The sequence below is a fragment of the Streptomyces sp. DT190 genome (genome assembly GCF_049846985.1).
Classification (GTDB): domain Bacteria; phylum Actinomycetota; class Actinomycetes; order Streptomycetales; family Streptomycetaceae; genus Streptomyces.
The window spans coordinates 169662-223247 of sequence record NZ_JBNCNM010000016.1 but is presented as its reverse complement, the minus strand read 5'-3'; the positions used below and the strand labels follow the sequence as shown (position 1 = coordinate 223247).

Genomic DNA, 53586 nt, shown 5'->3' with positions numbered 1-53586 from the left:
CAGACGGTGCGGTTGGAGCCGGCCGTCCGTCGGCTCGCCCAGTCCGGGCACGGTGCGTTCCTGGAGATGAGTCCGCACCCGGTGCTGACCGTGCCGGTGGCGGAGACCGTCGAGGCGGCCGGCGCCGATGCCGTGGTCGTGGGGTCGCTGCGCCGGGGCGAGGGCGGCCTGGATCGTCTGTACGTGTCCCTGGGCGAGGCGTGGGCGCGTGGTGTCGCGGTGGACTGGACGGCCGCCTTCGACGGGCTGTCCCCGCGCCGCGTCGACCTGCCCACCTACGCCTTCCAGCGCCGCCACTACTGGCTCGAACCGGTCGGCCGCCCGGCTACTGCCGACACGGGCTCCGACGCCGTGGACGTCCTCGACGACGACTTCTGGACCAGCGTCGAGAACCACGACCTCGACGCCCTCGCCGGAGACCTCGGCATCGACGACGTGCGCTCACTGGCCAAGGTCGTACCGGCGCTGTCGTCCTGGCGGCGCGACCGCATCAACCGCTCGACCCTCGACGGCTGGCGCTACCGGGTGACCTGGCGGCCCCGCGCCGAACAGCCCGCCCGCGCCGCCGAACTCCCGGGGGTCTGGCTGGTGGTCGTACCCGCCGGGCACGAGGCCGACCCCCTCGTACGCTCCGTCCTCGATGCCGTCGAAGGGCACGCGAGCGACGTACGCGTCATGGCCGCCGGAGCGCCCGAGGCCGAACGCGACCGCATGGCGGACCTCGTACGGCAGCACACCGCGGACACCACCGTGGGCGGAGTGCTCTCGCTGCTCGCGCTGGACGAGACGCCGTGGTCGCGGGAGGGCGTGCTGCCCACCGGCATGGTGCTGATGACCGCCCTTCTCCAGGCGCTCGGCGACGCACGGGTCGACGCACCCGTGTGGTGCGCCACGCGTGGGGCCGTCACCGTCCGCCGGGGCGACCCGCTCGTCAGCCCGCTGCAGGCGATGAGCTGGGGCCTCGGACGCATCGCCGCCCTGGAGTACCCGCAGCGCTGGGGCGGTCTCGTCGACCTGCCCGAGACGCTCGACACCCGGGCCGCGCGGCGCCTGGCCACCGCCCTGTCCGGGGCGCTGGAGGAGGACCACGTCGCAGTGCGCCCGTCCGGGATCTTCGCCCGCCGGCTGGTGCGCGCCGGCGACGGACCGCGCCCCGGAGGCACCTGGACGCCGTCCGGCACCGTGCTCGTCACCGGCGGCACCGGCGGTCTCGGCCGGCACGTCGCCCGCTGGCTCGCCCGCGGCGGCGCCGAGCACCTGGTGCTCGTCTCCCGGCGCGGCCCGGCCGCGCCCGGCGCCGACGGCCTCGTGGCCGAGCTCGCGGAACTCGGCACCCCGGCCACGGTCGTCGCCTGCGACGTGTCCGACGCGGCAGCCGTCCGGCGACTCGTCGACGACCTGCCCGGGGGCGGCACCCTGACCGCCGTCTTCCACACGGCGGGCATCATCGACGACGGCCTCATCGACGCCCTCACCCCGCAGCGGGCCCACGACGTACTGCGGCCCAAGGCCGACGCGGCGCTCGCCCTCGACGCCGCCACCCGGCACCTGGACCTCGACGCGTTCGTCCTGTTCTCCTCCATGGCGGGCACCCTCGGCGGACCCGGCCAGGGCAGCTACGCCGCCGCCAACGCCCACCTCGACGCCCTCGCCGCCCGCCGGCGCGCCGAGGGACTGCCCGCCACCTCGATCGGCTGGGGCACCTGGGCCGGCGGCGGCATGGTCGGCGAGGAGGTCGCCGAACGGCTGCGCCGTGACGGCGTGCCGCCGATGGACCCCGAACTCGCCGTCGCCTCCCTGCAGAAGGCGCTCGACCAGGACGAGGAGTTCCTCATCGTGGCCGACGTCGACTGGAAGCTCATCACGGCCCGGGCCTTCGCCGCACTGCGCGAACTCCCCGAGACCCGGGCCGCCGTCGCCGACCGTGCGGCTGAGCGGGAGACCGAACCGGTCGACGGGCCGCCGCTCGTGAAGCGGCTGGCCGCCCTGGCTCCCCCCGAGCGCCGTGCCGCCCTGCTCATGGAGATCCGCACGCAGGCCGCCGCCGTCCTCGGGCACGACGACGCCGCCGCCGTTCCCGAGGGCCGCGCCTTCCGCGACCTCGGCTTCGACTCGCTGACCGCGGTCGAACTGCGCAACCGGTTCGCCGAGGCCACCGGGCTGCGGCTGCCGGTCACGCTCGCCTTCGACCACCCCACCGCGTCCGCCCTCGCCGCCCACCTGGACGGCGAACTGTTCGGCGGGCAAGTCGCCGACGCCCTGCCCGCCCTGCCCACGGCGTCCGTGACCGACGACCCCGTGGTCGTCGTCGGCATGGGCTGCCGCTTCCCCGGCGGCGTCACCTCCCCGGAGGAGCTGTGGCAGCTCGTCGCCGACGGCACCGACGCCATCACCCCGTTCCCCGGCGACCGCGGCTGGGACGTCGAGAACCTGTACGACCCCGACCCCGACCGCGTCGGCCACTCCTACGCCCGGCACGGCGGATTCCTGCACGACGCCGACCGGTTCGACCCTGCGTTCTTCGGCATCTCCCCGCGTGAGGCGGTCGCCATCGACCCGCAGCATCGGCTGCTGCTCGAAACCTCCTGGGAGACGTTCGAACGCGCCGGCATCGACCCGGAGGGGATGCGCGGCGCCCGGGCCGGCGTGTTCGTGGGCTCCAACTACAACGACTACGCCCGCAGGGTGAGCAAGGCCCCCGAGGAACTGGAGGGCTACCTGGCCACCGGCAGCGCGAGCAGCGTCGCCTCCGGCCGGATCGCCTACACCTTCGGCCTCGAAGGCCCCGCCGTCACCGTCGACACGGCCTGCTCCTCGTCGCTGGTCGCCCTGCACCTGGCCGTGCAGGCCCTGCGGTCCGGGGAATGCGAACTGGCCCTGGCCGGCGGCGTCACCGTGATCTCCACTCCGGACACGTTCGTCGAGTTCAGCAGGCAGCGCGCGCTGTCGCCCGACGGACGCTGCAAGCCGTTCGCCGCCGAGGCCGACGGAGCGGGCTGGGCCGAGGGCGTCGGCCTGCTCCTGCTGGAACGCCTCTCCGACGCCCGCCGCAACGGGCACCCGGTCCTCGCCGTCGTCGCGGGCACCGCGGTCAACCAGGACGGTGCCTCCAACGGACTGACCGCGCCCAGCGGCCCCGCCCAGCAGCGCGTCATCCGCCAGGCCCTCGCCTCCGCCGGGCTGTCCCCGGCCGACGTCGACGCCGTCGAGGCGCACGGCACCGGCACGAGACTCGGCGACCCGATCGAGGCGCAGGCCCTGCTCGCCACCTACGGCCAGGACCGGCCCGCCGAACGCCCGCTGTGGCTGGGGGCGCTGAAGTCCAACATCGGGCACACCCAGGCCGCCTCCGGTGTCGCCGGCGTCATCAAGATGGTGATGGCGATGCGGCACGGCATCCTGCCGCGCACCCTGCACGCCGACCGTCCCTCCCCGCACATCGACTGGTCCAGCGGCGCCGTGCGCCTGCTGCACGAGCAGCGGGTCTGGGAACCGGGCGACGGACCCCGGCGCGCCGGCGTCTCCTCCTTCGGGGTCAGCGGCACCAACGCCCACGTCATCCTCCAGGAGCCGGACCTGCCCGCACCGGCGCAGCCGCAGCCCGGCGCCCGGCCCGCGCGGGCACTTCCCTGGCTGCTGTCCGCCCGCGGCACCGCCGCCCTGCGCGACCAGGCCCGCCGCCTCCTGGACCACCTCGCCGCCCACCCCCGGACCGCGCCGGCCGACCTCGCGCTGTCCCTGGCGACCACCCGCGCCCGGCTGGAGGACCGGGCGGCGGTCGTGGCCGACGGCACCGACGCCCTCACCCAGGCGCTCACCGCCCTCGCCGAGGGCCGGGAACACCCCCAGCTGCTCACGGGCCGCGCCCGCGGCGGCAGGACGGCGTTCCTCTTCTCCGGCCAGGGCACCCAGCGACCCGGGACCGGCCGCGCCCTGTACGAGACCCACGACGTGTTCGCCGACGCCCTCGACGCCGTCTGCGCCCACCTCGACGGCCACCTCGGCACACCGCTGCGCGACGTCCTGTTCGCCGAACCCGGCAGCGCGGAAGCGGCCCTGCTCGACCGCACCGACTACACCCAGGCCGCACTGTTCGCCGTGCAGGTCGCCCTGTACCGGCTGCTGGAGAGCCTGGGCGTACGGCCCGACGTGCTGCTCGGCCACTCCGTCGGCGAGATCGCCGCCGCCCACGCCGCCGGCGCCCTCACCCTGGAGGACGCCTGCCACCTGGTCGCCGTGCGCGGCCGGCTCATGGCCGGCCTCCCCGAGGGCGGCGCCATGATCTCCGTCCAGGCCCCCGCGGAGGAGGTGGCACCACTGCTCGCCGCGTACGAGGGCCGGGTGTCCGTCGCCGCCGACAACAGCCCCCTCGCCACCACGCTGTCCGGCGACGAGGGCGACGTCACCGCGCTCGCCGCCGAACTCGCCGCGCAGGGCCGCAGGACCCGCCGCCTCAACGTCGGCCACGCCTTCCACTCGCACCACATGGACGGCATGCTCGACGCCTTCGCCGAGCACACCGCGGGGCTGGCGCACGCGGCCCCCGAACTGCCGGTGGTGTCCACCGTCACCGGACGCCCCGTCACCGACGCCGAACCCCTCGACGGCGCCTACTGGGTGCGCCAGGTCCGCGACAGCGTCCGCTTCCGGGCCGGCATCCGCACTCTGGAGGAGCAGGGCGTCACCACCTACGTGGAGATCGGCCCGGGCGGCGTGCTCACCGCGCTCGCCGGGGAATGCGCCGGCGGCGACGCCCTCCTGGTGCCCACCCTCGCCCGGGACACCGAGGAGAGCCGGTCCCTGACCACCGCCCTCGCGCGGCTGCACACCCACGGCCACCACGTCGGCTGGGACACCTGGTTCGCCCCCACCGGCGCCCGGCGCACCGACCTGCCTACCTACCCCTTCCAGCGGCGCCGCTACTGGCTGGAGACGACCGGCAGCGCCGACGCGGGCCCGGACTCCGTACGGCACCCCCTGCTCACCGCGGCCGTGCCGCTGGCCGACGGCGACGGCCTGCTCCTCACCGGCACCGTCTCCTTGGACAGCCGGCCCTGGCTCGCCGACCACGCCCTCGACGGCCGGATCCTGTTCCCCGGCACCGCCTTCCTGGACATCGCCCTCGAGGCGTGCGCCCACGTGGGCGCCGGCCGCGTCGGCGACCTCACGCTGAACACGCCGCTCGTCCTGCCCGGACACGGCGGCGTGCAGCTCCAGGTCGGCGTCTCGGCGCCCGGCCCGGACGGCGACCGCACGCTGACCGTGCACTCCCGACCCGTCACCGGCGACGGCGCGGACGCCCCCTGGACCCGGCACGCCGAAGGCGTCCTGTGCGCCGCCCCGGCGGCCGCCGGCGAGTCCGTTCCGGCCGCCTGGCCGCCGCCCGGCGCCACCCCCGTGGACGTGACCGGCCTGTACGAGGGGATCGCCGAACGCGGCTTCGCCTACGGCCCCGCCTTCCGCGGGCTGCGCGCCGCCTGGCGCGACGGCGACACGGTGTACGCGGAGATCGCTCCCGAGGACGGCGAACACCTCCAGGGCACCGACCGGTTCCGCATCCACCCCGCTCTCCTCGACGCGGCCCTGCACACCGTGGCCCTCACCGTCACCGACGGCACGGGCACCGTGCTGCCGTTCGCCTTCCAGGACGTCACCCCGCACGCCGCCGGGCCCGACGCCCTGCGGGTGCGGCTCGTGCCGGCCGGGGAGCACACCCACCGGGTGACGCTTCTCGACGGCACCGGGGCGCCGGTCACGGAGATCGGCACGCTCGCCCTGCGGGCCGTGGACACCGCGGCCCTGCCGGCCACCGCGGGCGCCGGCGCGCTGCACACCGTCCGCTGGACCCCGGCGGCCCCCGCCGGACCGTCCGTCGCCGTCGCCCCGCCGCACCTCGTGGGCCCGGCGGCCGACCTCGCCGGGCACCCGGTCCTGGACCAAGCCGTGCGGTACGCCGATCCGGCCGCGCTGGCCGCGGCGACCACCGGGACCGCCGCACCGCGCACCGTGCTGGCCGTCGTGCCGACGCCCGACGACGACACCGACCCCGCCACCGCCGCCCGGCAGGCCACCCACCACGTGCTGCGGCTGGTGACCGAGTGGCTCGCGCAGGACGCCCTCGCCGCCTCCCGGCTGGTCCTGCTGACCCGCCACGCGGTCACCACCGGTCTCGGTGACGCCTCCCGCACCGATCCCGCGCACGCCGCCGTATGGGGCCTGGTCCGTGCGGCGCGGACGGAGAACCCCGGCCGGTTCGCGCTCGTCGACCACGACGGCACGGCCGCCTCCCTGGCCCTGCTGCCCACCGCCCTGGCCGGCGAGGACAGCGAGACCGCACTGCGGGACGGTGCCGCCCTGGTCCCCCGGCTGACCCGCGCCACGCCCGACACCGACGCGCCCGACGCCGTCGGCGACGGCACGGTGCTCGTCACCGGCGCCGGCGGCGTCCTGGCCCGGCGGATCGCCCGCCACCTGGTCACCGCGCACGGCACCCGCTCGCTGCTGCTGGCCGGACGGCGCGGCGCCGCCGCCGAGGGCATGACCGAACTGTGCGAGGAACTGCGCGCTCACGGCGCCCGCGTCACCGTCGCCGCCTGCGACGTGGCCGACCGGCAGGCCCTGACCGCCCTGCTCGCCCAGGTCCCCGACGACCGGCCGCTGACCGCGGTCGTGCACACCGCCGGCGTCCTCGACGACGGCATCGTGCAGTCGCTCACCCCGGAACGCCTGGACACCGTGCTGCGCGCCAAGGCCGACGCGTCCCTGCTGCTGGCGGAACTGACCCGCGACACAGGCGCCGCGCTCGTCCTGTTCTCCTCCCTCGCCGGCACCCTCGGCGGGGCCGGACAGGCCAACTACGCGGCCGCCAACGCCTTCCTCGACGCGTTCGCCGCCCGCAGTACCGCCGCCGGACGCCGCGTGCAGTCCCTCGCCTGGGGGCTGTGGGCGGAGCGCAGCGGAATGACCGGCACCCTGGCCGAGACCGACCTGCGCCGCATCGCCCGCAGCGGCCTGCGCCCCATGGAGACGGCCGACGCGCTCGCCCTGCTGGACACGGCGCTGCGCAGCACCCAGGCCTGGTTCGCCCCCGCGGACCTGGACACCGGCGCGCTGCGCGGGCCGGACGGTGCGGTGCCCGACCTGCTCCGCGACCTCGTTCCCGCCCGCGCCCGGCAGGCGGCCCGTACGGCCCCCGCCGCGCCGGCCCCCGTCTCCGCCGGGAACAGCCTGCGCGAACGCCTGGCCGGGCTGGACGCGGACGCCCGCCACAGTGCCGTACTGGAAGCCGTGCTCGCCCAGGCGGCCCTGGTCATCGGTCACGACACCCCCGACTCCCTCGATCCCGAGCGAGGCTTCCTGGACATCGGCTTCGACTCCCTGACCGCCGTCGAACTGCGCAACCGGCTCGGCACGCTCGCGGGCGTGCGGCTGCCGGCGACGCTCATGTTCGACCACCCCACCCCCGAGCGGCTCGCCGCCCACCTGCTGGAGCGGATGGCCCCCGCCGAACCGCCCGCCGCCTCCCCGGCCGCCGCGGACCGGCTGGAGCAACTGGAGGCGCGGTTCGCGGAAGCGCTGGCGGACCCGGACCTCCACGCGGGGCTGCGGGTGCGGCTGCGCGATTTCCTGGACCGGCTCGACGGCGCCCCGGCACCGGCACCGGCCCCGGCACCGGGACAGGGCCCGGACGCACTCACCGACGAGGTCTCCGACGAGGAACTCCGCGCCTTCCTGGAGGGCGACCTCGACGACGCCTGAGCACCGGCCTCCGGCCGCCGCGGCGCGGACCCGCTCCCGTCGCGGCGGCCCCCGGCCCGTACACCGACTTCGATCTCGATCCCGACCCCGACCGACCCGCCGACCGCCCGATCCGTCCCACGACCCGAACATGACCCGGCGCCCGCACGACCGCGGGCGTCCCCGCCCACCGATCCGCTCCACACGGCCGGGAACCCCCAGCCCGCCGGCCGTCCGCCCCTTGTCACCTGGATGGAACAGTGAAGGCTCTTGTGCTCGCGGGGGGATCCGGTACGCGACTGCGACCGATCACCCACACGTCCAGCAAGCAACTGGTCCCGGTCGCCAACAAGCCGATCCTCTTCTACGGACTGGAATCCATCGCCGCCGCCGGCATCACCGAGGTCGGCGTCATCGTCGGCAGCACCGCCGCCGAGATCCAGGCCGCGGTCGGCGACGGTTCCGCCTTCGGCCTCGACATCACCTACATCCCGCAGAGCGAACCCCTCGGTCTCGCCCACGCGGTCCTCATCGCCCGGTCCTTCCTCGGCGACGACGACTTCGTGATGTACCTCGGCGACAACTTCGTCCTGGACGGCATCAGCGACGTCGTCGACGAGTTCCGCAAGAATCCCTGCGACGCGCAGATCCTCCTCACCCGCGTCAGCGACCCCACCGCCTTCGGCGTGGCCGTGACCGACGACCAGGGCAACGTCGTCGAACTCGAGGAGAAGCCGCGGACCCCGCGCAGCGACCTCGCCGTCGCCGGCGTCTACCTGTTCAGCCCGGTCGTCCACGACGCCGTCCGCGCCATCCGGCCCTCCGCCCGCGGCGAACTGGAGATCACCGACGCCCTCCAGTGGATGATCGACCGGCGGATGACCGTGCGCTCCACCGTCATCACCGGCTACTGGAAGGACACCGGCAACGTCACCGACATGCTGGAAGTCAACCGCACGCTCCTGGAACGCCTCCAGCCCCGCGTCGACGGCTGCGTGGACGACGAGAGCGAGATCATCGGACGGGTCAGGATCGAGGCCGGGGCCCAGGTCCGGCGCTCCCGCATCGTCGGCCCCGCCATCATCGGCGCGGGCAGCGTCGTCAGCGACTCCTACATCGGACCGTCCACGTCGGTCGCCGAGGAGTGCCTGATCAGCCACAGCGAGATCGAGTACTCCATCGTCCTGCGGGAGTCCTCCTTCGACCGCATCCGCCGCGTGGAGGGGTCCCTAGTCGGACGCAACGTCAAGGTCACCCTCGCGCCCCGGCTGCCCGCCACCCACCGCCTCGTGATCGGCGACCACGGACAGGTCCAGTTCTCCTCATGAGCGGGGTCCGTGTCCTCGTCGTCACCGCGGTCGCCGCCGAACGCGACGCCGCGGCCCGCGGGTTCGGTCCCGCGGCCACGTCCCCGCCGCCCGCGCCCGCGCCGTCAGGACTGGACGCGGTCCGCGTGACGCCGGGCGGCGACGGTCCCGGTCACCGGCCGGTCCGCGCCGACCTCGTCGCCGGGGGCGTCGGACCGGCCGCGTCGGCGGCGAGCACCGCGACCGCGCTGACCGCGGCGGCCGCCCGCGGCGAACCCTACGATCTGGTCGTCTCCGCCGGCATCGCGGGCGGGTTCGCCCCCGTCGCGGCCCTCGGCTCCGTCGTCGTCGCCGACCGGGTCATCGCCGCCGACCTGGGAGCCGACTCGCCCGACGGGTTCCTGCCCGTCGACGCCCTCGGCTTCGGCACCACCGCACACACCTGCGCGCCCCACCTCGCTGCGGCGGTCGCCCGCGGGCTCGGAGCCGTCCACGCCCCCGTCCTGACCGTCTCCACCGCCACCGGCACCGCCGAACGCGCCGCCGTACTGCGGGAACGCCACGGCGCCGCCGCCGAGGCGATGGAGGGGTTCGGGGCCGCCGAGGCCGCCGCCGGGCACGGCACACCGTTCCTGGAGATCCGCACCATCTCCAACGCGGTCGGTCTGCGCGACCGCTCCGCCTGGCGCGTCCCGGAGGCACTGGCCGCCCTGCGGGACACCTTCGCGGTCCTGCGCACCGTGCTCACGCGGGGCGTCCCCCCGCCCTACGGCTGACCGCGGGGGCCGGCGGCAGCTCCGGGGCGTCACATCTCCCCGCGGCCGACCGCCGGGTCCCCGCCCCGGCCGGATCGCCCCGCCGGGCTGCCTCTTCCCGCGTCTTCCTGTGCCCGATCACCGGATGGGTGCGGTGGCTTCGCCCCGGCGGGGCGGTCCGCCCGCCGGCCTGCGTCCTTCTGTGCCCGATCGCCGGCGGGTGCGTGAGCCTCGCCCGGACGGATCGCCCACCGCGCTCCCGGGCCGGTCACCCCCCACGGCCGTCCTCCTCGGGGGGTGACCCCCGGCACCTCGCCGCAGCGGTCCCGGCCCCAACTCCGCTCGCACCCAAGGCCGTAGAGCGACACGGCCGTGCTCCGGGCCGATGCCCCGGCCTGCGCGAACAGCGAACCGCGGACGATTTCAAGGGTTTCCCCAAACAACCCCGCCGGGGACCGGAATCGGGTGACCGCGCGGGTCATGCTGTCCCCACCGCACGAGGAGATCACCACCGGCGGGGCCCCCATCGGGCGCCCCGGCCCGGCACCCGGGCCTCCACGCGGCACCACCGTCACCGAACCGAACAGCATGGGGGCAGTCCATGACGAATGAAGCGCAGCTTCGGGACTACCTCAAGCGGGTCACCGTCGATCTCCACACCACCCGCCGCAAGCTGCGGCAGCTGGAGGCCCGCGAACAGGAGCCCATCGCCATCATCGGCATGAGCTGCCGGCTGCCCGGAGACGTGCGCACCCCGGACGACTTCTGGAACCTGCTGGTCTCCGGAACCGACGCGGTGACGGACTGGCCCACCGACCGCGGCTGGCCCACCGTCCCCGGCACCGACTCCGGCCACCGCCGGGGCGGCTTCGTCCACGACGCCGACCGCTTCGACCCCGCCTTCTTCGGCATCTCCCCGCGCGAAGCCCTCGCCATGGACCCGCAACAGCGCCTGCTGCTCGAAGTGGTCTGGGAATCCCTCGAACGCGCGGGCATCGACCCGGCCGCCCTGCGCGGCAGCCGCTCCGGCGTCTTCGTCGGCTGCAGCGACCAGGGTTACACCTCCGGCCTGACCGAGGTGCCCGAGGACGTCCGCGGTCACCTCCTCACCGGCAACTCCATGTCCGTCCTCTCCGGCCGTGTCGCCTACACCCTCGGCCTGGAGGGCCCCGCCGTCACCGTCGACACCGCCTGCTCCTCCTCCCTGGTCGCCCTCCACCTGGCCGCCCAGTCGCTGCGGTCCGGCGAGTGCTCCCTGGCGGTCGTCGGCGGTGTCACCGTCATGTCCAGCCCCGGTGCCTTCACCGAGTTCGCCCGGCAGGGCGGCCTCGCAGGCGACGGCCGCTGCAAGGCGTTCTCCGACGACGCCGACGGCACCGGCTGGGCCGAAGGCGCCGGCATCCTCGTCGTGGAGCGCCTTTCCGACGCCCGCCGCAACAACCACCCCGTGCTGGCGGTCGTCCGCGGCAGCGCCGTCAACCAGGACGGCGCCTCCAACGGCCTGACCGCGCCCAACGGCCTGTCCCAGCAGCGCGTCATCCTCGCCGCCCTGGCCAACGCCGGACTCCCGGCCACGGACATCGACGCCGTGGAGGCCCACGGCACCGGCACCGCGCTCGGCGACCCGATCGAGGCGCAGGCGCTGCTGGCCACCTACGGCCAGGGCCGTCCCGCCGACCGTCCCCTGCTGCTCGGCTCGGCCAAGTCCAACCTCGGCCACACCCAGGCCGCCGCAGGCGTCGTCGGCGTCATCAAGTCCGTCCTCGCCCTGCGCCACGGCGTACTGCCCCCCACCCTGCACGCCGAGCGGCCCTCGACCCACGTCGACTGGACCGCCGGCCACGTGCGGCTCCTCACCGACGCCCACGACTGGCCGGAGACCGACCACCCGCGCCGCGTCGGCGTCTCCGCCTTCGGCGTCTCCGGCACCAACGCCCATGTCATCGTCGAACAGGCCCCGCAGCCGACGGCCGAAGAGGCGGACGGCGCCGACCGGACCGAGGGCCCCGACCGCACCGACCGCGCCGACCGCACCGACCGCGCCGACCGGACTCCGCGGGCGAGCCTTCCGGTACTGCCCTGGGTCCTGTCCGCCCGCGACGAGGAGTCCCTGCGCACCCAGGCCCGCCGCCTGGCCGACCACCTCGCCACCCGGCCGGACGCCGACCCCTACGACCTGGCCGCGTCCCTCGCCACCACGCGCACCGCACACCCGTACCGTGCCGCGGTCGTGGGCGCCGACCGCTCGGAACTCCTGTCCGCGGTCGAGGCGTTGGCCCGCGGCGAAGCCGCTGCGGACGTCTTCACCGACACCGCGCAGGAAGCGGGCAAGATCGCGTTCCTGTTCTCGGGTCAGGGTGCGCAGCGAGCGGGTATGGGGCGTGAACTGTACGAGGCGTTCCCGGTGTTCGCGGAGGCCTTCGACGCGGTGTGCGCGTACGTGGGCGGCGGGTTGAAGGACGTCGTCTTCGGTGACGATGCGGAGCGTCTGGGGCGTACGGAGTGGACGCAGCCGGCGTTGTTCGCGGTCGAGGTGGCGTTGTTCCGGCTGCTGGAGTCGTGGGGTGTGCGTCCGGACTTCGTGGGCGGGCACTCCATCGGTGAGATCGCTGCTGCGCATGTGGCCGGGGTGCTGTCCCTGGAGGACGCCTGCACGCTGGTGGCAGCCAGGGGCCGGTTGATGCAGGCGCTGCCGTCGGGTGGGGCGATGGTGGCGGTGGAGGCGGCCGAGGACGAGGTGCTGCCTCTGCTGGCCGGGCGTGTGGTGTCGGTGGCGGCGGTCAACGGCCCCCGCGCCGTGGTGATCGCGGGTGGCGAGGCGGCTGTGTCCGAGGTGGCCGCCGAGCTGGCCGGGCAGGGCCGTCGCACGACCCGCCTGCGTGTCTCCCACGCCTTCCACTCGCCGCTGATGGAGCCGATGCTGGCGGAGTTCCGCCGGGTCGCCGAAGGCATCACCTACGCCACCCCCGCCCTTCCGGTCGTCTCGAACGTCACCGGACAGCTCGCCACGGATGGTGAGTTGACCACCGCCGACTACTGGGTCCGCCACGTTCGCGAGGCGGTCAGGTTCGCCGACGGTGTCGCCGCCCTGGCGGCGGAAGGCGTCACGCGGTTCCTGGAGATCGGCCCTGACAGTACCCTGACGGCGCTGGCTCGTGCCTGCGTAACCGACGACCGGGGGCTGCTCTTCCTGCCCGCGCAGCGCAAGCAGGGCACCGAAGCCCGCAACCTGATCGGTGCCTTCGCCCGCCTGCACCTGCACGGGGCGACGGTGTCGTGGCCCGCCCTGCTTCCGGGCGCCCGCGTCGTCGAGCTGCCCACCTACGCCTTCCGCCGCGACCGCTACTGGCTGGAGCGCTCGTACGCCGAGGACGGTGCCGCCCTCGTTCCTTCCGGGCCACATCACCGCGTCGTCTGGACCCCGGTCCAGGCGCTGCCGGAAACGGCGCGGCTGTCCGGGCGCTGGCTGCTCGTCCGGCCCGAGTCCCTCTCCGGCGACGACGGATGGGACGGCGCGCTGACCACCGCGCTGCTCGACGCGGGCGCCGACGTGGTCACCGTGGACCACCACCCCCTCGACACGCGGGCCGAGCTGGCAGGCCGTATCGCCGCCGCCGTCGGGGACGGCCCGGTCGCCGCGATTCTCTCCGCGCCGGCGCGCAGCGGCTCGGTGGACGACGTGCCCGCGGGCGTGCCCGCCACCGCACTGCTTCTCCAGGCCCTCGGCGACGCCCGTGTCGACGCTCCGCTGTGGGCGCTCACGCGGGGCGCCGTGACCGCCGTTGCGAACGATCCGGCACCCGACCCCGCGCAGGCCGCCGTCTGGGGCCTCGGCCGTGTCGCCGCCCTGGAGCACCCCGACCGCTGGGGCGGGCTCGCCGACCTTCCGCCGACGCTGGACCCACGTTCCGCGGCGCGGCTCGTCGCCCTGCTCGCCGACGGCACGACGGGCGCGTACCCGCGCGAGGACCAGGTCGCCGTCCGCGCCGCCGGGGCCTTCGCCCGCAGGCTGGCCCCCGCCGCTCCCTCCGCGGATGCGGTCTGGCAGCCGACCGGAACCGTCCTGGTGACCGGCGGCACCGGTGCGCTGGGCGCCCGAGTGGCCCGCTGGGCCGCACGACAGGGAGCCGCGCACCTCCTCCTGGTCAGCCGACGGGGTGCGCAGGCGCCCGGCGCGGAGGCCCTCGCCGAGGAACTGCGCCATCTGGGCAGCGACGTCACGTTCGCCGCCGTCGACCTGGCGGACCGTGAGGCGGTCCGGGAACTGCTCGACGCGCACCCGGTGGACGCCGTGGTCCACACGGCCGGAGTCATCGACGACGGAGTGCTCGACGGCCTCGGCCCGCAGGCCTTCCGTTCCGTGTTCGCGGCCAAGACGACGGGGGCGCGGCATCTCGACGAACTGACCCGCGACCGCGACCTGTCCGCCTTCGTCCTGTTCTCCTCGTTCGCCGGCACCGTCGGCTCGGCCGGGCAGGGCAACTACGCCGCCGCCAACGCGTGGCTGGACGCCCTGGCCGAGCGGCGGCGGACCGAGGGCCTGCCCGCCACGTCCATCGCGTGGGGGCCCTGGGCCGGCGGCGGCATGGCGGCCGACGCCGACGCCGAGGACCGCCAGGTGTGCGGCGGTGTCGGCCTGCTCGACCCCGACCGGGCCCTGGAGGCCCTCGCCCTCCACGCCACCGGGGACCACGCCGCGCCGCTGGTCGCCGACGTCGACTGGGACCGCTTCGGCGCCGCCTTCACCACCGTCCGCCCCAGCCCGCTGCTCACCGAGGTCTACGGCCGTCCGGCCGAGGCCCGTACCACCCCGGCCGCGGCCGGCCTGCGTGACCGCCTCGCCGGTCTGACCCCCGAACGGCGTCGGCACGAGCTGCTGGCCGAGGTGCGCACCCGTGCCGCGGCGGCCCTCGGCTACGCCGGGGTCGAACAGGTGGGTGCGGAGCGGGCGTTCCGCGACCTGGGCGTCGACTCGCTGATCGCGGTCGAGCTGCGCAACACCCTCGCCGCCGCGTGCGGTCTCTCGCTCCCGACGACGGTGGTCTTCGACCATCCGACACCGCAGGCCCTCGCCGGCCACCTGCACGACGAACTCTTCGGCGACACCGACACCGCCGTCACGGCCACCACTGCCGCGGCCGCCGTCACCGACGAGCCGGTGGCGATCGTCGGGATGGCCTGCCGTTTCCCCGGTGGCGTCGACTCTCCGGAGAGCCTGTGGGTCCTGCTGGAGGAAGGGCGCGACGGCATCACCGACTTCCCCGCCGACCGCGGCTGGGACCTCGACCGGCTCTTCACCCCCGATCCGGACAACCCCTACGCCAGCCACACCGCGAGCGGAGGCTTCCTCGACGGCGTCGGCGCCTTCGACGCGGAGTTCTTCGGTATCTCGCCGCGTGAGGCGTTGGCGATGGATCCGCAGCAGCGGTTGCTGCTGGAGTCGTCGTGGGAGGCGGTGGAGCGGGCGGGGATCGACCCGAGGTCGCTGCGCGGGGCTCAGGTGGGTGTGTTCACGGGTACCAACGGGCAGGACTATCCGGCCTTGCTGGGTGTGGCGGAGGGTGACTTCGGCGGGTACGTCGGCACGGGCAACGCGGCGAGCGTGATGTCCGGTCGTCTGGCCTACGTCCTGGGCCTGGAGGGTCCCGCGGTCACTGTGGACACGGCGTGTTCTTCCTCGCTCGTCGCGCTGCACATGGCGGTGCGGTCGTTGCGGTCGGGGGAGTGTGATCTGGCGCTGGCCGGTGGTGTGACGGTGATGTCGACGCCGGGTGCTTTCGTGGAGTTCAGCCGTCAGGGTGGTCTGGCGGGTGATGGCCGGTGCAAGGCGTTCGCGGAGGGTGCGGACGGTACCGGCTGGGGTGAAGGCGTAGGGGTACTGCTCGTTGAACGGCTGTCCGATGCGCAGAAGCATGGTCACCGGGTGCTGGCGGTGGTGCGCGGTTCGGCGGTGAATCAGGATGGTGCGTCGAACGGTTTGACGGCGCCGAACGGTCCGTCGCAGCAGCGCGTGATCCGCGCGGCCCTGGCGGATGCCGGGGTGTCGGCGGCGGAGGTGGACGCGGTCGAGGCACACGGCACCGGTACGCGGTTGGGTGATCCGATCGAGGCGCAGGCGCTGCTGGCCACGTACGGGCAGGAGCGCGAAGTCCCCCTGTTTCTGGGGTCGGTGAAGTCGAATCTGGGTCATACGCAGGCGGCCGCTGGTGTGGCGGGTGTGATCAAGATGGTGGAGGCGTTGCGGCGCGGTGTGCTGCCGGCGACGCTGCACGTGGACGAGCCGTCCTCACGGGTGGACTGGTCGGCGGGGGTCGTGCGACTGGTCACGGAACGGCAGGAGTGGCCGGGGGTGGACCGGCCGCGTCGGGCGGGTGTCTCCTCGTTCGGGCTCAGTGGCACCAACGCCCACGTCATCCTCGAACAAGCCCCGCAGGAGACGGCCGCCCCGGCCGACCTCGCGGTCCTTCCCGTGATCCCCTGGGTGCTGTCCGGGCGCGGTGCCGATGCGCTGCGCGCGCAGGCCGCCCGGTTGCTCGACGCCGTACGCTCGACCCCCGACGCCGACCCCCTGCGGATCGCCTCGGCGCTGGCCACCTCCCGTACCGCCTTCGAGGACCGTGCTGTCGTGCGAGGCCGTTCCCGCGAGGAACTGCTGGCCGGTCTGGCGGAGTTGGCAGCCGGTGAACCCACTGCCCAGGTCACCGTCGGCACCGTCGCCGAGGGTCGCACGGCGTTCCTGTTCTCGGGCCAGGGTGCGCAGCGTCCCGGAATGGGCCGTGAACTGTACGAGGCCTACCCGGTGTTCGCGGATGCCTTCGACGCGGTGTGCGCGCACGTCGGCGCGGAGCTGAAAGACGTCGTCTTCGGTGACGACGCGGAGCGTCTGGCGCGTACGGAGTGGACGCAGCCGGCCCTGTTCGCGGTCGAGGTGGCGTTGTTCCGGCTGCTGGAGTCGTGGGGTGTGCGTCCGGACTATGTGGGCGGCCACTCCATCGGTGAGATCGCTGCTGCGCATGTGGCCGGGGTGCTGTCCCTGGAGGACGCCTGCACGCTGGTGAGCGCGCGGGGGCGGCTGATGCAGGCGTTGCCGTCGGGTGGGGCGATGGTGGCGGTGGAGGCGGCCGAGGACGAGGTGCTGCCGCTGCTGGAGGGGCGTGAGGTGTCGGTGGCGGCGGTCAACGGCCCTCGCGCCGTGGTGATCGCGGGCGAGGCGGCTGTTTCCGAGGTGGCCGCAGAGCTGGCCGGACAGGGCCGTCGCACGACTCGCCTGCGTGTCTCCCACGCCTTCCACTCACCCCTGATGGAACCGATGCTGGCGGAGTTCCGTGAGGTCGCCGAAGGCATCACCTACACCACCCCCGCCCTTCCGGTCGTCTCCAACGTCACCGGACAGCTCGCCATGGACGGTGAGTTGACCACCGCCGACTACTGGGTCCGCCACGTCCGCGAGGCCGTCCGGTTCGCCGACGGCGTCGCCGCCCTCGCGGCGGAAGGCGTCACCCGGTTCGTCGAGCTGGGCCCCGACGCCACCCTCACCGCCCTCACCCGCACCGTTCTCGGCGAGGCCACCGACCAGGTCTGCGTGGCCGCGCAGCGCAAGGACCGGTCCGAGGCGGATGCCCTGACCGCCGCACTCGCGACCCTGCACACGACGGGCGCGCGGGTGGACTGGGCCGCGGTGTTCCGTGCCGCCGAAGCCGCCGAAGCCGGAGCCGCCGACGCGGCCGGTGCCGCCGACGCGGCCGGTGCCGCCGGCACCGTCCCGCTGCCCACCTACGCCTTCCAGCGCCGCTGGTACTGGCCCGAACCGCGCCCTGCCGACGAGCGGACGGCCGGGACCGCGGCGTCCGCCGCGCCCGCCGAGGACGCCTTCTGGCAGGCCGTCGAGCGCGGTGACACGCGCGAACTCGCCGACGCGCTGCACCTGGACGACAGCACCCTCGGCACCGTGCTGCCGGCGCTGTCCTCCTGGCGGCGCGCCACGACGGAGCGGCTCACCGCCGACTCCTGGCGCTACCGCATTCGCTGGCAGCGCCTCGACGGCGCCGCCGCCCAGGCCGGTCCGGACACCCGACGGTGGCTGCTGCTCCAGACCGAGGCCGGAGACGACCGTGCGCTCGGCGGCATCGAGGAGTTCCTGCCCCGGATCGAGCGCCTGGTCTGCCCCGCGGAGGCCGACCGGACCGTGCTGGCCGGGCTGCTCGCCGCGGCCGCCGAGGGTGACCCGGTCGCCGGCGTGCTCTCCTGCCTGCCCGGCGTCGGTGCGGCCCTGGCCGTCGTCCAGGCCCACGGCGACGCCGGGCTCACCGCGCCGCTGTGGCTGCTGACCAGCGGTGCCGTCGCCGTCGGCGGTGGCACGGAGGCCGTCGTCGAGCCGGGTGCCGCCGCCGTGTGGGGGCTGGGCCGTGTCGCCGCGCTGGAGCACCCCGACCGCTGGGGCGGGCTGCTCGACCTGCCCGTCCGGCCGGACCGCCGTGCCCTCGCCCGCGCCGCCGCCGTCCTGGTCGCCCGGACCGAGGACCAGGTCGCCGTCCGCGGCGGCACCGCCCACGCCCGCCGCCTCGTCCCCGCTCCGGCGCCCGCTGCCGCGACCGAGCAGTGGACCGCGCCCCCGCGTGTCCTCGTCACCGGCGGCACCGGGGCCCTCGGCTCCAGGGTCGCCCGCTGGGCCGTCGAGCACGGCGCCCGCGAGCTCGTCCTCACCAGCCGCCGCGGCCCCGACGCGCCCGGTGCCGACACCCTGCGCGCCGACCTCGCCCGGCTCGGCGCGAAGGTCACCGTCGTCGCCTGCGACACGGGCGACCGCGACGCCGTCGCCCGGCTGCTGGCCGCCCACCCCGTCGACGCCGTGGTGCACGCCGCCGGCGTCCTCGACGACGACGTGATCACCGACTGCACGCCGGACCGGCTCGCCGCCGTCCTGCGCGCCAAGGCCGACGCGGCCGACCACCTCGACGCCCTCACCCGCGACAGCGACCTGTCCGCGTTCGTCGTGTTCTCCTCCATCGCCGGCGTGTGGGGCAGCGGCGGACAGGCCGCCTACGCCGCCGCCAACGCCCACCTCGACGCCCTGGTGGAACGCCGCCGCGCCCGGGGCCTGACCGGCACCGCCGTCGCCTGGGGCCCCTGGGACGGCACCGGCATGGCCGCCGACCCGCAGGCGCAGGAGACGCTGCGCCGTCGCGGACTGCGCCCGCTCGACCCGGACGCGGCACTGACCGCGCTCGGCCGCGCGCTCGCCGCCCGCGACACCGCCGTCGTCGTCGCCGACGTCGACTGGGCCCGGTTCGCGCCCGCGTTCACCACCGGCCGCCCGAGCCCTCTGCTCGCCGACCTGCCCGAGGCCGCCGCGCCGGCCACCACCGGCCCCGCCGCCGCGTCCGCCACCACCGCGGGCGGCGCACTGCGCGACCGGCTCGACCCGCTGCCCGCCGAGGAGCGCGACGCCGTCCTGCTGGAGCTGGTGCGCCGTCGCGCCGCCGTCGCGCTCGGCCACGCCGACCCGGCCGCGGTCGCCGAGGGCCGCGCCTTCCGCGACATGGGCTTCGACTCGCTCACCGCCGTCGAACTGCGCAACGACCTCACCGCCGAGACCGGCGTCGCCCTGCCCACCACCCTCGTCTTCGACCACCCCACCCCGGCCGCCGTCGCCGCCCACCTGCGCGAGCGGATGTACGGGACGGGCGAACAGCGGTCGGAGACGGCCGTGGTGACCACCGGCACCGACCCGGTCGTCATCGTCGGCATGGGCTGCCGGCTGCCCGGCGGCGTCGACAGCCCCGACCGGCTGTGGGAGCTGCTGGCGAGCGGCGGTGACGCCGTCGGCGGGTTCCCCCAGGACCGGGGCTGGGACCTCACGGCCCTGCTGGAGGCCAGCGACACCCGCTCCGGCGGCTTCCTCGCCGACGCCTCCGCCTTCGACGCCGCTTTCTTCGGCATCAGCCCCCGCGAGGCCCAGGCCCTCGACCCGCAGCAGCGGCTCTTCCTGGAGACCTCCTGGGAGGCGCTGGAGCGCTCCGGTGTCGCCCCCACCTCGCTGAAGGGCTCCCGCACCGGCGTCTTCGTCGGCGCCGGCAGCTCCGGCTACGCCACCGGCCTCACCGAGGTCCCCGAAGGACTCGGCGGGCACCTGCTCACCGGCCAGGCCGGCAGCGTGGTCTCCGGCCGCGTCGCCTACACCCTCGGCCTGGAGGGCCCGGCCGTCACCGTCGACACGGCCTGCTCCTCCTCGCTGGTCGCCCTGCACCTCGCCGTGCAGTCGCTGCGCTCCGGCGAGTGCGACCTCGCCCTGGCCGGCGGCGTCACCGTCATGGCCGACCCGGGCGCGTTCGTCGAGTTCAGCCTCCAGGGCGGTCTCGCCCCCGACGGCCGCTGCAAGGCGTTCTCCGACGACGCCGACGGCACCGGCTGGGCCGAGGGCGTCGGCGTCCTCGTCGTCGAACGGCTCTCCGACGCGCGCCGCAACGGCCACCCGGTCCTCGCCGTCGTCGAGGGCACCGCCGTCAACCAGGACGGCGCGTCCAACGGCCTGACCGCCCCCAACGGCCCCTCCCAGCAGCGCGTCATCCGCCAGGCCCTCGCCTCGGCCGGACTCTCCCCGGCCGACGTGGACGCCGTGGAGGCGCACGGCACCGGCACCACCCTCGGCGACCCCATCGAGGCGCAGGCCGTGCTGGCCGCCTACGGCCAGGACCGGCCCGCCGACCGCCCGCTGTGGCTGGGCTCCGCCAAGTCCAACCTCGGCCACACCCAGGCCGCCGCCGGAGCCGTCGGCCTCATCAAGATGGTCCTCGCGCTGCGCGAGAACACCCTCCCGCGCACCCTGCACGCCGAGCGCCCCTCCTCGCGCGTCGACTGGAGCACCGGAAACGTCCGGCTGCTGGGCGAGCCCGTCGCCTGGCCCGCCGGCGACCGCCCCCGGCGCGCCGGTGTCTCCGCCTTCGGTGTCTCCGGCACCAACGCGCACGTCATCGTCGCCGAACCGCCCGCCGGGCCCGCCCCCGCGGCCCACCCCGCCGAACGCGCCGAGCGCGCCGTGGCGTGGGCGCTGTCCGCGGGCGGCCCGGCCGCGCTGCGCGACCAGGCCGCCCGGCTCCTCACCCACCTTCAGGACCGCCCCGGGGCGCACCCGGCGGACGTGGCCCACGCCCTGGCGTTCACCCGCGCCTCCCTGGAGCACCGCGCCGTCGTCACCGGCACCGGCCGCGACGCCCTGCTGACCGGCCTCGCCGCGCTCGCCGAGGGCCGCAGCGCACCCGGTGTCGTCACCGGCGACACCCTCACCACCCAGGGCGGCACGGCCTTCCTCTTCGCCGGGCAGGGCACCCAGCGCCCCGGCATGGGCCGCGCCCTGTACGACGCCTTCCCGGCCTACGCCGACGCGTTCGACACCGTGTGCGGGCACTTCGACGGGCTGCTGCCGCGACCGCTCGCCGAGGTCGTGGCGGACGCCGACGCCGGCACCCTGAACCGCACCGAGTACGCCCAGCCGGCCCTGTTCGCCGTCGAGGTCGCCCTCCACCGGCTGCTGGAGTCCCTCGGGGTGCACCCCTCCCACCTCATCGGCCACTCCGTCGGCGAACTGGCCGCCGCCCACGTGGCCGGGGTGTTCTCCCTGCCCGACGCCTGCCGCCTGGTCGCCGCCCGCGGCCGGCTGATGCAGGCCCTGCCCGAGGGCGGCGCCATGATCGCCGTGGAGGCCGCCGAGGAGGAGGTGCTGCCCCTGCTCGCCGGCCGCGAGGACACCCTGTCGCTCGCCGCCGTCAACGGTCCCCGCTCGGTCGTCGTCGCCGGGGACGAGGACGCGGCCGACGCCGTCGCCGCGCACTTCGCCGCGCTGGGCCGCAGGACGAGCAGGCTCCGCGTCAGCCACGCCTTCCACTCGCCGCACATGGAGGCGATGCTCGACGAGTTCCGCGCGGTCGCCGCCGGCGTCGCGTACGCCGAACCGCGCATCCCGGTCGTCTCCGACCTCACCGGCCGGCCCGCCACCCCCGGCGAACTCACCGACCCCGAGTACTGGGTACGGCACGTCCGGCACACCGTGCGCTTCGCCGACGGGGTCGCCGCCCTCGAGGAGCTGGGCACCAGCCGGCTCGTCGAACTCGGGCCCGACGCCACCCTGACCGCCCTCGCCCAGACCGCCTGGCGGGGCAGCGCCCCGCTCGCCGTGCCCACGCTGCGCGAGGACCGGGACGAGACCGAGACCCTGCTGACGGCCGTCGGCGCCCTGCACACCCGCGGTGTCCCGGTCGACTGGCGCGCCCTGCTCGCCGTCACCGCCCCCGGCTCCCGCCCGGTGGAACTGCCCACCTACGCCTTCCAGCACCGCCCCTACTGGATCGCGCCCACCGCGGCGTCCGGCGACCCGGCCGCCGCCGGACTCGTCGCCGCCGACCACCCCCTGCTCGGCGCGGTCGTCCCGTCCGCGGTCGACGACACCCTGCTGCTGACCGGCCGGCTGACCGCCGACGGCAACGGCTGGCTCGCCGCGCACCGGCTCGGCGGGACCGCCGTCCTGCCGAGCACCGCCTTCCTCGACCTCGCCCTGCACGCCGGCGCCGTCGCGGGCCGTCCGCAGGTCCGCGAACTGGTCCTGGAGAGCCCGCTGCCGCTGCCCGAGCACGGCGGCGTCGCCCTGCAGATCCGCGTCGAGGCCCCCGACGCCCGCGGCGACCGCCCCTTCGGCGTGTACGCCCGCGCTGCCGCCGGTCCCACCGCCGGCTGGACCCGGCACGCGGGCGGCATCCTCACCGCCGACACCGACGCCCTGTCCCTTCCCGTCCACGACCTCACCGCCTGGCCGCCGCCCGGCGCGCGGGAACTGCCCACCGACGGCCTGTACCCGCGGCTGCGCGAGGCCGGTCTGGACTACGGGCCCGTCTTCCAGGGCCTGCTGGCCGCATGGCGGGACGACACGGCCGTGTACGCGGAGGTCGCCCTGCCCGACCGGGCCGCCGACGAGGCCGCCCGCCACGACCTGCACCCGGCCCTCCTGGACGCCGCCCTGCACCCGCTGGGCCTCGGCGCCTTCGACGGTCTCGGCGACGGACGCGTGCTGTTCTCCGCCGGACCGGCCCGCCTCCACGCCACCGGCGCCACCACCCTGCGGGTCCGGCTCGACCGCACCGGCCCCGACACCCTCGCCCTCACCGCGGCCGACGCGGTCGGCGACCCCGTCCTGCAGATCGGCTCGCTGCTGCTGCGCCCGGTACCCGGCGTCACGCCCACCGGCACCACGGCTCCCACAGCCACGACGCGGGAGCCGGCCCCGGCGGCCGAACCGGCCCGCCGCCGCGCCGCCGCCCGCACCCAGCCCGCCGGCAGCCCGCTGGAACGGCTGGCCGCCAGGCCCGCCGCCGAACGCGCCCGCACCCTGCTCGCCACCGTTCGCGACCGCACCGCCGCCGTCCTCGGCCACGCCGGCGCCGACGACATCGAACCCGCCCGGCCCTTCACCGACCTCGGCCTGACCTCGCTCACCGCCGTGGAGCTGCGCAACGGCCTCAGCGCCGCGCTCGGCGTCACCCTGCCCGCCACCCTCGTGTTCGACCACCCCACCGCCGCCGCGCTCGCCGCACACCTCGCCGACGACCTGTTCGGCACCGCGAGCGCGGACACCCCCGCGGTCGCGGCCCGGCGCCCCGTCGACGACGACCCGATCGCCGTCGTCGGCATGGCCTGCCGCTACCCCGGCGGCGTCAACAGCCCCGAGGACCTGTGGGACCTGGTGCGCGCCGGAGCGGACGGCATCTCGCCGCTGCCCACCGACCGCGACTGGAACCCCGAGCGGCTCTACCACCCCGACCCCGACCACCCCGGCACCGTCTACACCCGCGAGGGCGGCTTCCTGCACGACGCCAGCAGCTTCGACCCGGCGTTCTTCGGCATCTCCCCGCGCGAGGCCCTCGCCATGGACCCGCAGCAGCGCCTGCTCCTCGAGGTCTCCTGGGAGGCCCTGGAGCGGGCCGGCGTCGACCCGGCCGGTGCCCGCGGCTCCGACACCGGCGTCTTCGCCGGCGTCACCTACCAGGACTACGTCACGATCCTCGCCGCCTCCGACGACAACTTCGAGGGCTACGTCGGCACCGGCAACTCGCCCAGCGTCCTGTCGGGCCGCGTCTCCTACGCCCTCGGGCTGGAGGGCCCGGCCGTCTCCGTCGACACCGCCTGCTCCTCCTCCCTGGTGGCCCTGCACCTCGCCGCGCAGTCCCTGCGCCAGGGCGAGTGCTCGCTAGCCCTGGCCGGCGGCGTCACCGTGATGTCGACGCCGGGCTCCCTCATCGAGTTCAGCCGCCAGCGCGCCCTCGCCGAGGACGGCCGCTGCAAGCCCTTCTCCGCGGACGCCGACGGCGCCAGCTGGGCCGAGGGCGTCGGCATGGTCGTCCTCGAACGGCTCTCCGACGCCCGGCGCAACGGCCACCGGGTCCTCGCCGTCATCCGCGGCAGCGCCCTCAACCAGGACGGCGCCTCCAACGGCCTGACCGCCCCCAACGGCCCCTCCCAGCAGCGCGTCATCCGCCAGGCCCTCAACGCCGCCGGACTGACCCCGCAGGACGTCGACGCCGTCGAGGCGCACGGCACCGGCACCACCCTCGGCGACCCCATCGAGGCGCAGGCCCTCATCGCCGCCTACGGCCAAGGCCGCGCCGAGGACCGGCCGCTGTGGCTCGGCTCGCTGAAGTCCAACATCGGCCACAGCCAGGCCGCCGCCGGCGTCGGAGGCGTCATCAAGATGGTGGCGGCGCTGCGCGAGGGCGTCCTGCCCCGCACCCTGCACGCCGAGAACCCCACCCCGCACGTCGACTGGAGCGCCGGCCGCGTCGAACTCCTCACCGAGGAACGGCCCTGGCCCGACACCGGCCGCCCCCGCCGCGCCGGCGTGTCCTCGTTCGGCATGAGCGGCACCAACGCCCACGTCATCGTCGAGCAGGCCCCCGACGACACGACCGTACGGCCGCCCGCCACGACCGGACTGCCCGCCGTACCCGTCCTGCTGTCCGCCCGCACCCCCGCCGCGCTGCGCGCCCAGGCCGCCCGGCTCCGCACCCACCTGCGCACCCGGCCCGGCACCCCGCTCACCGACCTCGCCTACACCCTCGCCGTGGGCCGCGCCGCCTTCACCCACCGGGCCGCCGTCCTCGCCGACGACGCCGCCGACCTCGACGAGACGCTCGCCGCGCTGGCGGCCGACGGCCCGCTCACCGGGCCCGCCCTGCTCGCCGACGCCGTGCCGGGCGGCGCCGAACCCGTCCTCGTCTTCCCCGGCCAGGGCGCCCAGTGGGCCGGCATGGGCCGCGAACTCCTCGCCGAGTCACCGCAGTTCGCCCAGTGGATCGACCGCTGCGAGCAGGCCCTCGCCCCCTACGTCGACTGGTCGCTGAGCGCCGTGCTGCGCGGCGACGACGACGCCGCCGACCTCGGCCGCGTCGACGTCGTCCAGCCCGCCCTGTGGGCCGTGATGGTCTCCACCGCCGCCCTGTGGCGGGCCCACGGGATCCGCCCCGCCGCCGTGGTCGGCCACTCCCAGGGCGAGATCGCCGCCGCCTGCGCGGCCGGCGCGCTGTCCCTGGAGGACGGCGCCCGCGTCGTCGCCCTGCGCAGCCGCGCCCTCACCCGCATCGCCGGCACCGGCGGCATGATGTCCGTGCCGCTGAGCGCCGACGACACCCGCGCCCGCATGGCCCCCTGGGAGGGCCGCCTCGCCCTCGCCGCCGTCAACGGCCCGTCGTCCTCCGTCGTCTCCGGCGAGGCGGGCGCGCTGGAGGAGATGCACGCCGCGCTCGTCGCGGACGGCGTGCGCGCCCGCAAGGTCAACGTCGACTACGGCTCCCACTCCCCGCAGGTCGAGGAGATCGAGGACACCGTCCGGGACGCCCTGGCCGGCATCGAGCCCCGCGAGAGCGACATCCCCTTCCGCTCCTCCCTGACCGGCGACTGGCTGGACACCACCGCCCTGGACGCCGGCTACTGGTACACCAACCTGCGGGAGACCGTCCGCTTCGAGGACGCCGTGCGCGGTCTGATCGCCGCCGGCCACCGCACCTTCATCGAGGTCGGCCCGCACCCGGTGCTCGCCGTCGGACTGCGCGACAGCCTCGACGCGGCCGGCGTCGACGGCGCCGTCCTCGGCTCGCTCCGCCGGGACCAGGGCGGCCTGCGCCAGTGGCTCACCGCGCTCACCGAAGCCCACCTGCACGGCGTGGACGTCGACTTCGAGACCGTGTTCGCCGGCACCGGCGCCGTCCGCACCGACCTGCCCACCTACCCCTTCGAGCACCGCCGCTACTGGCCCGCCGTACGCGGGACCGCCCCGGCCGACGCCGCCGGCGGTTCCCCCGCCGCCGACTCCGTCGAGGCCCGCTTCTGGGAGACCGTCGAACAGGAGGACCTGCGCGGCCTCACCGAGACCCTCGACCTCCCCGCCGACGCCCCGCTGAGCAGTCTCCTGCCCGCGCTGTCCCACTGGCGGCGCGCCGGCCGCGAACGCGCCACCGCCGACGCCCTGCGCTACGCCGTCTCCTTCAGCCCCCTCACCCTCGGCGCCGCCGCCCTCACCGGCACCTGGCTGCTCCTCGCCCCCGCCGCCGAGGCCGGACAGGACGCCACCGCCGGCCACGTCGCCGACGCCCTCACCGCGGGCGGCGCCCGCACCGTCCGCCGGATCGCCCTGCCCGACGGCGCACCCGACCGCGCCGCGATCGCCGCCCTGCTCACGGCCGGCGACGAGGACACCGGCCGGCCCGCCGGAGTGCTGTCCCTGCTCGCCCTCGACACCCGCGACCACCCCGGCCTCCCGGGCGTCACCGTCGGTCTCGCCACGACCCTCGCCCTCGTGCAGGCCCTCGGCGACCTCGGTGCCGACGCCCCCCTGTGGTGCGCCACCCGCGGCGCGGTCGCGGTCGGCTCCGCCGACCCCGCCCCCGTACCCGCCCAGGCCCTGGTCTGGGGCTTCGGCCGGGTCGCCGCACTGGAACACGCCGACCGCTGGGGCGGCCTGATCGACCTGCCCGCCGACCTCGACGCCCGCACCGGCACCCGGCTGGCCGCCCTCCTCGCCGACCCCGGCCAGGAGGACCAGATCGCGCTGCGCGCGGCCGGCGCCTTCGGCCGCCGCCTGGTGCACGCCCCCGGCACCGCCGAGCCGGCCGAGCCCTGGAAGCCCGGCGGCACCGTCCTGGTCACCGGCGGCACCGGCGCCCTCGGCCGGCACGTCGCCCGCTGGCTCGCCGACCGCGGCGCCACCCGCCTGGTGCTGGCCGGCCGCCGCGGCGCCGACGCCCCCGGAGCCGGCGAACTGCGCGACGAACTCGCCGCCCGCGGCGTCGACGTCACCCTCGCCGCCTGCGACGCCGCCGACCGCACCGCCCTCGCCGACCTGCTCGCCGGACTCCCGGCCGACCAGCCGCTCGACGCCGTCTTCCACGCCGCGGGCGTCCTCGACGACGGCGTGATCGACTCCCTCACCCCCGAGCGCATGGCGGGCGTCCTGCACGGCAAGGCCACCGCCGCCCGCGTCCTGCACGACCTCACCCGCGACCTGGACCTGTCCGCCTTCGTCCTGTTCTCCTCCACCGCCGGCGTCCTCGGCGGCGCCGGCCTCGGCAACTACGCCCCGGGCAACGCCTACCTCGACGCCCTCGCCGCCGAGCGCCGCGCCGCGGGCCTGCCCGCCACGGCCGTCTCCTGGGGGCTGTGGGCCGACGGCGGCATGGTCGGCGACGCGGCGGGCGAGCGCATGCGCCGCCACGGCGTCCACCCCATGGACACCGGCACCGCCTGCCAGGCCCTCGGCCGGGCCCTCGACCTCGGCGACACCCACGTCGTCGTGACCGACCTGCGCTGGGACACCTACGCGCCCTCCTTCACCGCGCCCCGGCCCAGCCACCTGCTGGACGAACTGCCCGCCGCCCGCCGGGCCCTGGACGCCGCCGGCGACGACACGGCGTCCGGCACCGCCGACATCTCCTCGCTGCACGCCCACCTCGGCGCCCTGCCCGAGTACGAGCGGGCGGACGCCGTCCTGGGTATCGTGCGCAGCCACGTCGCCGGCGTCCTCGGCCACCCCTCCGCCGACGCGGTCGACCCCGCCCGGCCCTTCACCGACCTGGGCATCGACTCGCTCAGCGCGGTCGAACTGCGCAACGGCATGAACCGCATCACCGGCCTGCGCCTGCCCAGCACGCTCGTCTTCGACCACCCCACCTGCCGGGACCTGGCCGACTTCCTGCTCGCGCAGGTCGCCGCGGACACCGGCACCGGTGACACCCCCGCCCCGGCCGCGGGCGACGCCGTCCACCGCGCGCCCGCCGCGGAGGACCCCATCGCCATCGTGGCCATGGGCTGCCGTTTCCCCGGCGGCGTGCACACCCCCGAGCAGCTGTGGGACATGCTGCTGGCCGGCGAGGAGGGCCTGGTGCCCTTCCCCGAGGACCGCGGCTGGGACCTCGGCGTCCTCTTCGACACGGAGCCCGGCAAGACGGGCACCGTCGCCACCCGCACCGGCGGCTTCCTCGGCGACGCCGGCGGTTTCGACCCGGCCTTCTTCAACATCTCGCCGCGCGAGGCCCTCGCCATGGACCCGCAGCAGCGGCTGCTGCTGGAGATGGCGTGGGAGACGTTCGAACGGGCCGGGATCGACCCGCGCGCGCTGCGCGGCAGCCGCACCGGTGTCTTCGCCGGCACCAACGGCCAGGACTACACCGGCATGCTCGCCGCGTCCGGCGAGGACTTCGAGGGCTACATGCTGACCGGCAACGCCGCCAGTGTCGTCTCCGGCCGGCTGTCGTACACCTTCGGCCTGGAAGGCCCGGCCGTCACCGTCGACACCGCCTGCTCCGCGTCCCTCGTCGCCCTGCACCTGGCCGTGCAGTCGCTGCGCGCGGGGGAGTGCGACCTCGCCCTCGCGGGCGGCATCACCGTCATGGCCTCACCGGGTCTGTTCGTGGACTTCAGCCGGCAGCAGGGGCTGGCGGCGGACGGGCGGTGCAAGGCGTTCGCGGACGCGGCGGACGGCACCGGGTTCTCCGAGGGCGGCGGTCTGCTGCTGGTGGAGCGGTTGTCGGACGCGCGCGCCAAGGGGCACCCGGTGCTGGCGGTGGTGCGCGGCTCGGCGGTGAACCAGGACGGCGCGTCCAACGGTCTGAGCGCGCCGAACGGCCCGTCTCAGCAGCGGGTGATCCGGGCCGCGCTCGCGGACGCCGGGCTGTCGGCGGCCGAGGTGGACGCGGTGGAGGCGCACGGCACGGGCACGCGGCTGGGTGACCCCATCGAGGCGCAGGCCCTGCTCGCCACCTACGGGCAGGAGCACGACGCGGAGCGTCCGCTGTACCTGGGTTCGGTGAAGTCGAATGTCGGTCACACGCAGGCGGGTGCCGGTGTGGCGGGTGTGATGAAGATGGTGCTGGCGATGGAGCACGGTGTGCTGCCGGCGACGTTGCACGTGGACGCGCCGTCCTCGCACGTGGACTGGGAGCAGGGCGCGGTCGAGCTGCTGACCGAGGCACGGGAGTGGACCGTGCCGGGGGACCGGCCGCGGCGTGCGGGTGTGTCGTCGTTCGGGATCAGCGGCACCAACGCGCACGTCGTCCTCGAAGCCGCCCCCGAACAGCCCGCCGCCGACACGGACGGAGCCCCGGCCGCCGCCCACGGCACCCTGCCCTGGGTCCTCAGCGCCCGCAGCCGCGACGCGCTGCGCGCCCAGGCCGCCCAGCTCCTCGCCCACGCCGGGCGGAACCCCGGCCACACCGCGGCCGACCTCGGCCTGTCCCTGACCGCGACCCGCACCGTCTTCGAACACCGGGCCGTCGTGCTCGGCGCCGACCGCGCCGCCCTCACCGACGGACTGCGGCTCCTCGCCGACGGCGAGACGGGACCGCACACCGTCACGGGCACCCACCGCGGCGAAGGGAAGACCGCCTTCCTCTTCTCCGGACAGGGCTCCCAGCGCCCCGGCATGGGCCGCGGCCTGTACGACGCCTTCCCGGCGTTCGCCGATGCCTTCGACGCCGTCTGCGTCCACCTCGGCGACGACCTGCGCGCCGTCGTCCTCGGCGACGACGCCGAGCGGATCAACCAGACCCGGTGGACCCAGCCCGCCCTGTTCGCCGTCGAGGTCGCGCTCTACCGCCTCCTCGAATCCTGGGGCGTGCGGCCGGACTTCGTCGCGGGCCACTCCATCGGCGAGATCGCCGCCGCCCACGTGGCCGGCGTCATGTCCCTCCCGGACGCCTGCGCCCTGGTCGCCGCACGCGGCCGGCTGATGCAGGAACTCCCCGAGGGCGGCGCGATGTTCGCCGTCGAGGCAGCCGAGGACGAGGTACTGCCGCTGCTCGCCGGCCGCGCCGACGCGGGCATCGCCGCCGTCAACGGGCCGCGCTCCGTGGTCGTCTCGGGCGCCGAGGCCGCGGTCGCCGAGGTGGCCGCCGAACTCGCCGCGGGCGGCCGCCGCACCACCCGGCTGCGCGTCAGCCACGCCTTCCACTCGCCGCTGATGGACCCCATGCTCGACGCCTTCCGCGAGGTCGCCGCCGGCATCGCCTACGCCCCGCCCCGCATGGCCGTGATCTCCAACGTCACCGGGCGGGCCGCCGCCCCCGGCGAACTGCAGGACCCCGAGTACTGGGTCCGCCACGTCCGCGAGGCGGTCCGCTTCCACGACGGTGTCGCCTGGCTCGCCGCGCACGGAGCCGACCGGTTCTGGGAGATCGGCCCCGACGGCACCCTGACCGCCCTCGCCCAGGACTGCCTCGCCGAGGACACCGGCGACCTCCTGTTCGTCCCGTCGCTGCGCAAGGACCGCGACGAGGCCGACGCCCTGCTCGACGCCCTCGCCCGCGCCTTCGCCAAGGGCGTGGACGTCGACTGGCCCCGCCTCTTCGACGGCACCGGCGCCCGCGTCGTGCAGCTGCCCACCTACCCCTTCCAGCGCCGCCGGTTCTGGCCGCGCCCGCCCGCCCTGCTCGGCGACGTCACCGCCGCCGGCCTCGGCACCAGCAGCCACCCGCTGCTGGGCGCGGCCGTCGCCCTCGCGGACGGCGACACCCACCTCCTCACCGGACGCCTGTCCCTGCACTCCAGCCCCTGGCTGAAGGAGCACGCCCTCACCAGCACCGCCCTGTTCCCGGCCACCGGCTTCCTCGACCTCGCCCTGCACGCCGGGGCGCGGACCGGCTGCGAGCACGTCGCCGAGCTGACCATCCTGACCCCGCTCACCCTGCCCGCGCACGGCGGAGTCCAGGTGCAGGTCCGCGTCGAGGCGCCCGACGCCGGCGGCGCCCGGGCGCTGACCGTGCACGGCCGCCCGGACGACGCCCACCCCGACGACCCGTGGACGCTGCACGTCAGCGGCCTGCTCACCGCCGAACCGGCCGCCGGCGCCTCCTCGGCGTACGACTTCACCGCCTGGCCGCCCCGGGACGGCGAGGAGGTGCCGCTGGACGGCTTCTACGAGGCGTTCGCCGACCGCGGCCACCTCTACGGCCCGCTCTTCCAGGGGCTGACCCGGGTGTGGACGCGCGGCGAGGAGGTCTTCGCCGAGGTCCGTCTGCCCGCCGACGCCGACCCCGCCGCCGGCGCCTTCGACCTGCACCCGGCGCTGCTCGACGCCGCCCTGCACGCCGTGATGTTCGTGCCGATGGAGGACGCCGGACGGCTCCCGTTCTCCTGGAACGACGTGCGGCTGGACGCCGTCGGCGCCTCCGCCCTGCGGGTGCGCATGGTTCAGCGGGGCCCGGAGGCCGTCGCCCTCGAACTCGCCGACCCGGCCGGCCGCCCCGTCGCCTCCGTCGGCTCGCTCACCCTGCGCGAACTCACCGGCGACCTCGACGGCGCCACCGTCGGCAGCCCCGGCCGGCAGGGCCTGTACGAAGTGGACTGGCAGCCGGTGCCCCCCTCCGGCGCGCCGGTCCCGGCGGACTGGGCGGTCATCGGGTCCGCGGAGGCCCGCGACCTGGCCGCCGCCCTGCGCGAGGCCGGGCACACCGCCACCGTCGTCCCCGGCCCGGACGCCCTCGCCGACGCCGCCGTACCGGACACCGTGCTGTACGCCGTGCCGGCCACCGGCCGGACCGCCGACGGCGACCCGGCGCGCCGGGCTCGGGACCTCACCGCCGAGGTGCTGGCGTTCCTCCGGCGGTGGCTGGACGACCCGGCGTTCGCCGCGGCGCGCCTCGCCGTCGTCACCCGCGGCGCCGTGCCCGCCGGGCCCAGGCCCGCGGACCCGGCCCAGGCCGCCGTCTGGGGCCTGGTGCGCTCCGCCCGCACGGAGAACCCCGGGCGCCTGGTCCTCGTCGACACCGACGGCACCACCGCCTCCGCCGCGGCGCTGCCCGGCGCGCTCGGCGACACCGCGTTCGAACTGGCCGTGCACGACGGCTCCGTGACCGCGCCCAGGGTGGTGCCGCTGGCCGCCGACCGGGCCCTCGTCCCGCCGCCCGGCACCGAGGCGTGGCGGCTCGGCGTCGAGCGCAAGGGCACCCTGGAGGGGCTGCGGCTCATCCCCTGCCCGGAGGTCACCGCCCCGCTCGGCCCGCGCGAGATACGGATCTCGATGCGCGCCTGCGGCGTCAACTTCCGCGACGTCCTCACCGCGCTCGGCATGTACCCGGGCGACGCCACCGCCATCGGTCTGGAGGGCGCCGGCGTGGTCACCGAGACCGGCGCCGACGTGACCTCCGTCGCCCCCGGCGACCGCGTGATGGGCATGTTCGCGGGCGCCTTCGGACCGGTCGCCGTCGCCGACGAGCGCATGGTCGCGCCCATCCCGAAGGGCTGGAGCTTCGCGGAGGCCGCCACCGTCCCGATCGTCTACCTCACCGCCTACTACGCCCTCGTCGACCTCGCCGCCCTGAAACCCGGCGAGAGCGTCCTCGTGCACGCCGCGGCCGGCGGCGTCGGCTCCGCCGCCGTCCAGCTCGCCCGCCACCTCGGCGCCGAGGTCTACGGCACCGCGTCCCCGGCCAAGTGGGACGCGCTGCGCGCCGCCGGCCTCGACGACCGCCACCTCGCCTCCTCCCGCGACCTCGGCTTCGAGGAGCGGCTGCGCACCGCCACCGGGGGCCGCGGCGTCGACGTGGTCCTCGACTCCCTGGCCGGGGAGTTCGTGGACGCCTCCCTGCGGCTGCTGCCGCGCGGCGGACGCTTCCTGGAGATGGGCAAGACCGACGTCCGCGACCCGGCCGCGGTCGCCGCCGACCACCCCGGCGTCCTCTACCGCGCCTTCGACCTGGTCGAGGCCGGACCCGACCGGATCGGCGAAATCCTGCACGAGCTGGCGGACTTGTTCGACCGAAGGGTGATCGAGCCGCTGCCGATGACCGTGTGGGACGTGCGCCGCGCCCCCGAGGCGTTCCGGTACCTCAGCCAGGCCAAGCACGTCGGCAAGGTCGTCCTCACCGTGCCGGCCGCCCCCGACCCCGAGGGCACCGTGCTGCTCACCGGCGGCCTCGGCGGGCTGGGCCGCGCCACCGCCCGGCACCTGGTCGCCGAGCACGGCGTCAAGCACCTGCTGATCGCCGGGCGGCGCGGCCCGGACACCCCCGGCGCGGCCGACCTGCGCGCCGAACTCGCCGCCCTGGGCGCCGAGGTGACCGTCGCCGCCTGTGACATCGCCGACCGCACCGCGCTCGCCCAGCTCCTCGCGGGCATCCCCGCCGACCGGCCGCTGACCGCCGTCGTGCACACCGCGGGCGTCCTCGCCGACGGCGTCCTCACCTCCATGACGCCCGCCCGGCTCGCCGAGGCGCTGCGGCCCAAGGCCGACGCCGTCGTCGCCCTGCACGAGCTGACCCGCGACCTGGACCTGGCCCGGTTCGTGGTCTTCTCCTCCGTCGCCGGCACCTTCGGCGGCGCCGGACAGGCCAACTACTCCGCCGCCAACGCCTTCCTGGACGCCTTCGCCCACCACCGGCGCGCCCTCGGCCTGCCGGCCGTATCCCTCGCCTGGGGCACCTGGCTGCCGGACGCGGGCATGACCGGCGAACTCACCGACGCCGACCGGGAACGGCACGCCCGCACCGGCATGGTGCCGCTCGGCCCCGAGCGCGGCATGCGCCTGCTGGACGCCGCGTCGGCCTCCGACCGGGCCGCCCTGCTGCCCATGGACCTCGACGCCGCCGCCCTGCGCGAGCACCACGACGTCCTGCCGGTCCTGCTGCGCGGCCTGGTTCGCACCCCCGTCCGCCGTCGCGCCGACGCCGCCCCCGCGACGGCCGGAGCCGCCCCGGCCACCGAGGCGACCCTGGCCGAACGGCTGGCCCCGCTGTCCGCCGCGGACCGCGAGCAGCTGCTCCTCGACGTGGTGGCCGAACAGGCCGCCGCCGTCCTCGGGCACGGCTCGGCCGACGCGATGGAACCCGACCAGACCTTCAAGGAGCTCGGCTTCGACTCCCTCACCGCGGTCGAACTGCGCAACCGGCTCGGCGCGGTCACCGGACTGCGGCTGCCCGCCACCCTGGTCTTCGACTACCCGACGCCGCTCGCCCAGGCCCGGCACCTGCTGGACGCCCTCGACCTGCCCGAGCCGCCCGGCACCGCACAGGCCCTGCTCGGCGAAGTGGACCGCCTCGAGAGCGCCCTGCGCGACGCGGCCGTGGACGGCGAGGACCGCGAGCGGGTCACCGCCCGGCTGCGGGAACTGCTCTCCCGCTGGCAGGGCGAACCGGTCCCCGCGGCCGGTGCCCCCGTCCCGGTGGAGGACGACGAGGAACTGGCCGGGGTCGAGACGCCGGGCGACCTCTTCGACCTGATCGACCGCGAGCTGGGAGACGCATGAGCACCCCGCCGCCCTCCCGACCGCACCCGACGCCCCGGCCCCGCCGGGTTCAAGGAAGTGACACACGTGGCTGACGACGACAAGTACGTGGAATACCTCAAGCGGGTCACGGGCGAACTGCGGCAGACCCGCCGCCGGCTGCGCGAGGCGGAGGACCGGGTCCGCGAGCCGATCGCCATCGTCGCGATGAGCTGCCGCTTCCCCGGCGACATCCGCAGCCCCGAGGACCTGTGGCGGCTCGTCGACGCGGGCGGCGACGCCATCGGCGCGCTGCCCGCGGACCGCGGCTGGGACATCGAGGACCGCTACGACCCCGACCCCGACCGCCCCGGCACCTTCTCCACCCGGGAGGGCGGCTTCCTCCGCGACGCCGCCGCCTTCGACGCGGCCTTCTTCGGCATGAGCCCCCGCGAGGCCCTGGCCACCGACCCCCAGCAGCGCCTGCTGCTGGAAGCCTCCTGGGAACTGCTGGAGCGGGCCGGGATCCGGCCGCAGACCCTGCGGGGCAGCGCCACCGGGGTGTTCGTGGGCGCGGCCACCTCCGGCTACGGCCAGGGCCCCGTCGAGGTGCCCGAGGACGTCCACGGCCTGATGCTGGCCGGCAACGCCACCTCCGTCGCCTCCGGCCGCATCTCCTACGTCCTCGGCCTGGAGGGCCCCACCGTCACCGTCGACACCGCCTGCTCCTCCTCCCTCGTCGCCCTGCACTGGGCGGTGCAGGCCCTGCGCAACGGCGAATGCGACCTCGCGATGGCCGGCGGCGTCGCCGTCATGGCCACCCCCGGCCTGCTGTTCGAGTTCAGCCGGCAGCGCGGCCTGGCGCCCGACGGCCGCTGCAAGGCGTTCGCCGACTCCGCCGACGGCACCGGCTGGTCCGAAGGCGTCGGCCTGCTCCTGGTGGAACGCCTCTCCGACGCCCGCCGCAACGGCCACCCCGTGCTCGCCGTGGTCCGCGGCTCCGCCGTCAACTCCGACGGCGCCTCCAACGGGCTGACCGCCCCCAACGGCCCCGCCCAGCAGCGGGTGATCGAGCAGGCCCTCGCCAACGCCGGTCTCACCGCCGCCGACGTCGACGCCGTCGAGGCGCACGGCACCGGCACCACCCTCGGCGACCCCATCGAGGCCCAGGCCCTCCTCGCCACCTACGGCCAGGACCGGCCCGCCGAACGGCCGCTGCTGCTCGGCTCCCTGAAGTCCAACCTCGGCCACACCCAGGCCGCCGCCGGTGTCGCCGGCGTCATCAAGACCGTGATGGCGCTGCGGCACGGCCGGCTGCCGCGCACCCTGCACGTCGACGCGCCCTCCACGCACGTCGACTGGGACGCCGGACACGTCCGCCTGCTCACCGAGCCCGCCGACTGGCCGGACACCGGCGACCGCCCGCGCCGGGCCGCCGTCTCCTCCTTCGGCATCAGCGGCACCAACGCCCACACGATCCTGGAGGCCGCACCCGAGCCGGAGCCCGCGGCGGACGACACGGCCCCGACGGCCGCTCCGGCCGAACCGCTGCCGCTGGCCCCCTGGTTCCTGTCCGCGCGCAGCGCCGAGGCCCTGCGCGGCCAGGCCGCACGGCTCCTCGACCACGTCACCGCCCACCCCGGGCACGACCCGCACGACACCGCCCGCGCCCTGGCCACCACCCGGCAGGCCTTCGAGCACCGGGCCGCCGTCCTCGCCCCGGACACCGCCGCCGCACGCGACGCGCTGCGCGCCCTCGCCGACGGCGAGGAGCACCCGGCCGTCGTCACCGGCCGCACCCTGCGCGGCGGCACCGCGTTCCTGTTCCCCGGGCAGGGCGCCCAGCGCCCCGGCATGGGCCGGGACCTGTACGACGCCTTCCCCGCCTTCGCCCGCGCCTACGACGAGGTCTGCGCCCACCTCGACCCCGAACTCGGCCTGTCCCTCAAGGACACCGTCCTGCACACCGGCGACGAGGAGGCCTTGCGCGCCACGGGACTCGCCCAGCCGGCCCTGTTCGCCTTCGGGGTGGCCCTGTTCCGGCTGCTGGAGTCCTGGGGCATCACCCCCAAGTACCTGCTGGGCCACTCCCTGGGTGAGCTGACCGCCGCCCACGTCGCGGGCGTGTGGTCGCTGGCCGACGCCTGCCGGCTCGTCGCCGCCCGCGGCCGGCTCATGCAGGCGCTGCCCGAGAGCGGCGCCATGATCTCCCTCGACGCGGCCGAGGACGAGGTGACCCCGCTGCTCGCCGCGCACGGTGACGCCGTGTCCGTCGCCGCCGTCAACGGGCCCCGCGCCACCGTGATCTCCGGCAGCACCGCGGCCGTCGAGGCGGTCGCCGCCGAACTCGGCGCCCACGGCCGGACCACCCGGCGGCTGCGTGTGTCGCACGCCTTCCACTCCGCCCGCATGGACGGCGCCCTCGACGAGTTCCGGCGCGTCGCCGAGAGCGTCACCGCCCGCCCGCCGCGGATCACCGTCGTCTCCGACCTCACCGGCCGTGCCGCCACCGCCGACGAACTCGCCTCGGCCGACTACTGGGTACGGCACCTGCGCCACACCGTCCGTTTCGCCGACGGCGTCGGCCACCTCGTCGAGCGGGGTGTCACCCGCTTCCTCGAACTCGGCCCCGACGCCTCCCTCACCGCGCTCGCCCGCACCTGCCTGCCCGACGACACCACCGAGCGGGTCTGCCTGCCCCTGCAGCGCAAGGGCCGCCCCGAGCCGGCCACCCTGCTCGCCGCCGTGGCCGGGGCCCACGCCCACGGCGTGCCCGTCGACCACGAGCGCCTCCTCGGCGGCCCGGGACCGGACGCCCCCCGGATCGAGCTCCCCACCTACGCCTTCACCCGCGAGCGGTACTGGCTGCGGCCCGCCGCACAGACCGGCGACGTCACCGGTGCCGGTCTCGCGGGCGCCGGGCACCCGCTGCTCGGAGCCGTGGTCCGCGTCGCCGACGAGGACCGGGTCCTGCTCACCGGCCGCCTGTCCACCCGGAGCCAGCCCTGGCTCGCCGACCACACCGTCTCCGGGACCGTCCTGCTGCCCGGCACCGCCTTCGTCGAACTCGTCCTGCGGGCCGGCGACGAGGTCGGCTGCGGCCTGCTGGAGGAGCTCACCCTCCAGGCGCCGCTGGCCCTGCCCGACGGCACCGGCGTGCAGCTGCAGATCGTGCTGGGCGCCCCCGACGACGCGGGCCGCCGCACGGTCGCCGTCCACGCCCGCCCGGACGCCGACGACGACACCCCCTGGACCCGGCACGCCACCGCCGTCCTCGCCCCGGCCACCCCCGCCGCGGCCGGCGACGACCTGACCGCATGGCCGCCCGCCGGCGCCCGTCCCGTCCCACTGGACGGCTTCTACGCCGCGCTCGCCGCCCAGGGCTACCAGTACGGCCCCGTCTTCCAGGGCCTGCGCGCCGCCTGGCACGACGGCGACGTCCGGTACGCCGAGGTCGCGCTGCCCGAGGACGAGCACCGCGACGCCGCCCGTTTCGGACTGCACCCCGCGCTCCTCGACGCCGCCCTGCACGCCCAGCTCACCGGCGGCGGCGAGGCGGACGGCGACGGCGGGGGAGTGGGCCTGCCCTTCGCCTTCAGCGGCGTCACCCTGCACGCCGTGGGCGCCACCGCCCTGCGCGTCCGGCTCGACACCCGCCCGGGCGGTTCGGTGCGGCTGCGCGTCGCCGACGGCACCGGACGACTCGTGGCCACCGTCGACTCCCTCGTCAGCCGCCTGCTGTCCGCGGACGCCACGCCCGCCGCCCGGCCGGCCGACGGAGCGCTGTACGCGGTCCGCTGGACGGCCGCCGACCTGCCCGGGGCGCCGGCCACGGACGGCTGGCGCCTGGCCGCCGAGGACCCGTCGGACCTGGTCCCCGACTGGCCCGCGCTCGGCGCCGACGGCTGCACCGCCGCCGTCCTGCCCTTCGCCTCCGCACCCGGCGAGACCCCCGCCGGGGTCGCCTCCCGCGCCCTGGACGCCCTGCGCACGCTCCTCGACGACGAGCGCACCCAGGACGCCCCTGTGGTCGTCGTCACCCGGGGCGCCGTCGCCGCCGGGGACGAGGACGTACCGGACCTGTCCGCCGCCGCCCTGTGGGGTCTGGTGCGCTCCGCCCAGACGGAGAACCCCGGCCGGATCGTCCTCGCCGACCTCGACGGCACCGACGCCTCCCGTACCGCCCTGGCCGCCGCGGTCGCCTCCGGCGCACCGCAACTCGCCCTGCGTGAGGGCCGGTTGCTCACACCGACGCTGACGCGTGCCGACACCGCCGCGGGGAATCCCGCTGGGAACCTCGCCGACACCGCTGCGGGGAATCCCGCTGGGAACCTCGCCGGCACCGCTGCGGGGAATCCCGCTGGGAACCTCGCCGGCACCGCTGCGGGGAATCCCGCCGGCACCGCCGCTGGGAACCCCGCCGGCACCGCCGTCGGCCGGACCGCCGCCTGGGACCCCGACGGTACCGTCCTGATCACCGGCGGCACCGGTGCGCTCGGCACGCTCGTCGCCCGGCATTTGGTCACCACGCACGGCGTGCGCTCCCTGCTGCTGCTCTCCCGCAGCGGCCCGCACGCCCCCGGCGCCACCGAGCTCGCCGCCGAACTCACCGCCCACGGCGCGGCCGTCCGCATCGAGGCCTGCGACGCGGCCGACCCCGCGGCCCTCGCCGCCGCCCTGGCCACCGTCCCCGCCGAGCACCCGCTGCGCGCCGTCGTGCACACCGCCGGCGTCCTCGACGACGGCGTCCTCGCCTCCCTCACCCCGGACCGCCTCGCCACCGTCCTGCGCGCCAAGGCCGACTCCGCGCTCGCCCTGCACCGGGCCACCCGCGACGCCGGCCTCACCGCCTTCGTGCTGTTCTCCTCCGCCGCCGGCCTCCTCGGCGGCGCCGGACAGGCCAACTACGCCGCCGCCAACACCGTCCTGGACGCCCTCGCCCAGCACCGCCGCGCCCAGGGACTGCCCGCCGTCTCGCTCGCCTGGACCCTGTGGCAGCACGACGGCGGCATGACCGGCGGCCTCGACGACGGCGACGTACGCCGCATCGCCGCCTCCGGACTGCCCGCCCTCGACCCCGCGCACGCCCTGCGGCTGCTGGACGAGGCGCTCACGGCCGACGAGGCCGTGCTCGCCCCGCTGCGCACCGACCCCGCCGCGCTGCGGGCCGCCGCCGCGGCCGGCCGGCTGCCCGCCCTGCTCCACGGCCTGGTCCCGGCACCGGCCCGGCGCACCGCCCGCACCGCGGACGGCGCCGACTCCTCCGCACTCCTGCGGCGCCTGGCCGCACTCACCGGACCCGAGCAGGAACGCCTGCTGCTGGGCGTGGTGCGCCGCCACGCCGCCGTCGCCCTCGGCCACGGCTCGGCCGGCGCCGTCGACGGCGAACAGTCCTTCAAGGACCTCGGGTTCGACTCCCTCACCTCGGTCGACCTGCGCAACCGGCTGAACGCCGAGACGGGACTCAGGCTGCCCGCCACCCTGGTCTTCGACCACCCCAGGCCCAGCGCCCTCGCCCGCCACCTGCGGCAGGAACTCGCCGGCGGCACCGAGACGGCCGAGACCGCCACCGCCGCCGCGGGCGACGACGACCCCGTCGTCATCGTCTCCATGGCCTGCCAGTACCCCGGCGGAGTCACCTCCCCCGAGGAGCTGTGGCGGTTCGTGTCCGAGGGCGGCGACGCCATCGGCGCCTTCCCCACCGACCGGGGCTGGGACCTGGACCGGCTGCCCGGCCTGGAGGCCGGCTTCCTGCACGGCGCCACCCACTTCGACGCCGCCCTGTTCGGCATCTCCCCGCGCGAGGCCCTCGCCATGGACCCGCAGCAGCGCCTGCTCCTGGAGACGTCCTGGGAGGTCTTCGAGCGCGCCGGCCTCGACCCGCTGGCCCAGCAGGGCAGCCGCACCGGCGTGTACGTCGGCGCGATGGGATCCGGCTACGCGTCGGGCCTCGCCGACATCCCCGAGGGCATGGAGGGCTACATCGGCCTCGGCGTGTCCGGCAGCGTCATCTCCGGCCGGGTCGCCTACACCTTCGGCCTGGAGGGGCCGACGATGACGGTCGACACCGCCTGCTCCTCCGCCCTGGTCGCCCTGCACCTCGCGGCCCAGGCGCTGCGGCGGGGCGAGTGCTCGATGGCGCTGGCCGGCGGCGTCACCGTCATGGCCACCCCCGGCACCTACACCGAGTTCACCGCGCAGAACGGGCTGGCCGCCGACGGCCGCTGCAAGGCGTTCGCCGCCGCCGCGGACGGCACCAGCTTCTCCGAGGGCGTCGGCATGCTCCTGCTGGAACGGCTGTCGGACGCCCGGCGCAACGGGCACCCGGTGCTCGCCGTCGTCCGCGGTTCGGCCACCAACCAGGACGGCGCGTCCAACGGCCTGACCGCCCCCAGCGGCCCCTCCCAGCAGCACGTCATCCGCCAGGCCCTCGCCTCGGCCGGGCTCTCCGCCGCCGACGTCGACGCCGTCGAGGCGCACGGCACCGGCACCACCCTCGGCGACCCCATCGAGGCCCAGGCCCTGTTCGCCACCTACGGCCGGGAGCGGCCCGAGGGACGGCCCCTGCTGCTGGGCTCCGCCAAGTCGAACTTCGGCCACACCCAGGCCGCCGCGGGCGCCGCCGGCGTCATCAAGATGGTGATGGCGATGCACCACGGCGAACTGCCCCGCACCCTGCACGTCGACGAACCCTCCCCGCACATCGACTGGTCCAGCGGCACCATCGAACTGCTCACCGAGCCCCGCCCGTGGCCCGCCCGCGAAGGACGCCCCCGTCGGGCCGGCGTCTCCTCCTTCGGCATCAGCGGGAGCAACGCCCACGTCGTCCTGGAGGAGCCCCCCGCCCCCGCACCCGCTCCCGAACGGGACGCGGCGGCCGTCGTGCCGCGCGCCCACCCCGTCTCCGGGCACACCCCCGAGGCCCTGCGCGCCCAGGCGGCCCGGCTGCGCACCCACCTGCGCACCGCCGACCACGACCCGCGCGACCTCGCACACACCCTGGCCGCGGCCCGCCACGCGCAGCGCCACCGGGCCGTCGTCGTCGCCGAGGACCGGGAGGAACTGCTCACCGGCCTCGCCGCCGTCGCCACCGGCGAGAGCGCCGGCCACGTCGTCACCGGCGCTGCCGACGGCGGCCGCCTCGCCGTCCTGTTCAGCGGCCAGGGCGCCCAACGCCCCGGCATGGGCCGCGACCTGTACACCGCCCACCCGGTGTTCGCCGAGACCTTCGACGCCGTCTGCGCCGAACTGGACCGGCACCTGGACGGACCGCCGCTGCGCGAGGTCGTCCTCGCCGCCGAGGGCAGTGCCGAGGCGGCGCTGCTGGACCGCACCGCCTGGACCCAGGCCGCCCTGTTCGCCTTCGGCACGGCCGCCCACGCCCTGACCGCCTCCTGGGGCGTCCGGCCCGACGTACTGGCCGGGCACTCCGTCGGCGAGCTCACCGCCGCGCACGCCGCCGGGGTGCTCGACCTCGCCGACGCCTGCGCCCTGGTCGCCGCGCGCGGCCGGCTCATGCAGGCGCTGCCGGAGGGCGGCGCGATGACCGCCGTCGAGGCCACCGAGGCGGAGGTGCTGCCGTACCTGGAGGGCCGGGCCGACCGCGTCGCGATCGCCGCCGTCAACGGGCCCGTCTCCGTCGTGGTCTCCGGCGCCGCGGACGACGTGGACGCGGTCGCCGCCGAGTTCGCCGCGCGCGGCCGCCGGACCCGGCGCCTGCGGGTCAGCCACGCCTTCCACTCGCCGCTGATGGACGCCATGCTGGAGGACTTCCGGCAGGTGGCCGCGCGCGTGCGCTACGCGCCGCCGGCCGTCCCCGTGGTGTCGAACCTGACCGGCGCCCTGTGCGCCGGTGAGGACCTGTGCACCCCGGACTACTGGGTGCGCCACGTCCGCGAGGCCGTCCGCTTCGCGGACGGGGTGCGCGCCCTGGAGACCGAGGGCGTCACCCTCTGCCTCGAACTCGGCCCCGACGCCACCCTCACCCCCCTGGTCCGCGACGGCGTCGGCGACCCGGCCGCCGTCACCGCCGTGCCCCTCCTCCACCGCGACCTGCCCGAGACGCGCGCGGCGCTGCTGGCCGCCGCCACCCTGCACGCGCACGGCCGCGGAGACCTGCCCGCCCACCCCGCCGACGCCGGCGCCCGGCCCGTCGCCCTGCCGACGTACGCCTTCCAGCGCGAGCGCTACTGGCTGGAACCGTCCGCGCGGACCGCCGCGCCCGCGGCCGACGGCGACTTCTGGGACCTGGTCGAGGCCGCCGACCCGGCAGCCCTGGCCGAGCGGCTCGACCTCGACGCGGACGCCCCGCTCAGCGCCGTCCTGCCGGCCCTCGCCGCCTGGCGCGGCGCGGACCGCAGGCACGCCGAGGAACAGCGCTGGGAGCACCGCGTCACCTGGCGGCCCGCCGCCGACGGCGCCACCGCCGCCCTCACCGGCACCTGGCTGCTCGCCGTCCCCGGCTCACTGGACGGCGGCCCCTGGGCCACGTCGATCGCCGAGGCGCTCACCGCGCACGGCGCCCGCGTCCGCGTCCTGCCCGTGGACTGCGCGGGCGCCGACCGCACGACCCTGGCCGCCGCCTACGACACCGCCCGCGAGGACGGCCCGGCGCCCGCGGGCGTCCTGTCCCTGCTGGCCGCCGACACCCGGCCGCTGCCCGGCCACCGCGCCGTCCCGGCCGGCCTCGCCGCGACCACCGCCCTCGTGCAGGCCCTCGCCGACCGGGCCACGGGCCCGGACACCACCCGCCTGTGGGCCGTCACCGCGGGCGCGGCCGGCGTGCTGGGACACGAGGCGCCCGCCGCACTCGAACAGGCCGCCGTATGGGGCCTGGGCCGCACCGCCGCGCTGGAACACCCGCAGCTGTGGGGCGGACTGGTCGACCTGCCCGCCGGCACCGGTGCCGTCGCCCCCGACATCGCCCGCCGGCTGTGCGCGGTCCTGGCGGACGGCCGCGAGGACCAGACCGCCGTGCGCGCCGCCGGCACCTTCCTGCGCCGCCTCGAACGCGTCCCCGCCGCACGGCCCGCCGGGACGTCGCCCGACTGGACGGGCACCGTCCTGCTCACCGGCGCGACCGGCGCCCTCGGCCTGCGCACCGCCGCCTGGCTCGCCTCCCGCGGCACCACCCGGATCGTCGCCGTCAGCCGCTCGGGCCCCGGCTCGCCCGGCGCCGCCCGCCTCGAGGAGACCCTGGCCGGCACCGGCACCGCACTCGTCCTGACCGCCTGCGACGTCGCCGACCGGGACGCGCTCGCCGCCCTGCTGGCCGAGCACCCCGTCGACGCGGTCGTGCACACCGCCGGTGTCCTCGACGACCGGCTCATCGACGGCATGGACGCCGACGCCCTGGAGAACGTGCTGCGGCCCAAGCTCGCCGCCGCCCGCAACCTCCACGACCTCACTCGGGACCGGGACCTCACGGCGTTCGTCCTGTACTCGTCGGTCTCCGGCACCCTGGGCACCATCGGCCAGGCCAACTACGCCGCCGCCAACGCCTGCCTGGACGCGCTCGCCGAACAGCGCCGCGCCGCCGGCCTGCCGGCCACCTCCCTGGCCTGGGGCCCCTGGGCGGGCGGCGGCATGGCGACCCGGGACGCCGACACCGAGGCCCGCATGCGCCGCGGCGGCATCAGCCCCCTCGACCCCGACCGGGCGGTGGAGGCGGTCGGCCGGGCCACGGCACGCACCGACGCCGTGCTCGCCGTCGCCGACATCGACTGGGCGCGGTTCGCCCCCGGCTTCACCACCTCCCGGCCCAGCCCGCTGCTCGCCGAACTGCCCGAGGTGCGCGAACTGCTGGCCCGGCGCCCCGAGAGCGCGGACGCGGACGCCGGGCAGGCCCTGCGCGCCCGGCTGGCCGGACAGACCCCCGCCGAACGGGAACGCACGCTGGTCGGCCTGGTGCGCACCGAGGCCGCCGCCGTCCTCGGGCACGCCTCCCCCGACCGGGTCGGCGCCACGCAGGCGTTCAACGCCCTCGGCTTCGACTCGCTGACGGCGGTCGAACTGCGCAACCGGATCGGCGCCGCCACCGGTCTCGCCCTCCCGGCCACGCTCCTGTTCGACCAGCCCAACGCCACCGCGCTCGCCGGACACCTGCTCGGCCGGCTCACCGACGACACGGACGCGGCCGGCGCCGTCCTCGCCGACCTCGACCGGCTGGAAGCGGCCCTGTCCGGGCTGCCGGCCGGCGACGCCAGGCTCGACCGCATCGGCGCCCGCCTGCAGTCGCTGCTCGGACGCATCGGCGGCACCGCGACCGCCGCCGCACCGGCCGCGGCGACCGGCGACGACATCACCGACCGCCTGGAGTCCGCCGCGGCGGACGAACTCTTCGACTTCATCGAGAACGACCTCGGCATCTCCTAGCGGGGACGGCCACGGGACCTCGGAAACGGGTGAGGAACGCATGAGCGATGAGGACAAGCTCCTCGGCTACCTGAAGAAGGTCACGGCCGATCTCCACCAGACGCGACAGCGGCTGGCGGCGGCCGAGGCCCGCGAGAAGGAACCCATAGCGATCGTCGCGATGGGCTGCCGCTTCCCCGGTGGCGTGTCCGGCCCCGACGACCTGTGGCGGCTGCTGGAGGACGGCACCGACGCGATGACCGACTGGCCGCGCGACCGCGGCTGGGACGTCGAGTCGCTCTACGACCCGGAACCGGGCACGCCCGGCCGCAGCTACACCCGCACCGGCGGGTTCATCGACCGGGTCGCCGACTTCGACGCCTCCTTCTTCGGGATCTCCCCGCGCGAGGCCGTCGGCACCGACCCGCAGCAGCGGCTGCTGCTGGAGATCTGCTGGGAGGCCCTGGAACGCGCCGGCATCGACCCGCTCGCCCTGCGCGGCAGCCGCACCGGTGTGTTCTCCGGCACCAACCTGCAGGACTACCCCGCCCTGCTCGCCCACTCCGACAACGCCGGCGACGACGGTGTCGGCAACTCGCCCAGCGTGCTCTCCGGGCGCATCTCGTACACCCTGGGCCTGGAGGGGCCGGCCGTGTCCGTGGACACCGCCTGCTCCTCCTCCCTGGTCACCCTGCACCTGGCCGCGCAGGCGCTGCGCGCGGGGGAGTGCGACCTGGCCCTGGCCGGCGGCGTCACCGTCATGTCGACGCCGACGATCTTCCTGGAGTTCAGCCGCCAGCGCGGGCTGTCCCCGGACGGACGCTGCCGGGCCTTCGCCGACGCGGCCGACGGCACCGCCTGGGGCGAGGGCGCCGGTGTCCTCGTCGTCGAGCGGCTGGCCGACGCCCGCCGCAACGGCCACCCCGTCCTCGCCGTGCTGCGCGGCTCCGCCGTCAACCAGGACGGCGCCTCCAACGGCCTGACCGCACCCAACGGGCCGTCCCAGGAACGCGTCATCTGGCAGGCCCTGCGCTCCGCCGGGCTCGCCCCCGCCGACGTCGACGCCGTCGAGGCGCACGGCACCGGCACCACCCTCGGCGACCCGATCGAGGCACAGGCACTCCTCGCCACCTACGGCCAGGACCGGCCCGCCGACCGGCCGCTGCTGCTCGGCTCGGTGAAGTCCAACATCGGCCACACCCAGGCCGCCGCCGGAGTCGCCGGCGTCATCAAGACCGTCCTCGCCCTGCGCGCCGGCCGCCTGCCGGCCACCCTGCACGTCGACCGGCCCAGCCGGCACGTCGACTGGAGCGCGGGCCACGTCGAACTGCTCACCGAGGCCCGCGACTGGCCCAGCACCGGCGACCGGCCGCGCCGCGCCGCGGTCTCCTCCTTCGGCGTCAGCGGCACCAACGCCCACGTCATCCTCGAACAGGCCCCCGAGCCGGACACGGACGAGACGGCCGCGCCGGCCGACGACACCCCCCGCGCCCGCGCCTTCCCCGTCTCCGGCCGCACCGCCGCCGCCCTGCGCGCGCAGGCCGCCCGCCTCGCCGCCCACCTGCGGGGCGCCCCCGACGGCACGCCCCGCCCCGCCGACCTGGCCTGGTCCCTGGCCGCCACCCGGCCCGCCCTCGAACACCGGGCCGTGGTCGTCGCCCGCGACCGGGACGATCTCCTGCGCGGCCTGGTCTCACTCGCCGAGGGCACACCCGACGCGGCCGTCGTGCGCGGTGTCGCCGACACCGACGGCGACCCGGTCCTCCTCTTCCCCGGACAGGGCCCCCAGTGGGAGGGCATGGCCACCGAGCTGTACGGGGCCGACCCGCGGTTCCGCCGCTTCTTCGACGAGGCCGCCGCCGCGGTCGAGACGTTCACCGACTACGCGGTCCTCGACGTGCTGCGCCGCGCACCGGGCGCCCCGCCGCTGGAGCGCCTCGACGTCGTCCAGCCCACCCTGTTCGTCGTCTGCGTCGCACTCGCCCGGCTGTGGATGGCCTGCGGAGTGCGCCCCGCCGCGGTGGCCGGGCAGAGCCAGGGCGAGATCGCCGCCGCCCACATCGCCGGCGTCCTCACCCTGGAGGACGCCGCCCGCGTCGTCGTCACCCGCTCCCGGGAACTGACCGCCATCACCGGCCGCGGCGGCATGGTGGCCGTCCCCCTGCCGCTCGCCGAGGTGGAACAGCTCCTGACCCCCTACGAGGGCCGGATCTCGGTGGGTTCGGTCACCGGCCCCCGCTCGGTCACCGTCTCCGGGGACGCCGAACCGCTCGCCGAACTGCTGACCGCCCTCACCGCCGCCGGGGTCCGCGCCCGCCGCGTCCCCGTGGACTACGCCTCCCACTGCGCCCAGGTGGAGGAGGTCCGCGACGCGCTCCTCGCCGGGTTCGCCCCGGTCCGCCCGCGCCCCGCACGGATCCCCTTCCACTCCACCGTCACCGGGGCCCGCGTCGAGGACACCACCACCCTCGACGCCGCCTACTGGTACGACAACGTCCGCCGCCCGGTCCGCTTCGAGACCACCGTGCGGGACCTCGCCGCAGCCGGGCACCGCGTCTTCGTCGAGGCCGGCCCGCACCCCGTCGTCACCACCGCGGTCGGCGACATCCTGGAGGACCTCGGCATCACCGACGGCGCCGTCCTCGGCACCCTGCGCCGCTCCGAAGGCGGACCCGAACGCTTCCTCGCCTCCGCCGCCGCCCTCGCCGTGCGCGGCGGCAGCGTCGACTGGACGGCCGTCCACGACGAGCCCGCGCACCGCGTCGACCTGCCCGTCTACGCCTTCCAACGCCGCCGCTACTGGCCCGCCTTCACCGGCAAGCCGGCCGCGGACACCGCCGCCGGCACCGCGGACGCCCCGTTCTGGCAGGCCGTCGAGGCGGGCGACCTCGACACCCTGGCCGCCGCCCTCGACCTGGACCCGGACACCGTCTCCGCCCTGGCCCCCGCCCTGGCCGGCTACCGCAGGCGCAGCACCGACCGGGCCACCGCCGACCGCTGGCGCTACCGCATCACCTGGCACCCCCTGGCCGACCACCCCGCCCCCGCGCTGACCGGACGCTGGCCGCTGCTGGTGCCCCGCGGCCACGAGGACGGCCCCGAGGCCACCGCGGTCCACGCCGCCCTCACCCGGGCCGGCGCCGACTGCGTCCCGGTCGTCGTCGACACCGCCGCCGACCGCGCCGCCCTCGCCGCCGCCCTGTCCGGCGCGGCCGACGGAGCCCGGGCCGTGCTGTCCCTCCTCGCCCTCGACGACACCCCGCACCCCGGCCACCCGCTGCTGCCGGGCGGATTCGCCGCCACCGTCGCCCTCGTCCAGGCCATGGACGACCTCAACACCCGCCTGCCGGTGTGGTTCCTGACCCGCGGCGCCGTCGCCACCGCGCCCGCAGCGGGCCCCGACCACCCCGCCCAGGCCCTCGTCTGGGGCTTCGGCCGGGTCGTCGCGCTCGAACAGGCCGACTGCTGGGGCGGCCTGGCCGACCTGCCGGCCGACCCGGACGACCGCGCCGCCGACCGGCTGATCGCGGTCCTCGCGGGCACCGACCACGAGGACCAGGTCGCGATCCGCCCCGCCGGCGTCCTCGGCCGCCGCCTGGAACGCGCCGCCACCGGCGGGCTGCCCGCCCGCCGCCGCTGGCAGCCCGGCGGCACCGTCCTGGTCACCGGCGGCACCGGCGCCCTCGGCCGGCACGTCGCCCGCTGGCTCGCCCGCTCCGGCGCCGAGCACCTGCTGCTCGTCAGCCGCTCCGGCCCCGACGCGGAGGGCGCCGCCGGCCTGCTGGAGGAACTCGCCGCCCACGGAACCCGCGCCGAGCTGGCCGCCTGCGACATCGCCGATCCCGACGCCCTCGGCTCCCTGCTCGCCGCCATCCCCGCCGACCGGCCCCTGACCGCCGTCTTCCACACCGCGGCCGTCCTCGACGACGGCGTCATCGGCTCCCTCACCCCCGACCGGCTCGCCGAGGTCCTGCGGGTCAAGGTCGGCGGCGCCCTCAACCTCGACGCCGCCACCGCCGGACTCGACCTGTCCGCGTTCGTGCTGTTCTCCTCCTCCTCGGGCGTCTTCGGCAGCCCCGGACACGGCAACTACGCTCCCGGCAACGCCTTCCTCGACGCCCTCGCCGAGGACCGCCGCGCCCGCGGGCTGCCCGCCACCGCCGTCGCCTGGAGCGGCTGGGCCGACGGCGGCATGGCCTCCGGCACCGTCGGCGAACGCCTCCAGCGGCACGGCGTACGCCTGATGGACCCCGCCGTCGCGGTCACCGCCCTCCAGGACGCCCTCGACCACGACGACACGGCGCTGGTCGTCACCGACATCGACTGGGAGGTCTTCGGCGCCGAACTCGCCAAGGGCCGTCCCCGGCGCCTGTACGCCGCCCTGCCCGACCTCGAGCGCCTGCGGGCGAACCGGCCCGCGCCCGGCGCCGGCGACCCGGACACGGCGGACACCGAGGGCGGGCTCCCCGCCCAGCTCGCCGCCCTCTCCGACGCGGACCGCAGGCACGCCCTGCTGCACCTCGTCCGCGCCCACATCGCCTACGTCCTCAACCACCCGAGCCCCGACGACGTCGAACCCGCCCGCGCCTTCCGCGAACTCGGCTTCGACTCCCTCACCGCCGTCGAACTGCGCAACACCCTCGGCGAGGCGACCGGCATGAGGCTGCCCGCCACCCTCGTCTACGACTACCCGACCCCGGCCGCGCTCGCCGAACACCTCGACCAGCAACTCGCCCCCCGGCAAGGGCTCCCCGTCTCCGGCGCCGGCCCCGCCGGGCCGCGCACGGACACCGCCGACGACCCCGTCGTGATCGTCGGCATGGCCTGCCGCTTCCCCCGCGGCGCGGACACCCCCGAGCGGTTCTGGCAGCTCCTGGCCGACGGCACCGACGTGATGGGCCCCTTCCCGCAGGACCGGGACTGGGACCTGGAGTCCCTGTACGACCCCGAGCCCGGACGGGCCGGCCGCACCTCCACGCTCACCGGCGGTTTCCTCGACGGCTTCGCGGACTTCGACCCGGGCGTGTTCAACATCTCGCCGCGCGAGGCCCTCGCCATGGACCCGCAGCAGCGGCTGCTGCTGGAGATGGCGTGGGAGACGTTCGAGCGGGCCGGGATCGACCCGCGCGCGCTGCGCGGCAGCCGCACCGGTGTCTTCGCCGGCACCAACTACCAGGACTACACCTCCCGCCCGATCGCACCGGGCGACGAGGTCGGAGCCCACCTGGGCACCGGCAACTCCGCCAGTGTCATGTCGGGCCGGCTGTCGTACACCTTCGGCCTGGAGGGCCCGGCGGTCACCGTCGACACCGCCTGCTCGTCCTCCCTGGTGGCCTTGCACCTGGCCGCACGGTCGCTGCGGGCGGGGGAGTGCGACCTCGCCCTCGCGGGCGGAGTCACCGTGATGTCGACGCCCGGCCTGTTCGTGGACTTCAGCCGTCAGCAGGGGCTGGCGGCCGACGGGCGGTGCAAGGCGTTCGCGGACGCGGCGGACGGGACCGGGTTCTCCGAGGGCGGCGGTCTGCTGCTGGTGGAGCGGTTGTCGGACGCGCGCCGGCTGGGGCATCGCGTACTGGCGGTGGTGAAGGGCAGCGCGGTCAACCAGGACGGCGCGTCCAACGGTCTGAGCGCGCCGAACGGCCCCTCCCAGCAGCGGGTGATCCGGGCCGCGCTCGCGGACGCCGGGCTGTCGGCGGCCGAGGTGGACGCGGTGGAGGCGCACGGCACGGGCACGCGGCTGGGTGACCCGATCGAGGCGCAGGCCCTGCTCGCCACCTACGGCCGCGATCGTCAACGGCCCCTGTGGCTGGGTTCGGTGAAGTCGAATGTCGGTCACACGCAGGCGGGTGCCGGTGTGGCGGGTGTGATGAAGATGGTGCTGGCGATGGAGCACGGTGTGCTGCCGGCGACGTTGCACGTGGACGCGCCGTCCTCGCACGTGGACTGGGAGCAGGGCGCGGTCGAGCTGCTGACCGAGGCACGGGAGTGGACCGTGCCGGGGGACCGGCCGCGGCGTGCGGGTGTGTCGTCGTTCGGGATCAGCGGCACCAACGCGCACGTCGTCCTCGAAGCCGCCCCCGAACAGCCCGCCGCCGATACGGAGGGGAAGCCGTCCGGCGACGTCCCCTGGGTCGTCAGCGGCCGCGACCCGCGTGCCCTGCGCGACCAGGCCCGCCGCCTGCTCGACCACGTGAGCGCGCACCCCGGCGTGGCCCCGGCCGACACCGCCCTCGCCCTGGCCACCACCCGTACCGCCTTCCCCCACCGCGCCGTCCTCGTCGGCGCGGGCCAGGACGACCTCACCGCCCAGCTCCGGGCCCTCGCCGACGGCACCCCGCTGCCGGCCACCGTCACCGGCACCGCCCGCACCGGCGGACGCACCGCCTTCCTGTTCACCGGACAGGGCGCCCAGCGCCCCGGCATGGGCCGTGAACTGCACGCCGCCTTCCCGGTGTTCGCCGACGCCTTCGACGCCGTGTGCGCCCGCGTCCCCGGCCTGCGCGAGGCCGTGTTCGGGGACGACGCCGACCTCGTGCACCGCACCGAGTACGCCCAGCCCGCCCTTTTCGCCTTCGAGGTCGCGCTGTTCCGGCTGCTGGAGTCGCTCGGCGTACGCCCCGACGTGCTCGCGGGCCACTCCATCGGAGAGATCGCCGCGGCCCACGTGGCCGGCGTGTTCTCCCTCGACGACGCCTGCGCCCTGGTGGCCGCCCGCGGACGCCTGATGCAGGCCCTCCCGCCGGGCGGCGCGATGGCCGCCGTGCGGGCCACCGAGGCCGAGGTGGCGCCCCTGCTGGCCGGACGGGAGGACGAGATCGGCGTCGCCGCCCTCAACGGGCCCGGTGACACCGTCGTCTCCGGCACCGAGGACGCCGTGACGGAGGTCTGCGCGCACTTCGCCCGGCTGGGCCGGCGCGCCACCCGGCTGCGGGTCGGCCACGCCTTCCACTCGCCCCTGATGGAGCCGGTGCTCGAGGAGTTCCGGGCCGTCGTCACCGGACTCTCCTACGCCGAGCCGGCCCTGCCCGTCGTGTCGACCGGGACCGGCTCGGCCGCGGAACCCGGCCTGCTCACCGACCCCGAGTACTGGGTACGGCACGTCAGGCGCCCGGTCCGGTTCCACGACGCCCTGCTGCGCCTGCGCGACCTCGGAACGCGCCGCTTCCTGGAGGTGGGCCCCGACAGCCGGCTCACCGCCCTCGCCGAGGCGGCCCTCGCCGAGGCGGAGCCCGAGGCCGCGCCGGACGCGGTGTTCACCGCCGCCGTCCTGCGCGACCAGCCCGAACGACGCCGGCTGCTCACCGCGGTCGCCACCCTCTTCGCCCACGGCACCGACCCCGACTGGGCGGCGCTGCTGCCCGGCGCCCGGCCCGTGCCCCTGCCCACGTACGCCTTCCAGCGGCAGCGCTACTGGCTGCCCACCGTGCCGGCCGGCGCGGTCGCCGCAGCCGGCGGAGCCGACCCCGCCGGTCACCCGTTCCTCGACGCCGAGATCACCCGGGCGGGCTCGCAGGAGCTGCTGTTCACCGGGCGACTGTCCACGCGCACCCAGCCCTGGCTCGCCGACCACGCCGTCCTCGGGCAGGTCATCCTGCCCGCCACCGGCTTCCTCGACCTCGCCGTACACGTCGGCGACCGGGCCGGCTGCGGCCACCTGAGCGAACTCACCCTGCTCAGCCCGCTCGCCGTACCGGAGCGGGGAGCCGTCCCCGTCCAGGTCACCGTCGACGCCCCCGACGAGTCCGGGCGCCGCTCCTTCGGCATCTGGTCACGGCCCGCCGGGGACGGGACGGACTGGCGCCCCCACGCCCGGGGCGTCCTCGCCCCGCAGGTCCCCTCCCCGCCGACGGGCGACCTGGCCGCCTGGCCGCCGCCCGGCGCCGCCGTCGTCTCCGACACGGACCCCTACGCCGCCTTCGCCGCGGCCGGTTTCGACTACGGGCCCGGCTTCCGCGGGCTGCGCACCGTGTGGCAGCGCGGCGAGGAGGTCTTCGCCGAGGTCGAACTGCCCGAGCCGTACCGGGAGGACGCCGCCCGCCACGGCCTGCACCCCGCGCTCCTGGACGCCGCCGTCCAGGCGCTCCTGGTGCGGCGCCCGGGAGTACCGGCGGACGAACCCGCCGCGCCCATGCTGCCGTTCGCCTGGACCGGGCTCACCCTGCACGCCACCGGCGCCACCGCGCTGCGGGTGCGGCTGGCCCCCGCCGGGCACGACCACGGCTACTCCGTCCTCGTCACCGACACCACCGGGCAGCCGGTCGCCACCGCCGACGCGATCACCCTGCGCGCGGTGAGCCCCGCCGAGGGCCCGGACCGGGCCGAACTGCTGCGCCTGGACTGGCGGGAGACCCTGCCGCTGCCGGCCGCGCCGCGCGCGGAGTCGGTGCGCTGGATCGTCCTCGGCACCGGTGACGACCGCGTCGCCGCCGCCCTCGACGGGGCCGGCGTGCACCTGGAGACCTACGCCGACCTGGAGGCCCTGGCCAAGGCGGTCGACACCGGCATGACCATGCCCGAACTGGTCCTGGTGGCCCCCGAACCCGGCCGCCCCGACGGTCACGCGGCACCCGACGCGGTACGGGGCCTGCTGACCCGGGTGCACGAGCTGATGTGCGGCTGGCTGGCCGACGACCGGTTCGCCGGCTCCCGGCTGGTCCTCGTCACCCGCGCCGCCGTCACCGCCGGCCCGGTCACCGCGTCTGCC

The 53586-nt window shown here is 76.4% G+C and carries 5 protein-coding genes and 1 pseudogene (1 of these 6 cut by a window edge); all 6 read left to right on the top strand.

Going from position 1 to position 53586, the window contains the following annotated elements:
- Nucleotides 1–267 precede the first annotated feature (267 nt).
- Nucleotides 268–7758, top strand: a pseudogene (locus ACPXCS_RS26480) (SDR family NAD(P)-dependent oxidoreductase); the annotation flags it as partial.
- Nucleotides 7759–7997: 239 nt separating this feature from the next.
- Nucleotides 7998–9065, top strand: coding sequence for a glucose-1-phosphate thymidylyltransferase (locus ACPXCS_RS26475; RefSeq protein WP_425951777.1), 1068 nt, complete (start codon nucleotides 7998–8000; stop codon nucleotides 9063–9065).
- Nucleotides 9062–9820 (top strand): futalosine hydrolase, encoded by a 759-nt coding sequence (locus tag ACPXCS_RS26470; RefSeq protein WP_365099087.1) that lies wholly within the window; start codon nucleotides 9062–9064, stop codon nucleotides 9818–9820. Before ACPXCS_RS26475 ends, ACPXCS_RS26470 begins: the two co-directional genes overlap by 4 nt.
- Before the next feature lie 580 nt (nucleotides 9821–10400).
- On the top strand, nucleotides 10401–34571 hold the full coding sequence (locus tag ACPXCS_RS26465) for a type I polyketide synthase (RefSeq protein ID WP_425951778.1): 24171 nt from the start codon (nucleotides 10401–10403) through the stop codon (nucleotides 34569–34571).
- A 66-nt stretch (nucleotides 34572–34637) separates the two neighbouring features.
- Complete coding sequence (locus tag ACPXCS_RS26460; RefSeq protein ID WP_425951779.1) at nucleotides 34638–44903, top strand: type I polyketide synthase; 10266 nt, start codon at nucleotides 34638–34640, stop codon at nucleotides 44901–44903.
- Nucleotides 44904–44973: 70 nt separating this feature from the next.
- A protein-coding gene (locus tag ACPXCS_RS26455; RefSeq protein WP_425951786.1) for a type I polyketide synthase crosses the window boundary here: on the top strand, nucleotides 44974–53586 show its 5' portion. The gene runs 2205 nt beyond the window's last position; the window shows 8613 of its 10818 coding nt (coding positions 1–8613); the start codon lies at nucleotides 44974–44976; its stop codon lies beyond the right edge, outside the window.

Bases quoted from the DNA above. Each gene is read 5' to 3' on its own strand.
- ACPXCS_RS26465 (WP_425951778.1), top strand. From the start codon at position 10,401: ATGACGAATGAAGCGCAGCTTCGGGACTACCTCAAGCGGGTCACCGTC.
- ACPXCS_RS26470 (WP_365099087.1), top strand. From the start codon at position 9,062: ATGAGCGGGGTCCGTGTCCTCGTCGTCACCGCGGTCGCCGCCGAACGC.